44 protein-coding genes and 1 pseudogene are annotated in these 49522 nt (G+C 72.5%); 23 read left to right on the top strand and 22 right to left on the bottom strand.

The annotated features are described in order from the left end of the window. Positions 1-1082 precede the first annotated feature (1082 nt). Both ACIGFK_RS35345 and ACIGFK_RS35340 read right to left on the bottom strand, forming a co-directional pair. Entirely contained in the window at positions 1083-2462 is a 1380-nt protein-coding gene (locus ACIGFK_RS35345) for a PLP-dependent aminotransferase family protein (RefSeq protein ID WP_400055111.1), read from the bottom strand. Next, a complete protein-coding gene (locus ACIGFK_RS35340) occupies positions 2459-2929 on the bottom strand; it encodes a MarR family transcriptional regulator (RefSeq protein ID WP_376662169.1) in 471 nt (156 codons plus the stop codon). The genes ACIGFK_RS35345 and ACIGFK_RS35340 overlap by 4 nt, the downstream gene beginning before the upstream one ends. A gap of 62 nt (positions 2930-2991) precedes the next feature. On the opposite strand from ACIGFK_RS35340, the gene ACIGFK_RS35335 reads away from it, so the two are divergent. Next, the gene (locus tag ACIGFK_RS35335; RefSeq protein WP_400055109.1) at positions 2992-3843 is read left to right on the top strand and encodes an alpha/beta fold hydrolase; all 852 of its coding nucleotides are present in this window, start codon (positions 2992-2994) and stop codon (positions 3841-3843) included. On the opposite strand, the gene ACIGFK_RS35330 is transcribed toward ACIGFK_RS35335, so the two are convergent. Further along, positions 3829-4200: an ArsC/Spx/MgsR family protein gene (locus ACIGFK_RS35330; protein WP_400055107.1), complete on the bottom strand. Its 372-nt coding sequence runs from the start codon at positions 4198-4200 to the stop codon at positions 3829-3831. The genes ACIGFK_RS35335 and ACIGFK_RS35330 overlap by 15 nt on opposite strands. Positions 4201-4306: 106 nt before the next feature. On the opposite strand from ACIGFK_RS35330, the gene ACIGFK_RS35325 reads away from it, so the two are divergent. Further along, a complete protein-coding gene (locus ACIGFK_RS35325; protein WP_376662166.1) occupies positions 4307-4558 on the top strand; it encodes a hypothetical protein in 252 nt (83 codons plus the stop codon). Positions 4559-4578: 20 nt separating this feature from the next. Here ACIGFK_RS35325 and ACIGFK_RS35320 read toward each other — a convergent pair whose 3' ends face one another. Then, a complete protein-coding gene (locus tag ACIGFK_RS35320; RefSeq protein WP_376662165.1) occupies positions 4579-5667 on the bottom strand; it encodes a PP2C family protein-serine/threonine phosphatase in 1089 nt (362 codons plus the stop codon). A gap of 202 nt (positions 5668-5869) precedes the next feature. Here ACIGFK_RS35320 and ACIGFK_RS35315 point away from each other — a divergent pair, with 202 nt between their 5' ends. From ACIGFK_RS35315 to ACIGFK_RS35305, 3 genes are all read left to right on the top strand, one after another. Beyond that, positions 5870-6538 carry a VIT family protein gene (locus tag ACIGFK_RS35315; RefSeq protein WP_386473580.1) on the top strand — a complete coding sequence of 223 codons (669 nt, stop codon included), beginning with the start codon at positions 5870-5872 and terminating at the stop codon, positions 6536-6538. Positions 6539-6855: 317 nt separating this feature from the next. Continuing rightward, on the top strand, positions 6856-7743 hold the full coding sequence (locus tag ACIGFK_RS35310) for a TIGR01777 family oxidoreductase (protein ID WP_376661930.1): 888 nt from the start codon (positions 6856-6858) through the stop codon (positions 7741-7743). Positions 7744-7910: 167 nt separating this feature from the next. Next, complete coding sequence (locus ACIGFK_RS35305; protein WP_376661929.1) at positions 7911-9173, top strand: FAD-dependent oxidoreductase; 1263 nt, start codon at positions 7911-7913, stop codon at positions 9171-9173. A 52-nt stretch (positions 9174-9225) separates the two neighbouring features. On the opposite strand, the gene ACIGFK_RS35300 is transcribed toward ACIGFK_RS35305, so the two are convergent. After that, a complete protein-coding gene (locus tag ACIGFK_RS35300; protein ID WP_376661928.1) occupies positions 9226-10665 on the bottom strand; it encodes a regulator in 1440 nt (479 codons plus the stop codon). Between the two features lie 173 nt (positions 10666-10838). Between ACIGFK_RS35300 and ACIGFK_RS35295 the strand changes: the two genes are divergently transcribed. The 5 genes from ACIGFK_RS35295 (at position 10839) to ACIGFK_RS35275 (ending at position 14322) form a co-directional block, all read left to right on the top strand. Further along, positions 10839-11183, top strand: a complete 345-nt coding sequence (locus ACIGFK_RS35295) for a hypothetical protein (RefSeq protein WP_376661927.1) — start codon at positions 10839-10841, stop codon at positions 11181-11183. A 43-nt stretch (positions 11184-11226) separates the two neighbouring features. Beyond that, a complete protein-coding gene (lipB, locus tag ACIGFK_RS35290; RefSeq protein ID WP_376661926.1) occupies positions 11227-12042 on the top strand; it encodes a lipoyl(octanoyl) transferase LipB in 816 nt (271 codons plus the stop codon). A 108-nt stretch (positions 12043-12150) separates the two neighbouring features. Beyond that, a complete protein-coding gene (gene lipA, locus ACIGFK_RS35285) occupies positions 12151-13104 on the top strand; it encodes a lipoyl synthase (protein WP_376661925.1) in 954 nt (317 codons plus the stop codon). Between the two features lie 318 nt (positions 13105-13422). Then, positions 13423-13620 (top strand): hypothetical protein, encoded by a 198-nt coding sequence (locus ACIGFK_RS35280; RefSeq protein WP_376661931.1) that lies wholly within the window; start codon positions 13423-13425, stop codon positions 13618-13620. 9 nt (positions 13621-13629) lie between these two features. After that, the gene (locus ACIGFK_RS35275) at positions 13630-14322 is read left to right on the top strand and encodes a DUF4191 domain-containing protein (RefSeq protein WP_376661924.1); all 693 of its coding nucleotides are present in this window, start codon (positions 13630-13632) and stop codon (positions 14320-14322) included. 102 nt (positions 14323-14424) lie between these two features. On the opposite strand, the gene ACIGFK_RS35270 is transcribed toward ACIGFK_RS35275, so the two are convergent. Next, positions 14425-14892, bottom strand: a complete 468-nt coding sequence (locus ACIGFK_RS35270) for an RDD family protein (protein ID WP_400055104.1) — start codon at positions 14890-14892, stop codon at positions 14425-14427. Between the two features lie 183 nt (positions 14893-15075). Between ACIGFK_RS35270 and glnA the strand changes: the two genes are divergently transcribed. Both glnA and ACIGFK_RS35260 read left to right on the top strand, forming a co-directional pair. Next, positions 15076-16485: a type I glutamate--ammonia ligase gene (gene glnA / locus ACIGFK_RS35265; RefSeq protein WP_376662427.1), complete on the top strand. Its 1410-nt coding sequence runs from the start codon at positions 15076-15078 to the stop codon at positions 16483-16485. 139 nt (positions 16486-16624) lie between these two features. Next, the gene (locus tag ACIGFK_RS35260; protein ID WP_400055103.1) at positions 16625-17158 is read left to right on the top strand and encodes a hypothetical protein; all 534 of its coding nucleotides are present in this window, start codon (positions 16625-16627) and stop codon (positions 17156-17158) included. A 48-nt stretch (positions 17159-17206) separates the two neighbouring features. Here ACIGFK_RS35260 and ACIGFK_RS35255 read toward each other — a convergent pair whose 3' ends face one another. Next, entirely contained in the window at positions 17207-17866 is a 660-nt protein-coding gene (locus ACIGFK_RS35255) for a TetR family transcriptional regulator (RefSeq protein ID WP_386469787.1), read from the bottom strand. 85 nt (positions 17867-17951) lie between these two features. On the opposite strand from ACIGFK_RS35255, the gene ACIGFK_RS35250 reads away from it, so the two are divergent. After that, a complete protein-coding gene (locus ACIGFK_RS35250) occupies positions 17952-18722 on the top strand; it encodes an SDR family NAD(P)-dependent oxidoreductase (protein ID WP_386469790.1) in 771 nt (256 codons plus the stop codon). A gap of 48 nt (positions 18723-18770) precedes the next feature. Here ACIGFK_RS35250 and ACIGFK_RS35245 read toward each other — a convergent pair whose 3' ends face one another. The 6 genes from ACIGFK_RS35245 to ACIGFK_RS35220 form a co-directional block, all read right to left on the bottom strand. Then, positions 18771-19289, bottom strand: a complete 519-nt coding sequence (locus tag ACIGFK_RS35245) for a DUF4240 domain-containing protein (RefSeq protein WP_376662132.1) — start codon at positions 19287-19289, stop codon at positions 18771-18773. Between the two features lie 166 nt (positions 19290-19455). Further along, the gene (gene aceE / locus ACIGFK_RS35240; protein ID WP_376662131.1) at positions 19456-22137 is read right to left on the bottom strand and encodes a pyruvate dehydrogenase (acetyl-transferring), homodimeric type; all 2682 of its coding nucleotides are present in this window, start codon (positions 22135-22137) and stop codon (positions 19456-19458) included. A 219-nt stretch (positions 22138-22356) separates the two neighbouring features. Further along, complete coding sequence (locus ACIGFK_RS35235; protein ID WP_376662133.1) at positions 22357-22980, bottom strand: GntR family transcriptional regulator; 624 nt, start codon at positions 22978-22980, stop codon at positions 22357-22359. Between the two features lie 248 nt (positions 22981-23228). After that, positions 23229-25013, bottom strand: a complete 1785-nt coding sequence (gene sucB / locus ACIGFK_RS35230) for a 2-oxoglutarate dehydrogenase, E2 component, dihydrolipoamide succinyltransferase (RefSeq protein ID WP_400055100.1) — start codon at positions 25011-25013, stop codon at positions 23229-23231. Positions 25014-25066: 53 nt separating this feature from the next. Then, positions 25067-26455, bottom strand: coding sequence for a dihydrolipoyl dehydrogenase (gene lpdA, locus ACIGFK_RS35225; RefSeq protein WP_365168130.1), 1389 nt, complete (start codon positions 26453-26455; stop codon positions 25067-25069). 320 nt (positions 26456-26775) lie between these two features. Next, positions 26776-28305, bottom strand: coding sequence for a leucyl aminopeptidase (locus ACIGFK_RS35220; RefSeq protein ID WP_400055098.1), 1530 nt, complete (start codon positions 28303-28305; stop codon positions 26776-26778). A gap of 346 nt (positions 28306-28651) precedes the next feature. Between ACIGFK_RS35220 and ACIGFK_RS35215 the strand changes: the two genes are divergently transcribed. The 5 genes from ACIGFK_RS35215 to ACIGFK_RS35195 all read left to right on the top strand — a co-directional run bounded on the left by ACIGFK_RS35215 (position 28652) and on the right by ACIGFK_RS35195 (position 35383). Next, positions 28652-30679, top strand: coding sequence for a hypothetical protein (locus ACIGFK_RS35215; protein WP_386469799.1), 2028 nt, complete (start codon positions 28652-28654; stop codon positions 30677-30679). A 102-nt stretch (positions 30680-30781) separates the two neighbouring features. Next, positions 30782-32296 (top strand): GT4 family glycosyltransferase PelF, encoded by a 1515-nt coding sequence (pelF, locus tag ACIGFK_RS35210; RefSeq protein ID WP_376659964.1) that lies wholly within the window; start codon positions 30782-30784, stop codon positions 32294-32296. Beyond that, positions 32293-33885 (top strand): hypothetical protein, encoded by a 1593-nt coding sequence (locus ACIGFK_RS35205; RefSeq protein WP_400055096.1) that lies wholly within the window; start codon positions 32293-32295, stop codon positions 33883-33885. The genes pelF and ACIGFK_RS35205 overlap by 4 nt, the downstream gene beginning before the upstream one ends. Next, positions 33882-34571 (top strand): spherulation-specific family 4 protein, encoded by a 690-nt coding sequence (locus ACIGFK_RS35200; RefSeq protein ID WP_376659966.1) that lies wholly within the window; start codon positions 33882-33884, stop codon positions 34569-34571. The genes ACIGFK_RS35205 and ACIGFK_RS35200 overlap by 4 nt, the downstream gene beginning before the upstream one ends. Next, a complete protein-coding gene (locus ACIGFK_RS35195; protein ID WP_386469809.1) occupies positions 34568-35383 on the top strand; it encodes an endo alpha-1,4 polygalactosaminidase in 816 nt (271 codons plus the stop codon). Before ACIGFK_RS35200 ends, ACIGFK_RS35195 begins: the two co-directional genes overlap by 4 nt. Positions 35384-35703: 320 nt before the next feature. Here ACIGFK_RS35195 and ACIGFK_RS35190 read toward each other — a convergent pair whose 3' ends face one another. The 6 genes from ACIGFK_RS35190 to ACIGFK_RS35165 all read right to left on the bottom strand — a co-directional run bounded on the left by ACIGFK_RS35190 (position 35704) and on the right by ACIGFK_RS35165 (position 42912). Next, on the bottom strand, positions 35704-36867 hold the full coding sequence (locus ACIGFK_RS35190; protein ID WP_376659973.1) for a sensor histidine kinase: 1164 nt from the start codon (positions 36865-36867) through the stop codon (positions 35704-35706). 129 nt (positions 36868-36996) lie between these two features. After that, positions 36997-37587, bottom strand: a complete 591-nt coding sequence (locus ACIGFK_RS35185) for a hypothetical protein (RefSeq protein WP_400055093.1) — start codon at positions 37585-37587, stop codon at positions 36997-36999. A gap of 107 nt (positions 37588-37694) precedes the next feature. Then, entirely contained in the window at positions 37695-39578 is a 1884-nt protein-coding gene (locus ACIGFK_RS35180; RefSeq protein ID WP_376659969.1) for a phosphatidylglycerol lysyltransferase domain-containing protein, read from the bottom strand. A 99-nt stretch (positions 39579-39677) separates the two neighbouring features. Next, on the bottom strand, positions 39678-40742 hold the full coding sequence (gene cobT, locus ACIGFK_RS35175; RefSeq protein ID WP_376659970.1) for a nicotinate-nucleotide--dimethylbenzimidazole phosphoribosyltransferase: 1065 nt from the start codon (positions 40740-40742) through the stop codon (positions 39678-39680). A 32-nt stretch (positions 40743-40774) separates the two neighbouring features. Then, positions 40775-41704 (bottom strand): DMT family transporter, encoded by a 930-nt coding sequence (locus ACIGFK_RS35170; RefSeq protein ID WP_376659971.1) that lies wholly within the window; start codon positions 41702-41704, stop codon positions 40775-40777. Positions 41705-41706: 2 nt separating this feature from the next. Next, positions 41707-42912 (bottom strand): bifunctional adenosylcobinamide kinase/adenosylcobinamide-phosphate guanylyltransferase, encoded by a 1206-nt coding sequence (locus ACIGFK_RS35165; RefSeq protein WP_376659972.1) that lies wholly within the window; start codon positions 42910-42912, stop codon positions 41707-41709. Between the two features lie 188 nt (positions 42913-43100). Between ACIGFK_RS35165 and ACIGFK_RS35160 the strand changes: the two are divergent. Beyond that, a pseudogene (locus tag ACIGFK_RS35160) lies at positions 43101-44324 on the top strand (RNA-guided endonuclease InsQ/TnpB family protein); the annotation flags it as partial. Between the two features lie 85 nt (positions 44325-44409). Beyond that, entirely contained in the window at positions 44410-44622 is a 213-nt protein-coding gene (locus ACIGFK_RS35155) for a hypothetical protein (RefSeq protein ID WP_365168160.1), read from the top strand. 425 nt (positions 44623-45047) lie between these two features. Here the strand turns inward: ACIGFK_RS35155 and ACIGFK_RS35150 are convergent, their stop codons facing one another. After that, positions 45048-45758, bottom strand: coding sequence for a class I SAM-dependent methyltransferase (locus ACIGFK_RS35150; RefSeq protein WP_376661809.1), 711 nt, complete (start codon positions 45756-45758; stop codon positions 45048-45050). Positions 45759-45832: 74 nt separating this feature from the next. Beyond that, positions 45833-46432, bottom strand: coding sequence for a DUF3043 domain-containing protein (locus tag ACIGFK_RS35145; protein WP_376661810.1), 600 nt, complete (start codon positions 46430-46432; stop codon positions 45833-45835). A 255-nt stretch (positions 46433-46687) separates the two neighbouring features. Here ACIGFK_RS35145 and ACIGFK_RS35140 point away from each other — a divergent pair, with 255 nt between their 5' ends. Beyond that, entirely contained in the window at positions 46688-47485 is a 798-nt protein-coding gene (locus ACIGFK_RS35140) for a PspA/IM30 family protein (protein ID WP_376661811.1), read from the top strand. A 13-nt stretch (positions 47486-47498) separates the two neighbouring features. After that, positions 47499-47777, top strand: coding sequence for a hypothetical protein (locus ACIGFK_RS35135; RefSeq protein ID WP_376661812.1), 279 nt, complete (start codon positions 47499-47501; stop codon positions 47775-47777). A gap of 51 nt (positions 47778-47828) precedes the next feature. On the opposite strand, the gene ACIGFK_RS35130 is transcribed toward ACIGFK_RS35135, so the two are convergent. Next, positions 47829-48605, bottom strand: a complete 777-nt coding sequence (locus ACIGFK_RS35130; protein ID WP_376661813.1) for a hypothetical protein — start codon at positions 48603-48605, stop codon at positions 47829-47831. A gap of 70 nt (positions 48606-48675) precedes the next feature. Between ACIGFK_RS35130 and ACIGFK_RS35125 the strand changes: the two genes are divergently transcribed. After that, a complete protein-coding gene (locus ACIGFK_RS35125) occupies positions 48676-49497 on the top strand; it encodes an adenosylcobinamide-GDP ribazoletransferase (protein ID WP_376661814.1) in 822 nt (273 codons plus the stop codon). Positions 49498-49522: the final 25 nt, after the last annotated feature.

Genomic DNA, 49522 nt, shown 5'->3' with positions numbered 1-49522 from the left:
AGGCCGTCCCGCCCCGGAAAGACAAGGACTGCCGGGAAACCCCCAAAAGAACGGGCCGGGGGAGACGACGACAAACGGCCATCTCAGCGATGTCCGGCCCTGCTCCGGCCCCCACCCTCCCCTCGGGCCCTCCCAGGCCACCATCCGCACCGGGCAGTCGGCCACCCACCCCCACACCTCGACCACAAGACCCTCGGCCCCCGACAGGCGCGTCAAATCGCTACGCGCTCCTCATTTCTCGGCGTCTGCGGCCCGTCCGGGGCTGGTCTCGCCCCAGATCGCTACGCGCTCCTCGATGACGGCACCCGACGGCAGTCCGGGGCTGGTCATAGGCAGCCCAAGGGCCCGGTTTCCTCCTCCATGACCGCGTCCGACGGCCGTTGAGAGGAGAAAAGCGACCAGACAGCGGCTATGCCGAGGTGTACTCACGTCAGAGCCGGTCGGCGATCGAAACGCCTGACGTTATGCCCTAATTGGACTGTTATGGGTGTGGGTTTGGGGGGACGGTCTCGTCCTGACACGACTACACCTCGGCCAGGGCGAGGATCCGCCCCTTTGGGCCCCTGATCGGCGCCATTTCGCGGTCTCTCAGCCCCGGACGGGGGCCAGCCGCCATGATCGAGGAGCGCGTAGCGATCGATGGCGGCTTATGACCAGCCCCAGACGGGCCGCAGACGCCGAGACGGAGAAGCGCGTAGCGATCTGGGGCGAGACCAGCCCCAGGCGGGCCGGTGCCTGGGAGGGCCCGAGGGCGGGCGCGGCCCCTGCCGGAGCGGGGTCGGACATCGCTGACATGGCCGTTTGTCATCGTCTCCCCCGGCCCGTTCTTTTGGGGGTTTCCCGGCAGTCCTTGTCTTTCCGTGGCGGGACGGCCTGTCAAGAGTGGAGCGAAGCGACATCGCGCAGCGACGCGACGAAGGAGCGCTCTTGACAGGCCGTTTCGACACGGAAGGACTATGGGACTGACGGGAAAGCCCCAAGCCCTCTCTGATTCCGGCCGGCTCGGACCCCGCCCCCACCCCCACACCCGCCCCGCAGGCAACGGGGCGGGTGGAAGGCAGCCGCCCCTCGGGTCGTACCCCCTACGGAACGCTCCCGAGTACCTCCGTCAGGGTGGTCAGGGCGCGGGTGAAGGCGGTGTCCGGTGGGGCTGCGTAGCCGATCACCAGGCCCTCCCGGGGTGGGGCCGGGGCCGACGGGTGGTGGTAGGAGGAGAGGCCGTCGAGGGCGAGGCCCGCCGCGTGGGCTGCCGCCAGGGTGGGGGCCTCGCGGCCCGGGGGGAGTTCGACCACGGCGTGGAGGCCCGCCGCGATGCCCGTCGGCCGCAGGTGCGGGGCGTGTGCCGCCAGGGCGGCGAGCAGTTGGTCGCGGCGTTGCCGGTAGCGCTTGCGCATGCGGCGGACGTGGCGGTCGTACGCGCCGCATTCGATGAAGTCGGCCAGCGCCAGCTGGTCCAGTGCGCTCGCCCAGGACTCCCGTTGGCCCTTGGCCGCCAGGACCTCGTCGAGCAGGTGGTCCGGGAGGGCCAGCCAGCCCAGGCGGATCGCGGGGGAGAGGCTCTTGCTGAGCGAGCCCGCGTAGACGACGTGCTCGGGGGCCAGGCCCTGGACGGCGCCGACCGGCTTGCGGTCGTAGCGGAACTCGCCGTCGTAGTCGTCCTCGACGATGACGCCGCCGGTGCTGCGGGCCCATTCCACGGCGGCGGCGCGGCGGGCGGGCAGCAGGTGGCCGCCCGTCGGGAACTGGTGCGCCGGGGTGAGCAGCAACGTACGGGCCCGGGCGGGGAGTTCGGTGGTGCGGGCGCCGTCCTCGTCGATGGGGAGCGGGTGGGCGCGGACCCCGGCGGTATCGAGGATGCGGTGGTGGAAGGGGAGTCCGTACGCCTCCACGGCCCAGTCCCGGGGGCGGACGGACGCCAGGAGGCGCAGGCCGTTCGCGAACCCGGAGCAGATGACGATGTTGGCGGGGCCGGTGCGGACGCCGCGGGCCCGGGCGAGGTGGTCCGCCAGGGCGCGGCGCAGCTCGGGGCGGCCCTGCGGGTCGCCCGGGCCGAAGGCTTCGGTGGGTGCCGCGGTGAGGGCCCGCCGGGCGCTCGCGGCCCAGGCGCTGCGGGGGAACGAGGCGGGGTCGGGTTTGCCCTGGAGGAGGTCGTGGCGGGGGGTGGAGGGGGAGGGGTCGGGAGCGGCCCGTCGGGCGGGGGTGGTCGCGGCGGTTTCGGCGACGCGGGTGCCGGAGCCCTGGCGGGCGGTGAACCAGCCCTCGGCGACCAGTTCGGCGTAGGCGTCGGCCACTGCGTTGCGGGCGAGGCCCAGGTCGGCGGCCAGCGTCCGGTACGGCGGCAGCCGTGTGCCGCCGGCCAGCCGCCCGCTGCGCACGGCCTCCCGCAGGGCCTGGGCGAGGGCGGTCCGGCGGGCGCCGCCGGAGGGGAGTTCGAGGTGCAGGTCGGCGCCGCGGGATGTCATGCGCCCGGCTCCCGGGTGGTGAAGACGGTGTGGGTGGCAGTCAGGAAGCGGCGGACGGTGTCCCGTTCGGCGGTGTCGAGGGAGTCCAGGACCTCCAGCACCCCGTCGATGAGGGGGCCGAAGAACTCCCGGCCCAGGCGGATCGCCCCGGGCTCCACGCGCAGCAGGACCCGCCGCCGGTCGCGTTCGTCGCGGATCCGCGCGACGTGGCCGAGCCGCTCCAGCCGGTCGATCAGGGCGGTGGTGCCCGCCGAGTTGAGCCCCAGCCGGGCGCCGAGCAGCCCCGCTGTGGCCGGTTCCTGCGCGCGGGCCGCGTCCAGCAGGCAGATCAGGGCGCGCACGTCCGTCGGATGCATCCCGTTGCGGGCGGCGAACTCCGTCTGGCGCAGGCCGAACTCGACGGTCACCGCGCGCAGGAGGTGAACCAGTTGCAGGTTGTCGGGGTCGGATTGCCGGTCGGTGTTCATGGTGCCTCCGGTAGGATCTCTCGTTGAGCGAGATTATCGGCCAGCGAGGGATCGGGGCGGTCGTGTCTTTCCGGAATGCGTACGAAGAGGTGCTGGGCCGGTGGCCCGGGCCGGTCGAGGGTGTCGATCTGCCCACCCCGTACGGGGTCACCCGCGTCAACAGCTGCGGTCCCGCCGGCGCCCCGCCGCTGGTGCTGCTCCCGGGCGGCGGGGCCACGTCCACGGTGTGGGGCGCCTGCGCCGCCGGGCTCGTCCACGGGTACCGGGTGCACGCCGTGGACCTGGTGGGGGAACCCGGGCTCAGCGTTCCGGCGTCGGGGCGGGCGGTCCGGGACGTCGGGGACCTGGTCGGCTGGCTCGATGCCGTGCTCGGCGTGCTCGGCGGGCTCGGTCCGGGCGGTCCGGTTGGTCCGGGCGGTGCGGGTGGTCCGGTGACCCTGGCCGGGCACTCGTACGGGGCCTGGATCGCCGCCCACTACGCGGCGGTACGGGCCGGCGGGCTCGGCCGTCTCGTACTGCTCGACCCGACCCAGGTGTTCACCGGGCTCCGCGCCGGCTACGTGCTGCGCGCGCTGCCCGTGCTGGTGCGGCCCACCCCGCGGCGGATCCGTTCGTTCCTCGCCTGGGAGACCGGCGGGGCCGTGCTGGACGAGGACTGGCTGCGGCTCCAGGACGAGACCGCCGGCTTTCCCGCCGTACGGCCCGTCACCGGGCCGCGTCCGGACCTCGGCGGGCTGGGGGAACTGCCGGTCCGCGTGCTCTTCGCCGGACGCGCCCGCTGCCACGACGCCGCCCGCGCGGCCCGGGCCGCGCGCAGGGCGCTGCCGGGCGCGCGGGTCGACGTACTGCCGGGGGTCTCGCACCATGCGCTGCCGCTGACGGCGGCCGGGGAGATCGCCCTAGCCCTTGCGTGAGAGCGCGTCGCGGACCGCTTCCTCGGAGCGGGCCACCACGGCCGAGCCGTCCTCGGCGGTGATGATCGGCCGCTGGATCAGCTTCGGGTGCGCGGCCAGGTGCGCGATCCAGCGGGCCCGCGCCTCCTCGGTCTCCTCGCGCGGCAGTTCCCGTACGCCGGTCTCCTTGGCCAGGGGGTCCGAGGTGCGCGTGATGTCCCACGGCTCCAGCCCGAGGCGGCCGAGCACCTCGCGGATCTCGTCCTCGGAGGGCACGTCCTCCAGGTAGCGGCGCACGGTGTAGTCGGCGCCCTCCGCATCCAGCAGGGTCAGTGCGCTGCGGCACTTGGAACAGGCGGGATTGATCCAGATCTCCATGCCGCCCACCCTATCCAGGGCCTGCCCGGCCAGGGCTTTTGTCAGTGGTCGCCGGTAAAATTCAGGGAGAACGACAGGAAGCCAACTACCGTTTGGGAGGCTGTAGATGGCCACTGCCATGACCATTCAGAGCGTCAAGAAGAAGCCGCTGCCGGCGGGCCTGCCCCGCGAGTGGTACGAGAGCCACAACCGCCGTCTGAAGGCGATGCGGCTGGCGATATCCCTGCTCGACTCGGGGACGTACGACGCCCGTCGCGCCACCAACCGGAAGATCCGGACGATGGCCGTCCGGACGGGGATCCACCGGCCGTCCAACGTCACCTGCAAGATGGTGCGCGCGTTCATCCAGGCTGCGTGAGCCGGTGACTGCTGCTCCTGTCACGCGGGGTCGTCGAGCGACAGGAGCAGCAGGGCCACGTCGTCGGGGGGACCGCCGTCCGTGAAGGCCGACAGGTCCCGCCAGACGGCCTCGACCAGGCCGTCCGGGTCCCTCGCCAGTACGGGGACCCGCGCGGCCAGCGGGTAGAAGCGGCCCGCCCTGTCGCGGGCCTCCGTCACACCGTCGGTGTGCAGCAGCAGCCGGTCCCCGGGCCGCACCGGCAGCTCCGACACCGTCGGCGGGTCCGGCCCCGCGAGCCCCAGGCCCAGGGGCGGACCGGGCTCCACCTCCACCTCCGCGACTTCCGCCCCGCGCAGCCGCAGGACGGGCGGATGCCCGCACGACACGACCCGTACGAGGTCCAGCCCCGGCGGGAACTCCAGCAGCACGGCCGTCGCGAACAGCTCCGGGGCTTCCGCGGAGGAGTCCGCCGCCGCGTCCGCCAGCAGCCGCCGGTCCAGCCGCGCCGCGACCGCGGCCAGCTCCTTGTCGTCGAGCACCGCCTCACGGAAGGCCCCGAGCAGCGCCGCCACCGTGCCGACCGCCGCCAGCCCGTGGCCCTGCACGTCCCCGATCAGCGCCCGTACCCCGAAAGGACCGGCCCGTACGTCGTAGAGGTCGCCGCCGACCAGGGTGCCGCGCTGCGCCGCCCGGTAGAGGCCGTAGCAGCCCACCCCGCCGACCCGCTGCGGCACGGGCGGGAGGACGGCCATCTGGGCCGCCTCCGCCACCGTCCGGACACTGACCAGCTGCGCGTCCCGGCGCCGCCGCACCCAGGAGATCACCACGCTGAGCAGCCCCACGGCGGCCACCGTGGCCAGGTCCGTGCCCTGGGGGTGCGCGGTGACCAGGCTGGGCGCGCCGAGCAGCACGAGCACGATGCCCGCGAAGACGGCGGTCCCGGCCGGGCCGTACGCGAAGGCGGCCACCGGGGGCAGGCCGGCCAGGAAGAAGCCGAGCTCCACGTCGCCCGGGGTGAGCCGCTGGGCGAGCACCAGCACCACCAGGGCCACCACGGGCGCGAGCATGGCCCAGCGTGGCGGCTGCTCGCCGCGCAGCCAGCCGGGATCCTCGCGTACGCGTCTCACTCCTCCACCCTGGTACGGGGGCCGGGCCCGCGCACCCCGGACCGCACGCCGGGTGGCCCGCCGGGGCGGCTGCCGCGACAGTGGTGGCGTGACGGCAAACGAAGGCTCCGGGATTACCGGTGGCGCCGGGAGCTCCGGGAAGACCCCGACGCGGGCGCACATCGAGGCGCACGGCTCGGGCGGCGGCTCGACGAGCGGGGAGATGAGCACCCGGCTGAACTGGCTGCGCGCGGGGGTGCTCGGCGCCAACGACGGGATCATCTCCACCGCCGGCCTGGTGGTCGGCGTGGCCGGGGCCACCACCTCGCGCTCGGCGATCCTCGCGGCGGGCGTCGCCGGACTGCTGGCGGGCTCGCTGTCGATGGCGGCGGGGGAGTACGTCTCCGTCAGCTCGCAGCGGGACTCCGAACGGGCCGCGCTCGACATGGAGCGACGGGAGCTCGCGGAGGAGCCGGAGGCGGAGCTGGAGGAGCTCGCCGGCCTGCTGGCCGCGAGGGGGCTGAGCCGGGACGTGGCGCGGGAGGCGGCCGAGCAGCTCACGGAACGGGACGCGCTGCGGGCGCACGCCCGGGTGGAGCTCGGGATCAACCCCGACGAACTGGCCAACCCGTGGCACGCGGCGTTCGCCAGCCTGATCGCCTTCACGGTGGGGGCGCTGCTGCCGCTGCTGGCGATCCTGCTGCCGGGGCCGTCCGCGCGGGTCCCGGTGACGGTGGTGTCGGTGCTGGTGGCGCTCACGCTGTGCGGGGTGCTGAGCGCACGGCTGGGCGGGGCGCCGACGCTGCGTGCGGTCGTCCGCAATGTCGGCGGCGGGGCGCTGGCGATGGCCGTCACCTACGCGGTGGGCACCTGGCTGGGCACCACCACCTGACCGGGGCTCCGCCCCGGCCCCCGTCGGCGGGGCTGGACGCTGCCGGTGCGGCTCAAAGATCGGGGCTCCGCCCCGGACCCCGCGCCTCAAACGCCGGCGAGGCTGGATGTTGCCGGTGGCCCCGGCCGAAACCAGCCCCTCCGGCGTTTGGGGAGCGGGGTCCGGGGCGGAGCCCCAGGGCCCGGCGTACCGGGCCGCGCAGGCGAGCCCCGCGGGGTCCGGGGCGGCCGGCCGCAGAGGTGTGCCCGCGGGGGTCCGGCGCAGGCGGGTTGCGCGGGGTGCGCCCCGTGGGCCCGGGGGAACGGGAAGATGGCCGCATGCGTATCGCAGTCACCGGTTCGACCGGCCTCATCGGCAGTGCCCTCGTTCGGTCCCTCAGGGAGGACGGGCACGAGGTGGTCCGCTTCGTGCGCCGCGAGCCCGCCGCAGCCGACGAGGCGCGGTGGGATCCGGCACGCGGCCACGTGGACCCCGACGCGCTCGCCGGGTGCGGGGCCGTCGTCGGCCTGGCCGGGGCCGGGGTCGGCGACCACCGGTGGACGGCCGCGTACAAGAAGGAGATCCGCGACAGCCGGGTCCTCGGCACCGCCGCCCTCGCCCGGGCCGTGGCCGCGCTCGACGAGCCGCCGCAGGTGTTCGTCGTGGGGACCGCCGTCGGGTACTACGGCGACACCGGCGACCGCCCCGTCGACGAGGACTCCCCCGCCGGGACGGGGTTCCTGTCCTCGGTCTGCGTGGACTGGGAGGCCGCCGCCGCACCCGCCCGGAAGGCCGGCATCCGGACCGCGTTCGCCCGTACCGGCCTGGTCGTCGCCGGTGAGGGCGGGGCCTGGGGGCGGATGTTCCCCCTCTTCCGCGCGGGCGTCGGCGGCCGGCTCGGCGACGGCCGCCAGTACTGGTCGTACATCTCCCTCCGGGACGAGGTCGCGGCCCTGCGCCACATTATCGACACCCCCTCCCTCGAGGGCCCCGTCAACCTCACCGCGCCCGAGCCGCTGACCAACCGCGAGGTCACCGCGGCCATGGCCCGGGTCCTGCGCAGGCCCGCAGTGCTGCCGGTGCCGGCCGTGGCGCTGCGCATCGCGCTGGGGGAGTTCTCCTCGGACGTGCTCGGCAGTCAGCGGGTGCGCCCCAAGCGGCTGTTGGAGTCCGGGTTCGCGTTCCGGGACCCCGGCATCGAGGACGCCATCCGCGCCGCCCTCTGAACGCCCTGCTCCACGGCACGTGCGACCGTGTGCGACCGCTTGTGACCCGGATGCGACCGCCGTGCGACCGGAACCGACCGTAATAGCACGGCTAACTGGGGTTCCCCTGGAGCCGGTTGGGGGAAGGAGGATCCCCACACAGCCGCGCCGACCTCGGGGAGGGGCACGTGCTCAGCAGCTCGAACCACGCAGACGTAGTCATCGTAGGAGCCGGAGTCTCAGGACTCGCGGCCGCGCACCACCTGATCGCAGCGGGGGTCACCGTCACCGTCCTGGAGGCCGCCGACGACCCCGGCGGCCGGATGGCCACGGTCTCCGCCGACGGCTTCCGGCTCGACCGGGTCGGCCAGTTGCTCAACACCTCGTACACGGAACTCGAACGCACCCCCGGCCTGGAGGCCCTGACCCTGCGCCCCTTCGCGCCCGGGGTACTGGTCCACACCGACGGGAAGCAGCTGCGGGCCGGGGCCCTCACCCCCGCCCGCGCCCTGGCCAGCGGCTCGCTCGACCAGGCCCGGCTCAGCGCGGCCCTCGGCCGGCTCGCCGCCCTGCCCGAGGAGAAGCTGCTCGCCCGTCCCGAACGCACCGCGCTCGCCGCCCTGCGCTCCCGCGGCCTGCCGCCGCGCACCGTCAACGGAGTGCTCCGGCCCCTGCTCGCCACCCTGCTCCGGGACCCGGAACTCACCACCTCCAGCCGGGTCGCCGACCTCGCCCTGCGCACCTTCGCCCGCGGCCGCCTCGCCGTACCCGAAGGCGGCGCGGCCGCCCTGCCCGACCTGCTCGCCGACGCGCTGCCGCCCGGCACCGTCCGCACCGGGGTCCGGGTCCGCTCGGTCGCCACGAACCTGGTCACCACCGAGGAACACGGCGACTTCACCTGCCGCTCCGTCCTCCTCGCCACCGGCGCCCGCGCCGCCGCCGAGCTCCTGCCCGGCCTGCGCGTGCCCGGATTCCACGAGGTCACCGTCCTGCACCACGCCACCGCCGCACCCCTGCCCTGGGACGGCTCGCTGCTCCTGGACGGGGACCCCAAGTGGCCCGTCTCCCACACCGCCGTGATGAGCGCGGTCGACCCGACGCGCGCCCCGGCCGGCCGGAGCCTGGTCACCACCACCGTGCTCGGCCCGCCGCCACCCACCCGTACGGTCGCCTCGCGCCTCGCCAGGCTCTACGACTGCGCCACCCGCGACTGGGAGCTCCTGGCCGTCCACCACACCCCGGAGGCCGTCCCCGCCATGCCCCCGCCGCGCGACCCGCGGCGCCCGGTGCGGGTCCTCGCCGGGCTGTACGTGTGCGGCGACCACCGGGACACCAACACCGTCCAGGGCGCCCTGCGCTCGGCCCGCCGCGCCGGCACCGCCGTCCTGCGTGACTTCGGCATCCCGCTCCCGGCGAACCAGGCCCCGCCCGCACTCCCGGTGGCGGCCTGAGAACCACTCGGCCAGGGCCCGGCCCCCGCCCGGGGGCCGGGCCCGCACCGTGTCACGACAGCGCGGCCACCCGGTCCCGGTACGTCCGGACCGCGGACGCGTCCCGGTACGGCTCCAGCCGCCGCTCGAAGTCCCGTACGTACTCCACCGCCCGCACCGACCGCATCTCCATCGCCTGCTGCGCCGCCTCCGCGCCCAGCGCGCACGCCTGGTCCAGCTCGCCCAGCCCCAGCCGGGCCGTCGCGAGCACCACCCGGCAGAACAGCCGCGAGCGCGCGTACCCCGCCGCCCGCAGCTGCAGCGACCGCTCCGCGTGCTGCGCCGAGGCCCGGTACTGCTGCAGGTCCCGGTGGCAGTGCCCGAACTCGTCCGCGAGCTGTGCCTCGTCGTAGTCCCGGGCCCAGTGCGGCACGTCGTCCCCCGGCCGGGCCGCGCCCAGCGCCCGCTCCGCCCGCACCAGCGAGGCCGTCGACGCCCGCACCTCGCCGAGCACCGCGTGCCCCCGGGCCTCCACCGAGTGCAGCAGCGCCTGCACCACCGGCGGCGGGCCCGAGCCGACGCCCTGCTGGGCCACGCGGGCCAGCTGCACCGCCTCCCGGCCGTGGCCCAGATAGACCGCCTGCCGGCTCATGGTGACCAGCACGTACGCCCCGTACGGCCGGTCGCCCGCGGCCTGCGCGAGCCGCAGCGCCTGCACGAAGTAGCGCTGGGCGAGCCCGTGCGCGGCGATGTCGTACGAGGTCCAGCCCGCCAGCCGGGTCAGGTCGGCGGCGGCCGCGAACAGCCGGCGCCCGGTGGTCTCCCCGTAGGTCCCGCGGAGCATCGGCTCCGCCTCGTGCTCCAGGTAGCGCACCAGCGCCTGCCGGGCGTGCCCGCCGCCGTAGGCGTGGTCCAGGGTGCGGAACAGCTCGCTCACCGATCTCAGCGCGGCGATGTCCCCGCTCGTCACCCGCTGCCCGGGCCCCCGGTCGATCTGCCGCTGCCGGGGCACCGAGGCCCGGCCCTGCACCGGCACGCGGGCCGCCGCCGTCTCCGCGCCGCGCGCCACCCGCTCGTCGGCCCGCCCGATCAGCCAGTCCCGGCTCGGCACGACCAGCCCGGCCGGCGTGAAGGCGATCTTCCGGAGTTCGGCGTGCGAGCCGGAGTCCTTGCGCCACAGCCCGCTCGCGATGTCCACCGCCTCCTCGGGGGTGGCCGCGAACTCCAGCCCCGCGTACACGGGAGCGCAGGCGTCCAGTCCCAGGTCCTGCGCGGACAGCCGCCGCCCCAGGCGCCGGGTGAAGACCTCGGCGATCAGCGCCGGGGTGGTCCCGCGCGGCTGCTGCCCGCGCAGCCAGCGGGTCACGGACGTCTTGTCGTACCGCAGATCGAGACCGTGCTCCAGGCCGAGCTGGTCGACGCGGCGGGCGAGCCCGGCGTTGGAGAACCCGGCTTCTGCGATCAGCGCCGCGAGCTGCCGGTTGGGGACACGCTGGGCAGGTCGTTCCGTCATCGGCTCCACGGTCTCCTGACGTGACGGACCGGAGTCCCGGCCCTGTGAACGGCGTGAATGTAGCGGCGAACTCCGCTCACACCGCCCTCTCTGCCCTACATTCATCCGATCGTGTGCAGAATGGGTAGGGCTCTTTACGGACCGACCCCCTCCAGCCCCATAGGCTGCGGCCCATGACCCGCCGGCCCCACCGGGCGCAGCTCCCCGAGGAGCGACCCGAATCCACCGCTCCGCTGCCTCCGCCCGAGTTGACCGAGGCCGAGTGCAGGCGCTGCGGCACCTACATCGCGGGGCTCGACGGCCGCTACGCGTGCGGGGTGTGCGGCTGGGTCAACGACCACTCCGAGGGCCACCGGCGGCTGCCCCGCGCGGACGAGGACCCGGACCGCCCGCCGAAGGGCCGGCGCAGGCCGAAACAGCTGCCGTGGCCCCCGCTGGAAGCCCCGCCGCAGACCCTCCCGCAGACGCCGCCGCAGACCCCCGCCGAGCCGACCGCGGGGCCGCCGTACCCTTGCTGAGTGCGATAGGTGCACACAGCAGGTTCAACGAGGAGGCGCTGCGGTGGCTGAGCTTGGGTTTGTCCATCTGGGCTTCGGGCCGGAGTCCGTCGAGTACACCGAGGCCTGGGAAGAACAGCGCCGGGTCCACGCGGCGCGCTTCGCGGACGAGATCGGCGACACCTGCCTGCTGCTGGAGCACGAGCCGGTCTACACGGCCGGCCGGCGCACCGACCCCAGCGAGCGCCCGCTCGACGGCACCCCCGTCATCGACGTCGACCGCGGCGGCAAGATCACCTGGCACGGTCCGGGCCAGCTGGTGGGCTACCCGATCATGAAGCTGCCCCGTCCGGTGGACGTGGTCGCACACGTACGCCGCCTCGAAGAGGCCCTGATCCGCACCGCCGCCGAATTCGGCCTGGAGACCACCCGCATCGAGGGCCGCTCCGGGGTCTGGGTGCTGGGCGACCCGATCGAGGACCGCCCGAAGCTCGGCGGCCTCACCCTCGACCTCGCCGCACCCGCCGTCGACCCGCGCACCGGCGACGACGAGTTCGACGCCCGGCTCCACGGGCCCGAGTACGCCCCGTCCAACGCCGGCCAGCGCCGCGAGGACCGCAAGCTCGCCGCCATCGGCATCCGCGTCGCCAAGGGCGTCACGATGCACGGGTTCTCCCTCAACGTGAACCCGGACGCCACCTGGTTCGACCGGATCATCCCCTGCGGGATCCGCGACGCCGGTGTGACCTCGCTCTCGTACGAACTGGGCCGTGAGGTCACCATCGCCGACGTGCTTCCGGTCGTCGAGCGTCACCTGAAGGACGTACTGGAGCACGCGGAACTGAAGCCCCGCGAGATAGAGCCGGCCGTCGGCGGCTAGCCGGGGGGAATGCGCCCGGTCCCCCGCAGGTTGGCCGGACGTAAGAGCGTACGAATTACGGGCGTACCCTGGTGGGCGCCGAAGAATCGAAGTCACAGGGAGCCGGTCGTGTCCGCAGTCGCACCCGACGGACGCAAGATGCTGCGCCTGGAGGTCCGTAACAGCCAGACCCCCATCGAGCGCAAGCCCGAGTGGATCAAGACCCGGGCGAAGATGGGCCCCGAGTACACCAAGATGCAGGCCCTGGTGAAGGGCGAGGGACTGCACACGGTGTGCCAGGAGGCCGGCTGTCCGAACATCTACGAATGCTGGGAGGACCGCGAGGCCACCTTCCTCATCGGCGGCGACCAGTGCACCCGGCGCTGTGACTTCTGCCAGATCGACACGGGCAAGCCCGAGGCCCTGGACCGGGACGAGCCGCGTCGTGTCGGCGAGTCCGTGGTCACCATGGACCTGAACTACGCCACCATCACGGGCGTCGCGCGCGACGACCTGGCCGACGGCGGCGCCTGGCTGTACGCGGAGACCGTGCGCCAGATCCACCAGCAGACGGCGGGCCGCGAGGCCGGCCACACCAAGGTCGAGCTGCTGGCCCCCGACTTCAACGCGGTCCCGGAGCTGCTGGAGGAGGTCTTCGCCTCCCGCCCCGAGGTCTTCGCTCACAACGTCGAGACCGTGCCGCGCATCTTCAAGCGGATCCGTCCCGGCTTCCGCTACGAGCGCTCGCTCGACGTGATCCGCCAGGCCCGCGCCTACGGCCTCGTCACCAAGTCCAACCTGATCCTGGGCATGGGCGAGGAGCGCGAGGAGGTCTCGGAGGCGCTGAAGGAGCTGCACGAGGCCGGCTGCGAGCTCATCACCATCACCCAGTACCTGCGCCCCTCGCCGCGGCACCACCCCGTCGAGCGGTGGGTGAAGCCGGACGAGTTCGTCGAGCTGGCGAAGGAGGCCGAGGAGATCGGCTTCTCCGGTGTGATGTCCGGCCCGCTGGTGCGTTCTTCGTACCGCGCCGGCCGCCTCTACACCCAGGCGATGGAGAAGCGCAGCCGAGCCGGAGCGTAGGTTGCGGGTCCGCCCGAGGCTCCTGCCGATGTGCGGCTCCGCCGCGTGGGGGCGGGCACGCGGCCGGAGCGGTGGCGAGGCGGAGTTCGACCGCAGGAACAGAGAAGCGCGCCGCAAGCGTGTGAACTGGCGCACAAACCCTTACTAACGGGTAACACCGCATCGACGCGGCCCCTAGGCTCTTTTCTCGAGGGAGAGTCCGGCGGGCCGCGTCAATCTTTCGTCACGATTGACCAGCCGGTCATGCGCTGGTAACACCAGTCAGTGACGCTGGATCCACGCACCGCACACACCGGCACCGTGAAAGGGATCGACATCATGCAGGCCGCGCCCGTACGCGCCATCGCCATTCCGACCCTGTCCGACGCCTTCCGGGGCCTGGAGTCCCTGCTCATGAGCGGCGCCCGCCGCAATGCCTGGACGGCCGTCCTCGAAGACCGGCGCAGGGCCAAGGACCGCGTCGAAACCGAACACGTACTTGAGGCCGCGGCGACCCGCACCCCGCAGGCCACGTAAACTCGCTGTATGGCGAGGAAGTCAAACGCAGAGACTGCTGCGAACCCCGGGCGACTGAAGCAGATCGCCCTGACGTACAAGATGACGCGCAAGGCCGACCCGAAGGTCGGTCTGATTGTCGCGGGCGTGGGAATCGTCACCTTCGGTGTCTTCCTCGCGATCGGCTTCCTGATCGACGCTCCGGTCTACCTGGGCATCCTGGGCTTCCTGGTGGCGTTCCTCGCGATGGCGATCGTCTTCGGACGGCGGGCCGAGGCGGCTGCCTTCGGCCAGATGGAAGGCCAGCCGGGAGCGGCCGCGGCCGTACTGGACAACGTGGGCCGGGGCTGGACGACCACCCCCGCGATCGCGATGAACAAGAGCCAGGACATCGTCCACCGGGCCGTCGGCAAGGCCGGCGTCGTGCTGATCGGCGAGGGCAACCCGAACCGGGTGAAGCTCCTTCTCGCGAACGAGAAGAAGAAGATGGCCCGCATCATGCCCGACGTGCCGGTGCACGACTTCATCGTGGGCACGGGCGAGGGCGAGGTGCCCCTGAAGAAGGTCCGCACCACCCTGCTCAAGCTCCCGCGCGTCCTGGCCGGCCCCCAGATCACCGAGGTCAACGACAAGCTGCGCGCGATGGGCGACCTGATGTCGAACATGCCGCTGCCGAAGGGGCCGATCCCCGGGCGTGGCATGAAGGGCCAGCGACCGCGCTGACCAGCTGACCTGATTTTCGTATACGACACAGGGGCGCCCCCCGAGCCGGCCGGCTCGGGGGGCGCCCCTGTGTTTCGCACTGTCCGTGTTTCTGCGCCGTTCCTAGATCCGCACCTGGACCGCGCGGGACAGGCGGTCGTGGAGGCCGCGGCCGTCGCGGTCCCAGATCAGTGCGGGGATGACCAGGGCCAGCAGCAGCGTGCGCAGGACCACCCGGCCGATACCGAGGCGGCCGCCGTTCTCCGAGACCACGCGCAGGCCCAGGAGCCGCTTGCCGGGGGTGAAGCCCACGGTGCCGACCGTCAGGATGCTCAGGGCGACGAAGAGCGCCAGGGTCCAGTTGCCCGCCGCCGTCAGGTCGCCGCCCGTGATCAGCCCGTATGCGATGACCTGGCAGCCGATCCAGTCGAGGGTCACGGCGCCCAGCCTCCGCCCGAACCGCGCCACCGAGCCGGGCCCCTCCTGCGGCAGTCCGAGCCGCTGGCCCGGATGGCCGAAGTCGACGCCCATCTCCTCGGCGGCCGCGCGGGGGCCGGAGAGCCAGGATCCGATTGCTTGCCTGTTGTCCACCCGACCACGGTACCGGTGGCGCTCCACGGGACTCCGAGCGGACCCTGGTTAACTTGAGCGAAACAAATGGGTCATGCTTGAGAAATCCCGCCTGCTTATGGTCGGGTCAGCGTGCGGCACCGCACTGACGCACCACGAGCTATAAACCCGTCCCTGCCCCGGGGTGGGAGTAGGAGGAGTTGGATGTTCCAGAACGCCGACGAAGTGAAGCAGTACATCGAGGAGAACGACGTCAAGTTCGTCGACGTCCGCTTCTGCGACCTGCCTGGTGTGATGCAGCACTTCACCATCCCGGCTCGGGCATTCGACCCGGCGGAGGAGCTCGCGTTCGACGGTTCGTCGATCCGCGGCTTCCAGGCCATCCACGAGTCCGACATGGCTCTGCGTGCCGACATCACCACCGCGCGTCTCGACCCGTTCCGCAAGGACAAGACGCTCAACGTCAACTTCTTCATCCACGACCCGATCACGGGCGAGGCCTACAGCCGCGACCCGCGCAACATCGCGAAGAAGGCCGAGGCGTACCTCGCCTCCACCGGCATCGCCGACACCGCGTTCTTCGGCCCCGAGGCCGAGTTCTACGTGTTCGACAGCGTGCGCTTCGCGACCTCCGCGAACGAGGGCTTCTACCACATCGACTCCGAGGCCGGCGCCTGGAACACCGGTTCCGAGGAGAACAACCGTGGTTACAAGGTCCGCTACAAGGGTGGTTACTTCCCCGTAGCCCCGGTCGACCACTTCGCGGACCTGCGCGCCGAGATCTCCCTCGAGCTGGACGCCCAGGGCCTCCAGGTCGAGCGCCAGCACCACGAGGTCGGCACCGGTGGCCAGGCCGAGATCAACTACAAGTTCAACACGCTGCTCGCCGCGGCCGACGACCTGATGCTCTTCAAGTACATCGTGAAGAACGTCGCCTGGCGCAACGGCAAGACCGCGACCTTCATGCCGAAGCCGATCTTCGGTGACAACGGCTCGGGCATGCACGTGCACCAGTCGCTGTGGGCGAACGGCGAGCCGCTGTTCTACGACGAGGCCGGTTACGCGGGCCTGTCGGACACCGCGCGCTACTACATCGGCGGCATCCTGAAGCACGCCCCGTCGCTGCTGGCCTTCACCAACCCGACGGTGAACTCGTACCACCGCCTGGTGCCGGGCTTCGAGGCTCCGGTCAACATGGTGTACTCGCAGCGCAACCGCTCCGCCGCCATGCGCATCCCGATCACGGGCTCGAACCCGAAGGCGAAGCGCGTCGAGTTCCGTGCGCCGGACCCGTCGTCCAACCCGTACCTCGCCTTCTCGGCGCTGCTGCTCGCGGGCCTCGACGGTGTCAAGAACAAGATCGAGCCGATGGAGCCGATCGACAAGGACCTCTACGAGCTCTCGCCCGACGAGCACGCGAGCGTCCCGCAGGTCCCGACCAGCCTCGAGGACGTCCTCAAGGCGCTGGAGGAGGACCACGAGTACCTCCTCGCCGGCGGTGTCTTCACCCCGGACCTGATCGAGACCTGGATCGACTACAAGCGCACGCACGAGATCGCCCCGATCGCGCAGCGTCCGCACCCGCACGAGTTCGAGCTCTACTTCGACCTCTAAAGTGCCTGGTGAAAGGCCCCCCGCGGCTCTCTTCGGAGAGCGGCGGGGGGCCTTTCCGCTTTGACAGCCCGGCCGGGCAGGGCGAGGGTGGAAATGACCTTAAAGGCCCGATGAGCGACATGTTCGGAGGTGCATGGAAATGCGCCGTAGGATCGTTGCGGCAGCCATGGCCGGGGCTGCGGGAATCGTCATAGGGGTGCTCCCGGTGGCCAGCGCCTCGGCGTCGGCCCTCACGGGCGGCGGCGGGGGCGACGGGGGCTACGACTGCTGGCGCTACCCCTCCCACCGTTCGGACGCCAGGTGGGACTGGTGCTGCAACCGCGACTGGCGTGACCGGCCCAGCTGGTGCTGGGACAACGCCGGAGTCGGCGGCGACCGCGGCTACTGGCGTGACAGCAACTGGTACTACGACTCCGGATGGCGCGACGGCAACTGGCGCAACGGCAACTGGGACGACGCGAACTGGAACAACTCCGGCCGCGGCGGCGACGGTGACTGGGGCAACTGGAACGACGGCGGCAACTGGAACCACGGTGGCGACGGCGGCAACTGGAACGACGGCGGCAACTGGAACCACGGTGGCGACGGCGGCAACTGGAACGGCGGCGGGGGCGGCGACGGGGGTGGCGGCGGGGGTGGCGGCGGAGGCGGCTGGGGTGGCGGCGGCCGCTGAGCGGCCCTGACCTCGAACCCGCATACGAACCCGGCGCGATGCCCCTGCTCAGTCTCCGTGGAGCAGGGGCATCGCGCCGGTCAGGTCGTGCAGGCAGCGGACGGCGAGTTCGGCGGGGGAGCCGGGGCCCGAGACCGGGGCGTCCGTGGCCGACCACAGCTCCAGGGCGATGCGGATCGCGTCCGTGGCCGCCGCGGCGAGCAGGCGTACGCCCATCTCATCGGCCCCGTCGCCGGCCAGCCGGGCGATCACCGGGGCCAGCCGCTCCTCGGAGTCCTGGTTCACCCGGTACCAGACCGCCCGCAGAGCCGGGTCGCCGGAGGCCGCGCGCAGCAGGCCGCGGGTCACCTCCAGCCCCTCCTCTATCGCCTGGAGGTCGCTCAGCGCCCGGGTGACCGCGCGCTCGAGGGCCTCCGCGAGGGGCGTGCCCGGGTCCTCCTCCGCGAGGAGTGCGCGCCAGGCGTCGCCGCCGCCCGCGAGCAGGGGGGCCACGGCCTCCTGCTTGTTGCGGAAGTAGCGGTAGAAGGTGCGCAGCGCCACGCCCGCATGATGGGCGATGTCCTCGGCGGTGGTGGCGTCGGGGCCGCGCTCGGCGAAGAGTTCGCAGGCGGCGCGGGCGATGTCGAGCTGGGTGGCGGCCTTGCGGCGCTCGGTCAGCGACTGGGCTCCGGGGCCGGCCTGGGGAGCGTACGGACGAGGGGATCTCACGGGTGAAGACTACCTCCCGCGCGTCGCGGCGATTGCATGCTTTGACAGCCTGGCAAAGCGTGTCATCCCGCCGTACGCTCACTCCATGAACCGTTACGAAGGACGTCGCGTCCTCATCACCGGCGGTGGCTCCGGCATCGGCCGGGCCACCGTCCACCGCATCCTCTCCGAGGGCGGACGTGTCCACACCGTGGACGTCAACGAGGCCGGCCTCAAGGCCACCGCCGAGCAGGCGGCCGCGGACGGCCACGCCGACCGGCTGACCACCGCCGTCCTCGACATATCCGACGAGGCCTCGGTCAAGGCGGGTGTCGCCGCAGCCGTCGACGCCCTCGGCGGCATCGACGTACTGGTCAACGCGGCGGGCATCCTGCGCTCCGCGCACACCCACCAGACGACGCTCGACTTCTGGAACAAGGTCATCGCGGTCAACCTGACCGGCACGTTCCTGATGATCCGCGAGTCGCTCCCGGCGCTCCTCGCGGGCGAGCAGCCGGTCGTGGTGAACTTCAGCTCCACCTCGGCGTCCTTCGCGCACCCCTACATGTCCGCCTACGCGGCCAGCAAGGGCGGCATCCAGTCCATGACCCACGCGCTGGCCGCCGAGTACAGCAAGCAGGGCCTGCGGTTCGTGTCCGTCGCCCCCGGCTCCATCGAGAGCGGCATGACCACCGGCAACGGCCCCGGCCTGCCCGAGGACACCGACTGGTCGCTCTTCGCGAAGCTCGCCCCGGCCCTCGGCCAGGGCTTCGCCGGCCCGCAGACGGTGGCCGGCGTCGTCGCCATGCTGGGCTCCGAGGACGGCGCGTTCATCACCGGTACGGAGATCCGCATCGACGGCGGCACGCACTACTGACGGTCCGTCCGGCCGCCACGGCCACCAAAGCCGCGGCCGTCACGGCCGCTACGACCTGAAACGGTCCCAGAGCCGGGGGAAGCGCTCCGCGAGCACGGCTTCGTTCTCGAAGTCCAGCGGGGCGCCCTCCGGCTCTGCCGCCTGCATCGGGACGCCCAGATCCGGCGCGACGGCCCCGGTCAGCTGCTCGTACGCCTCGTCGGCCGCGTACCCGAGCTCCTCGCCGTCCCCGTCGATCTCCTCGTCGAAGTCGCCCAGGAGCTCCGCCAGCTGGTCCGGATCGTGCACGCCGCCCTCGAAGACCTCCCGCCCCTGGCCGATCAGCCAGCAGCGGAAGTAGTCGAACGCGTCGTCGCTCGCCCCGTCGAGCAGCACCCAGGCCGCACCCCACAGGTCCCAGGTGTAGGCCCGGTTGTACCGGGCCTCGAAGTGCCGGGCGAAGTCCAGGACGGAGTCCGGATCGAGCTGCGCGAGCCGCTCCACGAGCAGCTCGGCGTGTTCCTCGGGGTCGCCCTCGGCGGCCTCGCGGGTACGGTCGACGATCTCCCAGAACTCCGTCTCGTCCATCACGGTCCCAGCATCACGGGTCGGCCCCCGCACCGCCACCGCGCATACGGCCAAAGGCCGGTTGTCCCACCTTCTCGGCCGAACGCCCGGACCCGGGCCCCGTGAACGCCGCGAGGCGGCCCGCCCCGGAATGGGGCGGACCGCCTCACGGTCGGGTGCGTGCGGCTCAGAGGCCGTAGCGCTCCCGGGCCTCCTTGACGGCGGACGCCGGGACCTCGCCGCGGCGGGCGAGCTGGGCCAGCGCGGCCACCACGATCGACTGGGCGTCGACACCGAAGTGGCGGCGGGCGCCCTCACGGGTGTCGGAGAGGCCGAAGCCGTCCGTGCCCAGCGAGGTGTAGTCCTGCTCGACCCACTGGCTGATCTGGTCCGGGACCTGACGCATCCAGTCGGACACCGCGAGGACCGGGCCCTGGGCGCCTTCCAGCGCGCGGGTGACGTACGGGGTGCGCACCTCGCCGCGCAGCAGCGCCTCGTCGCACTCCAGCGCCTCGCGGCGCAGCTCGCCCCACGAGGTGGCGGACCAGACGTCGGCGGAGACGTTCCACTCGGCGGCGAGCAGCTGCTGCGCCTCCAGCACCCAGTGGATCGCCGTACCCGAGGCCATCAGCTGGATCTTCGGGGCGTCGGCGGCCGGGGCCGCCTCGAGGTCCGCCGCCGTGTTGAAGCGGTAGAGGCCCTTGACGATGCCTTCCTCGACGCCCTCGGGCATCGCGGGCTGCACCTTCGGCTCGTTGTAGACGGTGAGGTAGTAGAAGACGTCCTCGGGCTGCTCGCCGTACATCCGGCGCAGACCGTCCTTGACGATCACCGCGATCTCGTACGCGAAGGCCGGGTCGTAGTTCAGCGACGCCGGGTTCGTGGACGCGATCAGGTGCGAGTGGCCGTCCGCGTGCTGCAGGCCCTCACCGGTCAGGGTGGTGCGGCCGGCGGTGGCGCCGACGATGAAGCCCTTGCCGAGCTGGTCGGCGAGCTGCCACATCTGGTCGGCGGTGCGCTGCCAGCCGAACATCGAGTAGAAGATGTAGAACGGGATCATCGGCTCGCCGTGCGTCGCGTACGACGTGCAGGCGGCGATGAAGTCGGCCATGGCGCCGGCCTCGGTGATCCCCTCGTTGAGGATCTGGCCGTCCTTGGCCTCCTTGTAGTACATGAGCTGGTCGCGGTCGACCGGCTCGTACGTCTGGCCCAGCGGCGAGTAGATGCCGGCCGACGGGAAGAGGGACTCCATACCGAAGGTACGGGCCTCGTCCGGGACGATCGGGACCCAGCGCTTGCCGGTCTCCTTGTCGCGCATCAGGTCCTTGACCAGGCGGACGAAGGCCATGGTGGTGGCCATCTCCTGCTTGCCGGAGCCCTTGAGGAGCGGGGCGAAGGAGCGGTCGGCCGGAGCCGGCAGGGCCACGTGGTGGACCTTGCGGGCCGGGGCCGGGCCGCCGAGGGCCGCGCGGCGCTCGTTCAGGTACTGCACCTCGGGGCTGTTCGCGCCCGGGTGGCCGTACGGGACCTTGCCGTCGACGAAGGCGCTGTCCGGGATCGGGAGGCCGAGGAGGTCACGCATGTCCTTGAACTCGTCGGTCGTCAGCTTCTTCATCTGGTGGTTCGCGTTCTTCGACTCGAACCCGGCACCCAGCGTGTAGCCCTTGACGGTCTGCGCGAGGATGACCGTCGGCGCGCCCTTGTGCTCCAGGGCGGCCTTGTACGCGGCGTACACCTTGCGGGGCTCGTGGCCGCCGCGGGAGGTGTGGAAGCACTCGGCGATCTTCGCGTCGGAGAGCAGGCCGCCGAGGGCGGTGAGCTCGGCGTTGGCGCCGAAGAAGTGCTGGCGGATGTAGGCCACGTCGCGGGTCGCGTACGTCTGGAACTGCGCGTCCGGTACCTCGCGCAGGCGGCGTACCAGGGCGCCCGTGGTGTCGAGCTGGAACAGCTCGTCCCAGGCGGAGCCCCACAGGGTCTTGATGACGTTCCAGCCGGCGCCGCGGAACTGGGCCTCCAGCTCCTGCACCACGCGGAAGTTGGCGCGGACCGGACCGTCGAGGCGCTGCAGGTTGCAGTTGATGACGAAGGTCAGGTTGTCGAGCTGCTCGCGGGAGGCGAGGGCCAGGGCGGCGGTCGACTCGGGCTCGTCCATCTCGCCGTCGCCGAGGAAGGCCCAGACGTGCGAGTTCGCGGTGTCCTTGATGTTCCGGTTCTGCAGGTAGCGGTTGAAGCGCGCCTGGTAGATCGCGGAGAGCGGGCCGAGGCCCATGGAGACCGTGGGGAACTCCCACAGCCACGGCAGGCGCCGCGGGTGCGGGTAGGACGGCAGGCCGTTGCCGCCGGACTCCTGGCGGAAGTTGTCGAGCTGCTGCTCGGAGACGCGCCCGTCGAGGAAGGCGCGGGCGTAGATGCCGGGGGAGGCGTGGCCCTGGATGTAGAGCTGGTCGCCCGATCCGTCGGCCTCCTTCCCGCGGAAGAAGTGCTGGAAGCCGGTCTCGTACAGCCAGGCCGCCGAGGCGAAGGTGGCGATGTGGCCGCCGACGCCGTACTTGGAGCCGCGGGTCACCATGGCGGCCGCGTTCCAGCGGTTCCACGCGGTGATCTTGGCTTCCATCTCCTCGTCACCGGGGAACTCCGGCTCCGCGGCGGTGGGGATGGTGTTGACGTAGTCCGTCTCCAGCAGCTTGGGGAGCGCGAGGCCGGCGGCCTCGGCGTGCTGGAGGGTGCGACGCAGCAGGTATTCGGCCCGGCGCGTACCGGCGGCCTTGGCGACGGCGTCGAGGGAGGCCGCCCATTCGGCGGTCTCTTCGCTGTCGCGGTCCGGGAGCTGGTCGAGCTCGCTCGGAAGCTTTCCTACGGGGTCGGACATCGCTGTGCGCCGCCTTCCGGGTAATGGAGAGGTGGTGAAAAAATCCCTGACGGGCAGGACAGGGTCGGCGGACCTGGTTGAGGTCCGCGACGACTGTAAATCCCTGATCGATGATCGATCAAATAAAAGTGACGAAGAAACGTCCGTAGGACAAAAGTCGGCACCGGGTGCCAGGAGATCGGGCACCCGGTGCCGGGCAAATCGGGGCAATCGGGCCGGTCAGGCGCGCGGAGCGCACCCCAGGACATGCCGCTTCACGAGCACGCCGATGTCCGGATCCCGATTGCGGAACGCCTCCACGAGGGCCTCGTGCTCCTCCGCGTAGGACTTCTGGACGGTTCCCAGCCAGCGGATGGACAGGGCCGTGAACACCTCGATGCCCAGGCTCTCCCAGGTGTGCAGCAGCACGCTGTTCCCGGCGGCCCGCACCAGCTCCCGGTGGAAGCCCACCGTGTGCCGCACCTGCGCGGTGCCGTCCTCGCTGCGGTCGGCCTCCCACAGGGCCGCCACGTGGGGCTCCAGGGCCGAGCAGTCGGCCGCCAGCCGGGGCGCCGCCAGCTCGGCGGCGATCTGCTCCAGGCCCGCCCGGACCGGGTAGATCTCCTCCAGGTCCGCCGCCGACAGGTTCCGTACGCGCACGCCCTTGTTCGGCGCCGACTCGATCAGCCGCAGCGTCTCCAGCTCGCGCAGGGCCTCGCGCACCGGGGTCTGGCTGACCTCCAGCTCCACGGCGATGCGGCGCTCCACGATCCGCTCGCCGGGCTTCCAGCGCCCGCTGACGATCCCCTCCACGATGTGCTCGCGGATCTGCTCGCGCAGCGAGTGCACGACGGGTGGGGTGATCATCGGGGCTTCAACTCCTGAGGGGTGTGCAGGAACATGCGGGGCCTGATGCGTAGACAATACGGCGGCGCGCGCGAACACGAAGCGTTCCAGGTGGCAGGCGGCGGGTGAGGCTGGTTACAGGCGGCCCGGGCCCGGCCATGATCCGCCGGACACCCCCTGAGCGCCCAGGGTACGACGACGGCGCCCCCGCCCGGGAGTTCCCGGGCGGGGGCGCCGTACGCGACAGCTGCTGGAGCGGTGAGCCCTTACAGGCCGAGCTCGACCTCGAACTCGCCGGCCTCCAGGATGGCCTTGACGGCCGAGAGGTACCGGGCCGCGTCCGCGCCGTCCACCAGGCGGTGGTCGTAGGACAGGGTCAGGTACGTCATGTCGCGGACGCCGATGACGGTGCCCTCTTCGGTCTCGATGACCACCGGGCGCTTGACCGTGGCACCGATGCCCAGGATCGCGACCTGGTTCGGCGGGACGATCACCGTGTCGAACAGCGCACCGCGCGAGCCGGTGTTGCTGATGGTGAAGGTCGCGCCGGACAGCTCGTCCGGGGTGATCTTGTTGCCGCGGACCTTGGCGGCCAGGTCGGCGGTCGCCTTGGAGATGCCCGCCAGGTTGAGGTCACCGGCACCCTTGATGACCGGGGTCATCAGGCCCTTCTCGGAGTCCACGGCGATGCCGATGTTCTCCGAGGCGAAGTAGGTGATGGTGCCCTCGTCGTCGTTGATCCGGGCGTTGACGACCGCGTGGGCCTTCAGCGCCTGGGCGGCGGCCTTGACGAAGAACGGCATCGGGGACAGCTTGACGCCCTCGCGGGCGAGGAAGCCGGCCTTGGCCTTCTCGCGCAGCTTCATGATCTTGGTGATGTCCACCTCGACCACGGAGCTGAGCTGCGCCTGCGAGTGCAGGGCCTTCATCATGTTGTCGCCGATGACCTTGCGCATGCGGGTCATCTTGACGGTCTGACCGCGCAGCTCGGAGACCGCGGCGGCCGGAGCCTTCGCGGCAGTCACAGCGGCAGCCGGAGCCGGGGCGGCAGCGGCGGCCTTGGCGGCCTCGGCGGCGGCCAGGACGTCCTGCTTGCGGATACGGCCACCGACACCGGTGCCCGAGACCGTGGACAGGTTGACGCCGGACTCCGAGGCGAGCTTGCGCACCAGCGGGGTCACGTACGCGCCCTCGTCACCGGCGGAAACCGGGGCGGCGGGAGCGGCAGGGGCGACGGGAGCCGGAGCGGCGACCGGGGCCGGAGCGGCCACGGGGGCCGGAGCGACCGGAGCGGCCGGGGCCGGAGCGGCCGGGGCCGGAGCGGCGGCGGCCGGGGCGGCCTGGACCGGGGCCGGAGCGGCCACGGGGGCCGGGGCGGCGACCGGAGCCGGGGCGGCGGCGGCCGGGGCGGCAGCCGGAGCAGCGCCCGCGACGCCGATGACGGCCAGACGGGCGCCGACCTCGGCGGTCTCGTCCTCGCCGACCAGGATCTCCAGCAGGGTGCCGGCGACCGGCGCGGGGATCTCGGTGTCGACCTTGTCCGTGGAGACCTCGAGCAGCGGCTCGTCGGCCTCGACGGACTCGCCGACCTGCTTCAGCCAGCGGGTGACGGTGCCCTCGGTGACGGACTCGCCCAGCGCGGGCAGCACGACGTCGGTGCCCGACGCGGCATGGCCCCCGGCAGTTGCAGCGGCCGGGGCGGCCTCGGCGGCCGGGGCGGGGGCCGCGGGGGCCTCCACGACCGGAGCCGGAGCAGCCGGAGTGGCAGCGGCCGGCTCGGCGGCCGGAGCCGCAGCGGCGGCCGGGGCGCCGGAGCCGTCGTCGATGACGGCCAGCTCGGCGCCGACCTCGACGGTCTCGTCCTCGGCGACCTTGATGGACGCCAGGATGCCGGACACGGGGGACGGGATCTCGGTGTCGACCTTGTCGGTCGAGACCTCGAGCAGCGGCTCGTCGGCCTCGACGCGCTCGCCCTCGGCCTTCAGCCAGCGGGTGACAGTTCCCTCAGTGACGCTCTCGCCGAGCGCCGGAAGGGTTACGGAAACCGACATGGTTTCTGTTGCTCCTTACGAAAGTGCGGAAGTGGTCGTCGCGCCCGTGACGATTAGTCGTGTGCGTGCAGCGGCTTGCCGGCCAGCGCGAGGTGGGCCTCGCCCATGGCCTCGTTCTGGGTCGGGTGCGCGTGGATGAGCTGCGCGACCTCGGCCGGCAGGGCTTCCCAGTTGTAGATCAGCTGGGCCTCGCCGACCTGCTCGCCCATCCGGTCACCGACCATGTGGACGCCGACCACGGCACCGTCCTTGACCTGGACGAGCTTGATCTCGCCCGAGGTCTTCAGGATCTTGCTCTTGCCGTTGCCCGCAAGGTTGTACTTCAGCGCCACGACCTTGTCCGCGCCGTAGATCTCCTTGGCCTTGGCCTCGGTGATGCCGACGGAAGCGACCTCGGGGTGGCAGTAGGTGACGCGCGGGACACCGTCGTAGTCGATCGGGACGGCCTTCAGGCCGGCCAGACGCTCCGCGACCAGGATGCCCTCGGCGAAGCCGACGTGCGCGAGCTGGAGGGTCGGGACGAGGTCACCGACGGCCGAGATGGTCGGCACGTTGGTCTGCATGTACTCGTCGACCAGGACGTAGCCGCGGTCCATCGCGACGCCCTGCTCCTCGTAGCCCAGGCCCTGGGAGACCGGACCGCGGCCGACGGCGACCAGCAGCACCTCGGCCTCGAAGGTCTTGCCGTCGGCCAGCGTGACGCGCACGCCGTTCTCGGTGTACTCGGCCTTGTCGAAGAAGGTGCCGAGGTTGAACTTGATGCCGCGCTTGCGGAACGCGCGCTCCAGCAGCTTCGAGCTGTTCTCGTCCTCGACCGGCACGAGGTGCTTGAGGCCCTCGATGACGGTGACGTCGGAACCGAACGACTTCCACGCCGAGGCGAACTCGACGCCGATGACGCCGCCGCCCAGCACGATCGCCGACTCGGGGACGCGGTCCAGGACCAGCGCGTGGTCGGAGGAGATGATGCGGTTGCCGTCGATCTCCAGGCCCGGCAGCGACTTCGGCACGGAGCCGGTCGCCAGCAGGACGTGGCGGCCCTGGATGCGCTGGCCGTTCACGTCGACGGAAGTCGGGGAGGAGAGGCGGCCCTCACCCTCGATGTAGGTCACCTTGCGGGAGGCCACAAGACCCTGCAGGCCCTTGTACAGGCCCGCGATGATCTCGTCCTTGTACTTGTGGACACCCGCGATGTCGATGCCCTCGAAGGTGGTCTTCACGCCGAACTGGGCGCCTTCGCGCGCCTGGTCCGCGATCTCGCCCGCGTGCAGCAGAGCCTTCGTGGGGATGCAGCCGTTGTGCAGGCAGGTGCCGCCGAGCTTGTTCTTCTCGATCAGGGCAACGTCCAGACCCAGCTGGGATGCGCGCAGCGCCGCGGCGTAACCGCCACTGCCACCGCCGAGGATCACTAGGTCGAAAACGGTGCTGGCGTCGTTCGCCACGTCACGTCCTCCATGCATGTGCGCCGGGCACCGGTCCTCTGTGACCGGGCGGCGGCTGGTATACGGCCGCTTGTTTCTTCGGCCCTGTGGTGGGGGCCCTGTCCTGCCGAGAACCCATCTTCGCATTTGTCGGGGGAACGCGGGACGCCGGGCCCGGCATGTGGCAGGTCGTTCTGTCCGAAGTGAGGGTTACCGCTGCGTAGAAACCTACGGATTTCGTTGTGAGTGAACACACCCCGGGCCCTGACCGGTGTTCGATCAAGGCCCGGGGTGCTGTGCGTCACACGGACGCCTTCACATCAGGTGCGACGGGGGCCGCTTCAGCCCAGGTCGCCCGTGGCGGTGCGCTCCGCCAGCCGCACCAGGGTGCGGACGGCCGAGCCGGTGCCGCCCTTGGGGGTGTAGCCGTGCGGTGCGCCCTCGTGGAAGGCGGGACCGGCGATGTCGAGGTGGGCCCAGGTGATGCCCTCGCCGACGAACTCCTGGAGGAAGAGGCCGGCGATCAGGCCGCCGCCCATGCGGACACCCATGTTCGCGATGTCGGCGGTGGGGGAGTCCATGGTCTTGCGCAGCTCGGCGGGGAGCGGCATCGGCCACGAGGACTCGCCGACCTCCTCCGCGATCTCGTGGATCGAGGTGCGGAAGGCGTCGTCGTTCGCCATGATCCCGAAGGTGCGGTCGCCGAGGGCGAGCACCATGGCGCCGGTCAGGGTGGCGACGTCGACGATCGCGTCCGGGTTCTCCTCGGAGGCCTTGGTCAGCGCGTCGCCCAGGACCAGGCGGCCCTCGGCGTCCGTGTTGAGGACCTCGACCGTCTTGCCGCTGTACATGCGCAGCACGTCGCCCGGCTTGGTGGCCGAGCCCGACGGCATGTTCTCGGCGAGCGCGAGCCAGCCGGTGACGTTGACCCGCAGGCCCAGCTTCGCGGCCGCGACGACGGAGGCGAAGACGGCGGCGGCGCCGGCCATGTCGCACTTCATCGTCTCGTTGTGGCCGGCCGGCTTCAGGGAGATGCCGCCCGAGTCGTAGGTGATGCCCTTGCCGACGAAGGCCAGGCTCTTCTCCGCCTTGGGGTGCGTGTAGGAGAGCTTCACCAGGCGCGGCGGGTTCTCGGAGCCCTTGCCGACGCCCATGATGCCGCCGTAGCCGCCCTTGATCAGCGCCTTCTCGTCGAGCACCTGGACCTTGATGCCGTTCTCCTTCGCGGTCGCGGTCGCGACGGCGGCGAAGGCCTCCGGGGTGAGGTCGTTCGGCGGGGTGTTGACCAGGTCACGGGCCACGTTGACCTCGGTCGCGACGACCGTGGCGCGCTCGACGGCGGCCTTGTGCTCCTTGTCGCGCGGCTTGGCGCCCAGCAGGGCGACCTCGGCCAGCGGCAGCTTCGGGCCGCCGTTCTTGGCGGCCTTCTTCTCGCCGCCCTGGTAGGCGGTGAACGCGTACGCGCCCAGCAGCGCGCCCTCGGCCACCGCGGTGACCGCCGAGGCGTCGTCGAGAGGGAGCGCGAAGGCGGCCTTCTTGCTGCCGTGCAGCGCGCGGGCGGCGGCGCCGGCGGCGCGGCGCAGCACCTCCTCGTCGAACGACTCGTCCTTCTCGGGGACGGAGCCCAGCCCGACCGCCAGCACGACCGGGGCCTTGAGGCCCGCAGGCGCCGGCAGCTTGGTGGTCTCGCCTTCGGCACCGGTGGCGCCGAGCGCGCCCAGCACATCGGCGAGCTTTCCGTCGTACGCCTTGTCCACGGCCTCGGCTCCGGCGGCCACGACCGGGCCCTTCGGGCCCTTCGCCACGCCGACCACGAGGGCGTCGGCGCGCAGCGTCGTAGCGCCGGCAGTGCTGAGAGTCAGAGCAGTCACGGTGGTGAAGTCTCGCTTCCGTTTGTATGTGTGGGCCGAAGGGGTGGACGGCCATCCGCAGCGATCGTAAGCGGGCCCGACGGCCGCCAGAAATGAGCCTACGCGCAGGGACTCATCCGTACGCCACTCGAAGGTTTGGCAAGTTGTTCGATCATCGGGTCGTCAGGTTCACCCATCTGTGGACTCTGCTCCAGGTTTGCCCCGTAGGCCTGACGAGGTCCGAGAGACTCGGTCCACTCTCGCAAGGGGACGTGGGGTCCCTTTGCATGATTTCCACAGTGCCTCCCCGGCCCGGCCATCCGCCTCGGGCCGCTGTCGAGGGATGCCTGCGGGGGGAAAGGCCGAAATGGTCAATAAGAACCGGATGAACAGGGCCGCCGCCGTCATGGCCGCCGCGGCGCTGGTGTCCGTGGCAGTACCCGCCGCGACCGCCCAGGCGGTCACGGCCCCGCGCATCGACCTGAAGGTGCTCGTCGTCGACGACGGCGGCAGCTCGGTCGAGGCCATCACCGCGGAGCTCCGCGACACCGGGGTCCCGTACACCCGCGTCCAGCTGGGCGCCCCGGGCCGGCCTGTCATCGACGCGGCGTTCCTCAGCGACACCGTCGACGGCCGGCCGCGCGCGAAGTACCAGGGCGTGGTCCTGCCGAACGAGAACCCCTTCGGCGAGGGCTCGGCCGAGATGGCGGCGCTCGGCGCGTACGAGACGGCGTACGGGATCCGCCAGGTCGACGCCTACACCTGGGCCCACCCCGGCGTAGGCCTCGAGTACACCGACAACGGCGGCTACAGCGGCCAGCTCGACGGCACCCAGGCCGCGGTCACCGCCGCCGGCAAGGCGGGTCCCTTCGGCTACCTGGGCGGCCAGGTCACCTTCGAGGACAACTCGGCGCTCGTCCCCGAGAGCTACGGCTTCATGGGCAAGCCCCGCCCCGGCTACACCAGTTACCTCGACGCCCCGGTCGGCTCCGGCCGGGCCTCGCTCGTCGGCGAGTACGCCCACGACGGCCGCAGCGAACTGGTCGTCACGTTCGGCTACAACCAGTACCAGCAGCAGTTCCGGCTGCTGGCCCGCGGCATCGTCGACTGGCTCACCCAGGGCGTCCACCTCGGCCAGAGCCGCAACTACTTCGCGGTCCACGTCGACGACGTCTTCGCCCCGGACGCCCGCTGGAGCAAGGACCTCAACTGCACGCCCGGCGACTACGCCTGCGCGGGCGGCGAGGGCAAGGAGAGCACCATCCGGATGACCGCCGCGGACGCCGTCTACGCGGCGCAGTGGCAGACGTCCAAGAACTTCAAGCTCGACATGCTCTTCAACGCGGGAGCGGGCGAGGAGTGGAAGGCCGAGAACGGCGGCACCGACGCCCTCACGGCCCAGCTCGTCGCCGACCGGGCCAAGTACCGCTGGATGAACCACACGTACACGCACCCGTTCCTCGGCTGCGTCCAGGACACCACCACCTCGCCCTGGACCTGCGTCAAGGACGCCACCGGCGCCATCAAGTACATGAGCCGCGCCGAGATCTCCGCCCAGATCCGCGACAACAACAACTGGGCCGCGGCCAAGGGCATCACCACCGACCGGACCGAGATCGTCACCGGCGAGCACTCCGGCCTGAAGACCGCCCCGCAGCAGCCCCAGGACAACCCCAACCTGGCGGGCGCCTTCGCCGACAACGGCATCAAGTGGGCGGGCAGCGACAACTCCCGCGAACCCGCGCAGCGGGCGGTCGGCGCGGCCCTGACCGTGCCCCGCCACCCGATGAACGTGTACTACAACACGGGCACCAACGCGGAGATGGCCGACGAGTACAACTGGATCTACGGCAGCCGCGCCTCCGGCGGCAGCGGCATCTGCGAGGACAACCCGGCGACCTCCACGTGCCTGCCGGCGCCCCTCGACGTCAACACCGGCTACCTGGACTACATCGTCCCCCAGGAGGCCCGGACCGCCCTGCGCCACGTACTGGCCAACGACCCGCGCCCCCACTACGTCCACCAGTCCAACCTCGCCGAGGACCGCACCCTGTACCCGGTGCTGAACCAGGTCCTCGACACCTACCGCGCGCTCTACGCGCCCAGCGCGCCGATCGTCAACCAGAGCATGAAGGACACCGGCGTCGAGCTCAGCCGCCGCGCGGCCTGGGACAACGCGCTCGCCGAGGGCAAGGTCACGGCCTACCGCATCGGCACCGCCGTCACCGTCAAGGCGCCCGCCGGGGTCCTCGCCCCGGTCACCGCCCCCAACGGCACCAAGAAGCAACTGCTCCTCGGCACCGCGGACTTCGGCACCGCCTACGCGGGCAGCCGCTCCACCTGGGCCGGACCGGAGCTGCTCCAGAGCAGCATCACCCTCCGACTGCCCAGCTGACCACGGCCCGCACGACCGCAAGCCGTAACGAGTACCAAGAGCGCCGGCGCTCCGCGAACCCACGGGCGCCGGCCCCTTTTCCGTCCTGGGGGGACACACCGCATGAGCCATGGGCGTCATGTCACCATGCTCACCGAAGGCACCTACCCGCACGTCCACGGGGGCGTCAGCACCTGGTGCGACCAACTGGTACGAGGAATGCCCGAGGTCGACTTCAACGTCATAGCCCTGACCGGCTCCGGCCGGGAGCCGGTCACGTGGGAACTGCCGCGCAACGTCTACCGGCACACCGCGGTCCCGCTCTGGGGCCCTCCACCCGGGCGCGGCCGCCGTACGGCTCTGCGGGGCAAGGCGCACCGCCGCTTCACCGAGGTCTACGAAACCTTCCTGCTGTCGCTGCTCGACCCTTCCCACGGCGGATTCTCCGAGGCGCTGCGCGAACTGGCCCTCCTCGCCCGGGCCGGCAAACTCGCCCCCGCCCTGCGCTCCGAATCCGTCCTGCGCCTCCTGATGGACGTGTGGACCCGCCCGGCCCTGACCACGGCCGACGCCCGGCCCACCATCCACGACGCGCTCACCGCCACCGACCTGCTGGAGCACGCACTGCGGCCGCTCGCCGTGCGGATCCCGCCCGACAGCGTCGCGCACGCCGTCAGCAGCGGCCTCGCCACCCTCCCGGCACTCGCCGCCAAACACCTCGACAAGGTGCCCTTCCTCCTCACCGAGCACGGCATCTACCTGCGCGAGCGCTACCTCGGCTACCGCAGCGCCGAACAGCGCTGGCCCGTGAAGTCCCTCATGCTCGGCTTCTACCGCGAACTCAACACCGAGGGCTACCGGCAGGCCGACCTGATCACCCCCTGCAACCAGTACAACCGCCGCTGGGAGGAGCGCGGAGGCGCCGACGCGGACCGCATCCGCACCGTCTACAACGGCGTCGACCCGCACCTCTTCCCCGAGGCAGGAGCCGAACCGGACGTGCCCACCCTCAGCTGGTGCGGCCGCATCGACCCGATCAAGGACCTCGAAACCCTCGTCCGCGCCTACGCCTTCATGCGCGAGGAACTCCCCGCCCTGCGGCTGCGGCTCTTCGGCCCCGTCCCGGCCGGCTGCGAGGAGTACCGGCTCCGCCTGGAGAAGCTCGCCGCCGAACTCGGCGTCGCCGACGGGATCACCTTCGAGGGCCGCATCGACAAGGTCGCCGACGCCTACGCCGCCGGCTCCGTCGTCATGCTCTCCTCCATCAGCGAGGGCTTCCCCTTCAGCATCATCGAGGCCATGTCCTGCGGCCGCACCACCGTCTCCACCGACGTCGGCGGAGTCCGCGAGGCGGTCGGGGACACCGGCCTCGTCGTCCCGCCCCGCGAGCCCGAGACCATGGCCCGCGCCACCCTCGCCCTGCTCCGCGACGACGAACGCCGCTCGGAGCTCGGCCGGATGTCCCGCAAGCGGGTGGTGGACAAGTTCACCCTCCACCAGTCCGTGGACGGCTTCCGGCACATCTACCGGGAACTCGCCGGCCAGCCCGTCCTGCCCGTCGAACCGGGCGACACCTGGACCCAGCGCCTCGCGGACCCCTGGTACCGCGAACTCGCCGCCGACGGGAGCCTGTGGTGAGCGGATCCCTCTGGCTGAAGCCACCCGGCCCCGGCGGGGCCGGCCGCCCCGCCGGGCCCTCCGGCCGCCGCCTGATCGTCTCCGGCGCGGCCGCCGCGGACACGCTGCCCGCCGTCCCGCGACCCCGGGGCGAAGGCCCCGCCGCAGCCGACCCGATGGACGAACTCGCCGCCCGCCTCGACGGGATCGTCGCCGCCGCCGTGCACCCCGACGAGATCGCCGCCGTCCTCGAATCCGACGGCATGACCGACGAGCACATCCGGCTCACCTACGGCCGGCACGACTCCTTCGCCCTCGCCGAGGAGCTCTACGCCCGGGTGCCCCGCTCCTTCCCGGAGCCCGAGAGCACCCCCGACCCCTGGAAGGCCTCCCTCACCGCCTGCCTGCTCCGCGGGGTGATCTTCGCCCTGCCCGGGCTCGCCTACGTCCTCGGCGCGCCCCTCCTCGAAGGCCCGCAGGACCGCCTCGGGCTGCCCGCCGGGACGCTGACCCTGCTCGCCGGGGCGCTCATCGGCTGGGTGTGGGACCAGACCCTGTCCCACCGCGCCTACTCCTGGCTCGGCCTCGGTGACCGGGCCGCCGCCGGGCGGACCCTGCTCGTCGGCGCCCCCGCCGGGTCCCTGCTCGGCAGCGCCGCCGCACTCGCCGTGCCCGGCGGGCCGCCGTTCTCGTACGCGTTCGCCGCAGGACAGGCCCTCTACGTCGGGGCCGCCACCGTCCTGCTCGTCCTCGGCCGGGAGCGGGTCCTGCTCGCCGCGCTCGGCCCGATGGCGGCCGGGGCGGTGCTCGCCCTCCTCGTCGACCTGCCCGTGCCCGTCCGCGTGACCCTGCTCGTGGTGTCGCTGCTGGCCGCGTGCACCCTGGCCGTACGGGAACTCCCGCTCGCGGAAGGCGTACGGGCCGGCGCCCGCCGGGTCCGGGGCCGGTCGCGGCGCAGGCCCGGCGCGGGACCGGTGCGCTGGCAGATGCTCCGGGGCGCCGAGGAGGAGTCAGGCCCCCGCGGGCCCCGGCTCGGGGACTCCGTCCCCTACGGGGTCTTCGGCCTCGGCACCGGGCTGCTCGTGCTGTACGCCGCCCTGGGCGAGGTGCTCGCCGGCGGGCCCGCCGAGGCGGTGGCCGCGCCCTCCGCGGTGGCGCTCACCCTCAGCATGGGCCCCGCCGAATGGCTGCTGTACCGCTTCCGCAGCGGCAGCCTGGCCGGGCTGCGGGCCGCCCGCTCCGCCGACGCGTTCCGGCAGCGGATGCTGACCACCCTGGCCGGCTGCCTCGCCGCCTACCTGACGGTGCTGCTCGCCCTCGGGCTGGCCGGAACCCTGCTCTGGCCCGGTGCGCCCGCGCTCACCGGACTCCGCGCGGCCACCCTGCTGCTGCTCGGCGCCGTGATGTGGACGGGGCTGCTCCTGCAGTCCTTCGGTGCGGTCCGGCCCGCCGCCGTGGTCTGCGCCTCGGCCGCCGTCGCCCAGAGCCTCGCCCTGCTGGCCGGGGTGGGCCAGCCCCGGCTCGTACAGCTGGTGGTGGCCGGGACGGCGGCGGTCGTGCTGGCAGCGCTGGTCTGCCTGCTGCTGGGCCGGGCGACGGCGCACCGATGACCAGGGAGAAGGAGATGACCGAGGAGAAGGACCCCATGCTGCTGGTGCCCCTGTACGAGCACCCCGCCGACCGGCCCGAGGACTGGGAGCGGCTCGTCCGCTGCGCGGGCCTGCTGCACTCGGTGGTGCTCAACCCCGACAGCGGACCGGGCGAGGCCCCCGACGAGCGGTTCGCGCTCGTCGCCGGGCGGCTGCGCGAGGCGGGCGTGCCCGTACTCGGGTACGTCGACACCGACTACGGACGGCGCCCGCACGCCGCCGTGGTGCAGGAACTACTGCGCCACCGCGACTGGTACGCCACCGACGGGGCCTTCCTCGACCAGGTCTGTGCCGGCCCGGAACAGCTGGCGCACTACGGCCGGCTCTCCGTCGCGGCCCGGGCGGCGGGGGCCCGTACGCTCGTCCTGAACCACGGCGTCCACCCGCACCCCGGCTACGCCGAACTCGCCGACCTGCTGGTCACCTTCGAGGGCCCCTGGGACGCCTACCGGGACGCCACCGACGCCCCGGCGTGGACCGCCGACCACCCCGCCGGGCGGTTCTGCCACCTCGTCTACGCCGTCCCGCCGGGGGCACCCGCCGCCGAACTCGCGGCCCAGCGCGGGGCCGGGGTGCACTGCGCGGTCCCGGGCACGGGCCCGCACCCCTGGGGGACCCTCCCGTACGCACTGGAGACGACGGCATGAAAGCCCTGCGCACCGCCCTGCTGGCCTCCCTCCTGCTCCTGACGGCGGCCTGCACGGCGTCCCCGGACGAGGAGGACGCGGCCCCGGCCCCGGCCCCGTCGACGGCCCCGGGGGAGCGGTGGCAGCCCCGCCCGGGGACCGGCTGGCAGTGGCAGCTCTCCGGGAAGCTCGACACCTCGGTGAAGGCGCCGGTGTACGACGTGGACGGCTTCGACACGACGAAGGAGCAGGTCGCCACGCTGAAGCGGGCGGGCCGCAGGACGATCTGCTACCTCTCGACCGGGGCCTGGGAGGACTTCCGCCCGGACGCGGAGCAGTTCCCCAAGTCGATGCTGGGCCGGGGGAACGGCTGGGAGGGCGAGCGCTGGCTGGACATCCGCCGGGCCGCGGAGCTGGAACCGCTGATCGCGAAGCGGTTCGACATGTGCCGGGAGAAGGGCTTCGACGCGGTCGAGCCGGACAACATGGACGGCTACCGCAACACGACGGGCTTCCCGCTCACGGCGGACGACCAGCTCCGGTACAACCGGCTGATCGCGAAGCTGGCGCACGACCGGGGGATGGCGGTGGGCCTGAAGAACGACCTGGACCAGATCCCGCAGCTGGTGGGGGAGTTCGACTTCGCGGTGAACGAGCAGTGCGCGGAGTACTCGGAGTGCGAGCGGCTGACCCCCTTCGTGGAAGCGGGGAAGGCGGTGTTCCACGCGGAGTACGAACTCCCGCCGGCCCGCTTCTGCGAGCGCTCGCGCGAACTGAAGCTGAGCTCCATGCAGAAGCACCTGGACCTGGACGCGTGGCGCCGCACCTGTTGACCCCGGCGGGGCTGGATATTCCAGCCTCGTCGGCGTTCGAGGCGCGGGGTCCGGGGCGGAGCCCCGGGTCTTTGAGCCCAGCCGGCGATTGAGGCGCGGGTCCGGGCAGCGCCCGGGGAACGGCGGAAGGGCGGGTAAGGGACGGCTGCGCGCAGCGGCCCCACCCCCGCGGGCCGAGTGGGCAGGGGCCGCCGGGGCCGGGCGCGCGCCGGGGTACCTCCTCGGGCGCCGAACGGTTCAAGGGGTCGGAGAGTACGGCGGCGGTGCGTTCGGCGCCCTGCGGGGGCACCCCACCGCACACCCGACTCCGCGGGGCGGGCTCAGGCCGGGAGGACGGCGTGGACGCGGTAGCCGCCGCCGAAGCGGGGGCCCGCGAAGCAGGACCCGCCCAGGGCGGTGGCCCGCTCCCGCATGCCGAGCAGGCCATGGCCACCGCCGGGCGAGGCCGGCTCGGTGGGCGCGTCGCCGCCGTCGTCGAGGACGGTCACCTCCACCGACGGGCCCACCCGGACGACGCTGACCTCCGCCTTCACCCCCGGCCCCGCGTGCTTGCGGACGTTCGTCAGGGCCTCCTGGATGACCCGGTACGCCGCCAGGTCCACGGCCGCTGCCAGCGGCTCCCGCCCCAGCTCGACCATCACCCGTACCGGAAGCCCCGCGTGCCGGAAGGTGTCCGCGAGTTCGTCGAGGACGGCCAGCCCCGGTGCCGGCTCCGTCGGCGCCTCCGGGTCGCCGGACTGCCGCAGCAGCCCCACCGTGGCCCGCAGCTCGTTCAGCGCGGATCGACTGGCGTCCCGTACGTGCGCGAGCGCCTCCTTCGCCTGGTCCGGCCGCTTGTCCATGACGTGCGCGGCCACCCCGGCCTGCACGTTGACCAGCGCGATGTGGTGCGCGACCACGTCGTGCAGGTCCCGCGCGATCCGCAGCCGCTCCTCCGCGACCCGCCGCCGGGCCTCCTCCTCACGGGTCCGCTCGGCCCGCTCGGCCCGTTCCCGTATGGCGTCGACGAAGGCCCGCCGGCTGCGGACCGCGTCGCCGGCGGCCGCGGCCATGCCGGTCCAGGCGAAGATGCCGATGTTCTCCTGCGCGTACCAGGGCAGCGGTCCGGCGAGCATGGCCACGCCCGTCAGCCCCGCCATGGTGAGCAGCCCGACCTTCCAGGTCGTGGGGCGGTCGGTGAGCGCGGCCACCGTGTACAGGGCGATCACCGCGCACATCGCGACGGGCGCCCGCGGCTCCCCGGTGGTCAGCTCCAGCAGCGAGAGCCCGCAGGTGACGGCGAGCACCTCGCGCGGCTGCCGCCGCCGGAACACCAGGGCGACCGCGCCGAGCAGCATCAGCAGCAGGGAGAACGGCTCGGGGGTGCGCGTCCCGAAGGTGGGCTGGCCGTGCGGGCCGTGGGGATCGGCGAAGGACCCGACGACCATGGCGACGAACGCCCCGAAGGCCAGCACGGCATCGGTGGCGAGCGGATGGGCCCGCATCCACTTCCGGGAGGACGCGAAGGGCCCGAGGTGTGTCGTCACGGGTAGACACGGTACGTCGTCGTACGTCGGCCGGACCCCGCGGAGCCGGGCCCGCCTCCCCGGTCCCGGCCCCACCGGCCCCGGACCCTAGGGAGGCGGTCGCACGCCCAGCGGCATGCGGGAGCGGGCCGGGCCCCACTTCGCGCGGACCACGCACACGGCCATGACCGCGGCGATGGCCGCCAGGTGTTCCTTGCCCGCCAGGTTGTCCTTGACCAGGATCTCGCCGATCATCACGAGGATCACCAGGGCCCCGGTCACGTACGCCCGGTAGCGCCAGCAGACGTAGATGGCGAGCCCCACCACCGCCGCCGAGGGCCCGGTGTCGTTGACGATCCGGTCGGACACGGGCAGTCCGAAGGGGTGGTCCGGGCCGAGCGAGAGCCCGATCCGCGCGTACGTGGTCCCGGCGAGCGTGGCCACGTAACCGATCACCAGCGTCCGCCACCAGCCGATGCAGATCTCCGAGATCCCGAAGACGATCAGGATCTGCGCGAGCGCCCCCCACACCGGCAGGTCCAGGGCGGGGACGAACAGCGACAGGGGGGTCCGCAGCAGCGCCAGCCACAGCGGGTCGACGGCTTTGACGGAGCCGAGGTTCTGGACGGGCTGGAAGCCCCAGGAGGTGTTCTGCACGATCTGGAACGCGGAGGTCAGACAGACCGCTCCGATCGTCATCGGGATCGCTCGCCACTTGTCGCGGACGAGCGCGTCCCGGACGGTCCCGAGCAGGGGCCCCCACTCACGGCCGGCGAACTGCCGGAGTGGGGATGTGGTCCGCGCTGTCAACGGCGGGTCTCCAGGTGTCTGCGGTGCAGCCACTTCGGGAGGCCGGGGGCCTCCAGGAAGCCCTCGGCCCGTCCCGCCGCGATGCCGATCCGCAGCAGGTCCGAACTCTTCTCGAAGAGCATGAACCGCGGTTCCCAGATCGGCCGGTATTTGGCGTTGGCCCGGTAGAGGGACTCGATCTGCCACCAGCGGGAGAAGAAGCTCAGCAGCGAGCGCCACATCCGCAGCACCGGACCGGCGCCGAGCTTGGAGCCGCGCTCGAAGACGGACCGGAACATCGCGAAGTTCAGTGAGACCTGGCTGACGCCGATCTCCTTGGAGCGTTCGAGGAGTTCGATGACCATGAACTCCATCAGCCCGTTCTCGGAGTCCCGGTCGCGGCGCATCAGGTCCAGCGACAGGCCCTTGGGCCCCCACGGCACGAAGGACAGCACGGCACGCAGTTCGCCGTCGCCGTCGGTGCACTCCAGCATCACGCACTGCCCGTCGGCGGGGTCGCCCAGCCGGCCCAGTGCCATGGAGAAGCCGCGCTCGGTCGCCCCGTCGCGCCAGTCGTCGGCGCGCCGCAGCAGCTCGTCCATCTCCTCGGCGGGGATGTCGGCGTGGCGGCGGATGCGGACGGTGTACCCGGCCCGCTTGACGCGGTTGTACGCCTGGCGGACGGTGCGCATGGCGCGGCCCTCCAGGGTGAACTCGCCGGTCTCCACGATGGCCTCGTCGCCGAGCTCCAGCGCGTCCAGGCCGTGCCGGGCGTAGATCTGCCCGGCCTCCTCGCTCGCGCCCATCACGGCCGGCACCCAGCCGTGCTCGCGGGCCTCGGCCAGCCACGGTTCGATGGCGCCGGGCCAGGCCTCGGGGTCGCCGATGGGGTCGCCGGAGGCCAGCGAGACCCCGCCGACGACGCGGTAGGTGACGGCGGCCTTGCCGGTGGGGGACCAGATCACGGACTTCTCGCGGCGCAGCGCGAAGTAGCCGAGGGAGTCCCGGTCGCCCTGCCGGGCGAGCAGCGCCCGCAGCCGCTCCTCGTCCTCCTCGGTGATCGGGTCGACGGCGCGGCGCGAGCGGAAGGCGGCGAACAGCACGGCGACCAGCAGCAGCATCGACATCACGTTGATGGCGACGTCGACCCAGGCCGGCGTGCTGATCTCGTGCGCGATCTTGGCCTGCGGCTCCAGGGTGATCAGCCGCATCACGCCGTACTGCCAGCGGTCCCGGAAGGTGGCGTCGGCGCTGTGCTCGGCGGTGTTGGTCGCGCCGACGAGCAGGGCGGCGACGAGCGAGGTGACCAGCAGGCCGATGGCGGCGACGGCGCTGGCGAGCGCGGGGTTGGAGCGGTCGCCCGTGGCGTAGAACTCGCGGCGCCCCAGCAGCAGGGCGGCGACGAAGGCCGCCGTCACCCCGAGCGAGATCCAGTTCTGGGTGTGCTCGCGGATCTCCTCGTAGCGGAACAGGCCGTGCGCGAGCAGCAGCGCCAGCAGGCCGCTGACGGCGAGGTTGAGGATCCAGGAGGCGCGTTTGCGGCGGCCGAGGGTGACGGCCAGCATCAGGGTGAAGAGCCCGGAGGCGAAGCCCGCGGTGAGCATGTACGGGGTGTAGAAGTCCTCGGCGTTGTGGTTCCGCAGGTCCTGCCCGAGGGAAACCCACACCGCGCTCAGGAAGTTGACGAAGGCAACCGTACGCAGGTACCAGATCGCGAAGGCGGCCCCGCGTCGTGAGCGGGTGTCCCCCCTCGCGGTCCCCCTGTCGCCTCCCCTGTCCCCCTTGCCGGTTTCCCGGCCGGCCCCCGCCGACTTTCCGGCGGGGTCGCCGCCGGACTCTTTCCTGCCGGATGACGGAACGTTCGCCGGTGCGGCGCCACGGTCGGTCTCTGCGCTGGTCAAACGGACCTCTCCCATAAAAAGTGATCATATGGGGCGTTACCGTCCATAACTGGGCGGTTCCGGGGGCACGGCCTGGTCAGGACCGCGAGCCCCGGCGCCTCACTGCGCCGACTCGGCCGTCTTCCGCTCAGGGAGCTCCGCCGCGAGAGCGGCTGCCGCCTGGACGAGGGGGAGAGCCAGCAGTGCCCCGGTGCCTTCGCCCACTGTGACGCCGTGGTCGAGCAGAGGGTTGAGCGCCATCCGGTCCAGGGCCTTCGCCTGGCCCGGTTCGCCGCTCGCCTGACCGGCCAGCCACCAGTCCGGCGCCCGGAACGCGGCCCGCTGCGCCACCAGACCGCAGGCGGCCGAGACGACCCCGTCAAGGATGACCGGGGTACGGCGCACCGCGCACTGGAGCAGGAAACCGGTGATGGCGGCCACGTCGGCGCCGCCGACCGCGGCCAGCAGCGCGACCTGGTCGCCGAGGACCGGGCGGGCCCGGCGCAGCGCGTCGCGGATCGCCGCGCACTTGCGCATCCAGGCCAGGTCGTCGATGGGCATCCCGCCGCGGCCGGTGACCACGGAGGCGTCCGTGCCGCACAGCGCGGCGACGAGGACGGCGGCGACGGTGGTCCCGCCGACGCTGAGGTCCCCGAGCACGACCAGATCCGTACCGGAGTCGGCCTCCTCGTCGGCGATCCGCACCCCGAGCAGCAGCGCGGCCTCGGCCTCCTCGGCCGTCAGCGCGTCCTCCACGTCGATCCGGCCGCTGCCGCGCCGCACCCGGTGGCGGACCACGTCCTCGGGCAGCAGCTCCGGGTCGCAGTCGAGCCCCGCGTCGACGACGCGCACGCCCGCCCCGAGCCGGCGGGCCAGGACGGATACGGGGCCGGCCCCGTCGAGCACGTCCCGCACCAGTTCGTGGGCGGTGCCCGCGGCGCGGGCGGAGACGCCCGCCGAGGCGATCCCGTGGTCGGCGGCGAACAGCACCACGCGCGGGCGCTCGACCGGCTTGACCGGCACCTGCCCCTGCGCGGCGGCGAGCCACTCGGCGAGCTCGTCGAGCCGGCCCAGTGCGCCGGGCGGCACGGCGAGGCGCTCACGCCGTTCCTCGGCATCACGCCGGACGCCCCCGTCGGGACGCTCGATCAGATCGGAGAAGTCGTCGAGATTCAGCGTGCTCATCTGCCAGAGAGTACAGCCGGTGAGGCTCACCCTCAGGGGGTGTCCCGCCCACCCCGCCGCCCGTCCGTCCGACCGCCCCGCCGCCTGCCCGGACGCAGCGCGCCGAGATGCACGCCGAGCAGCACCAGCGGGGCTCCCAGCAGCAGACCCGCCGTCAACTCCTCGTCGTCCAGCCACGCGGAGAGCACGATCGTCACCACCGGGATGACGACGAACACGTAGGCCGCGCGCGAGGCACCCCAGTGGTGCACCACCACCAGGTAGAGGACGAACGTCAGCACCGACCCCGCCACCACCATGTACGCGAGCGCCCACCAGGTCGCCGCCCGCTCCGGCAGCCGCCAGACGTCCCCGACGGCGAACGAGCCGGCGAGCAGGAGCACCGCCCCGGAGCCCATCCCGACCGCGTTCATCGTCACCGGATGGACGGGCGGCAGCCGCTGCACGAGCACGGTCGCCTGGGCGAAGCACAGGACGGCGCCCAGCATCGCCAGCAGGGACAGCACCGGCACCCCGCCCTCGAGCGGCGCCCTCGACGCGAGCCCCACCCCGGCGGCCGCGACGAGTGTGCCCGCCAGCGCGGTCCACCGGAAAGGCTCCTGACGCTGCGCCACCGCCAGCAGCAGCGCGGCCAGCGGAACCAGGGCCAGCAGGGTCTGCCCCAGCCCGGCATGGACCCGTACGAGCGCGTAGTACGCCAGCGCGAAGGTCACCCCGAAGTTGAGCACCCCGTACAGCACCGACCCGGCCAGCGCCCGCCCGCGGGGCATGGGCAGCCGCATGACGGCCATCACCGCCAGCAGCACCGCGGCCGCCGCGCCGAAGCGCACCGCGGCGCCCCACAGCGGATCCAGCTCGCGGTTGCTGAACCGGACCCCGACGGCGTTGCCGCCGCCCAGCACGCAGCACGCGGCGAAGGCGGCGAGCCCGGCCCGCTCCCCGGTGTTCCTCGACTCGGCCACGGCTATTCCTTGAGTACGGTCACCTGCCCGGCGACGACGAGGAGCACGTGTTCGCACTCGCCCGCCACGGCGGCGTTCAGCCGGCCCAGCTCGTCGCGGAAGCGACGCCCCGAAGCGGTCGCCGGGACGACGCCCCCGCCCACCTCGTTGCTGACCAGCACCACGCGGCGGCGGCTCGCGCGCACCGCCGCAACCAGCTCCGCGATCCGCTCGCGGAGGTCCTTCTGCCCGGTCGCGGCCCAGACCGCGTCGTCCCACGCCCCGGCCCGGTCCATCGCGTCCGTGAGCCACAGCGCCAGGCAGTCGATCAGCAGCGGCGGACCCGGCTCCGCCAGCAGCGGCGCCAGCTCGCACGTCTCCAGCGTCCGCCAGCTCCCCGGCCGGCGCTCCCGGTGCAGGCCGACCCGCTGGGCCCACTCCGCGTCCCCGTCCCGGGTGCCGCCGGTGGCCACGTAGACCACCTCGGGGAAGGACTCCAGCCGCCGCTCCGCCTCCAGCGACTTGCCCGAGCGGGCCCCGCCCAGCACCAGGGTCCGGCGCGGCAGGTCCGTCGGCGCGTGGTACTCGCCGACGATGACGGTGGTCCCGTCGCGCACGGCCCGCGCCCCGGCGGCCGCGCACCTGCGCTCCAGCTCCCGGCCCGGCGGGGTGTCGTGGTCCACGTGGACGGCGATCACCTCCGTGGCCGGGCCGATCGCACCGGTCGCCCGCAGCCGGGCCAGGGCCTCGGGGCGGCCCAGCACGTCCGCGAGCACCATGTCGTACGGCCGCCGGTCCGTGTCCCCGTTCGTCCCGGCCGGGGCCCCGCCCGGAGGCAGGTACAGCAGCCGGCCGCCGTCCGGGCCCGTCACCTCGTAACCGGTGCCCGGCGCGTCCATCGGCACCGCCCGCACCCGGTGCCCCGAGATCACCGACAGCTCCCGACCGTCCGGGACCCGCCCGGCGGCGGGCAGGCCGGGCGGCAGCTCCACGGCGGGCCCGTCGTGCGGGTGGGTCAGCAGGACCTGCCGTACGCCGGCCAGCGAGTGCCCGGCCCGGGCGCCGGCCAGCACCGCCCCGGGGGTCAGGTCGAGCAGCAGCGCCCCGTCGACGAGCACGGCCGTCGCGGCCCGGGAGCGGGTACCGATGGACAACGCGCACGTCGCGCAGGGACAGCCGGGGCGGGGCAGCCCCTGGGGTGTGCCGGTGCCGAGCAGAGTGAGTTCCACAGGATGATCCTCCCGCGTCGCGGTGAGGGGTGCGCGCCCGGCTGCCGAGACGTCTGGGGGAAGCCCCGGCCCTCAGCTCGGGCACGGGCGCATCCTGTGGCTGCTCAGTGGAACGTGCATTGCCGGCGCCTGCCGCGACAAAACTCGTTTATGTGCGTCCATGAGGCCGGTCTCAGTACGATCAAGACGTGCAGCTTCGATATCAGTACCGGGTTTACCCGGACGCCCTCCAGCGTCGTGCGCTGGCCCAGGCGTTCGGGTGCGTCCGTGTGGTGTGGAATGACTGTCTGCGTGACCGTAAGGAAGCGCACGCGGCTGGGCTTCCGTATGTGAAATCGGCCGATCTTTCCCGGCTGCGCATCACGCAGGCCAAGCAGACCGAGGAGCGTGCCTGGCTGGCCGATGTGTCAGCCGTGGCGCTACAACAGGCCCTGAGGGACCTGGACACCGCCTACAAGAACTTCTTCGACTCCATCAAGGGCAGACGCCAGGGGCCGAAGGTCGCTCCTCCCCGCTACAAGTCGAAGAAGGACACCCGCCAGTCCATCCGGCTCAACACCAACGCCTTCTCCCTCCAGACCAATGGCGCGGTGTACGTGGCCAAGGTCGGCGATCTCAAGGTGAAGTGGTCCCGGCCGCTCCCGGCTGCACCGACATCCCTGACCGTGATCAAGGACTCCTCCGGCCGCTACTTTGCCTCCTTCGTGGTCGATACCGACCCGGAGTTCCTGCCCGAGACGGACACGGAGGTCGGCATCGACCTCGGCCTGTCCGTCTTCGCGGTCCTCTCCGACGGGCGGAAGATCGCCGCTCCGCGCTTCCTGCGGCGGGCGGAGAAGAAGCTCAAGCGGTTGCAGCGGGACCTGTCCCGCAAGACCAAGGACAGCAACAACCGGGCCAAGGCCCGGATCAAGGTGGCCCGGCAGCATGCCAGGGTGGCCGATCGGCGCAGGGACTGGCACCACAAGGAATCCACACGCATCATCCGCGACAGCCAAGCGGTGTATGTGGAAGACCTCGCGGTGTCCGGTCCGGGACGAACCCTGCTCGCCAAGTCCGTACACGATGCCGGATGGTCGGCGTTCGTGAACATGCTGGAGTACAAGGCGGCCAAGTACGGCCGGTACTTCGGCAGGATCGGACGCTTCGAGCCGACCACTCAGGTCTGCTCCGCGTGCGGGGTGAAGGACGGTCCCAAGCCCCTGCACGTCCGGGAGCGGACGTGTCAGGAGTGTGGGATCGTCCACGACCGTGACCACAACGCCGCTGTGAACACCCTGGCCGCCGGACGGGCGGACAGGCTAAACGCCTCGTGGAGCGCCGGTAAGACCAGGACGAAAGTCCCGGCACAGCGCGGTGAAGCAGGAAGCCACCGAGACGGTCGGACGACCGTGGCAGGAGTCCCCGCCCTCCAGGCGGGGAGCACGTCAATCTGCGGGCAGACTCAACGAGGCGGCGAGCAGCGTGCGAGCAGCGGACGAGCAAACGGAGGCGGACATGGCGTGGACGTGGCGGTTCGAGAAGGCCGACGGCACGGAGACGGCCCCGGCGGTGGTACCGGAGGAGTTCACCACGCAGGGGGACGCGGAGTCCTGGATCGGTGAGGTCTGGAAGGACCTGCTGGAGGGCGGCGCGGAGCGGGTGCGGCTGTCGGACGACGGCGGGGTGGAGATCTACGCGATGTCCCTGCGGGAGGCCCTGGACGCGTAGCCCCCTGCGGGGACGCTCGCCGGGCCCCGTGCGGCACCCCGCCGGGGCTCGGCCCGGCTCCCCTGCCGGGGCTCCGCGCCCCGCACCCCCTACGGGCTCTGCCCGGACCCTCCCCCAGCGGTAGCTGGGGGAGGGTCCGGGCAGCGCCCGGTTTCGGGAAGGGGCGGGGTGGGGGAACGGCCCCGCGCAGCGGCCCGCACGCACAGGGGCCGCCGGGGCCGGGCGCGCGCCGGGGCACCTCCTCGGCCGTCGAACGTTTCCACGGGGTCGGCCGGCGCGGGGTGGTTGCGTTCGACGCCCTGCGGGGGCACCCCGCCACACACCCGACCCCGGCGGCGCGACGGCGTGGGCCTCGGGGCCACCCGACCCGGCGGGGGCGTGCCGGTGGCGGGGCGGTGGGTGAGGAACTGCGGCCCGCCGGGAGGCTACTGGCCGCGGACCCCGCACAAGTGCAGCAGCGCCGCCACCGCCCGGTACGGGTCGGTGCGGCCCGCGCGGTCCTCGGCGGTCAGGAGGCGCTCCAGCTCCTCGTCGGCCGGCAGGGACTCGCCCGCCTCCGTCCCGTCGGTGAACACGCGCACCCCGTACCAGGAGTGCAGCGGCGCTCCGATCCCGGAGAGGGTGGCCGTCAGGTCGCCCAGGCGGTCGGCGCGTACGTCCAGGCCGAGCCGGTTCGTGTAGTCGGTGGTGTCGAAGGCGGCCAGCGCGCCCTTCCAGTCGGCGTCCAGCCCCGGCCGCATGGCGAGCGCGTCGCCGTTGCGGACCAGCAGGGAGAGGAGGCCGCCGGGGGCGAGCATGCGGGCCAGCCCGGCGAGCATGGCGTCCGGCTCGGGCACGTACATCAGCACCCCGTGGCACAGCACCACGTCGAAGCTGCCCGGCATGAAGTGCGCGCCGGTCTCGCGGCCGTCGCCCTCCATGAGGAGGACCCGGTCCTGGATCCCGGCCGGTTCGGCGGCCAGCGCCGCACGGGCCACGGCGAGCATGCCGGGGTCCTTCTCCAGACCCGTCACCTTGTGTCCGGCACGGGCCAGCCGCAGCGCCTGCGTGCCCTGGCCCATGCCCACGTCGAGGACGCGCAGCCGCTGCCCTACCGGGAAGCGCTGCGAGATCTGCTCGTCGACCTGCCGGCCCACGAGTTCCTGGCGGACGGCATTACGCAGTCCACCCAGGCCCTCCAGCCAGAGCCGGGCGCCCTCGGAAAATCCGCTCAGGGCCGTTCCCCGCGCTTGACCTGCGGCTTCGGCAGGCGCAGCCGGCGCATCTGGAGGGTGCGCATGAGGCCGTACGCGACGGCGCCGCGGCGGGGCTCGTCCGGGAAGCGCTGGTTCAGGGCCTTGCGCAGGCGGAACACCAGGCCGATGGAGTCGACGATGATCAGGGCGATCACGCCGAGCCACAGCAGCAGCGCGATGTTCTGGATCTGCGGCTGCCGGATCATGCTCAGGACCAGGATGACCACCGCCAGGGGCAGGAACATCTCGGCGACCGAGAAGCGGGAGTCCACGAAGTCGCGGACGTACCGGCGGACGGGGCCCTTGTCACGCGCGGGCAGGTAACGCTCGTCGCCGCTGGCCAGCGCCTCGCGCTGCTTGGCCATCTCCACACGGCGGCGCTCACGGGCTCGCTTGGCATCCTCCTTGCGGTTGCCGGTCGAGGCCACCACGGCCTTGCGCTGCGACTGGGCCACAGCACGCTTCGGCGTAGGGCGGCCCTTCGGGGCCTGCGGGTCACGGGGCTGCGAGAGGTCGGCGCTCACCTTGTCGGTGGCGGCGGCCTTCTCTTCCTTGGAGGAGCGGCTACCAAACACAAACCCAACCCTACGTTGTCGAGCGCATGCGCCCCACCCCGGCGGGGAACGATCCGGCAACGGCGGGCGTCTTCCCGGGTACGAGGCTCCTCGGGGGCGCACCTACTCCTTACGCCTGACACGGCGGGAGCGGAGTCGTCCTGGAGGAGGAGCGCATCCGTACTCGAACAGTGCGGTAATGGAGACAGGCCCCGTACTGTGGGTCTTGTCGGTGACCTGGAGCACAGTCCGTCTAGAAGGGGGCGCGCGAAGCCCATGAGCGGTGTCATGAAGCGTATGGGGATGATCTTCCGCGCGAAGGCGAACAAGGCCCTTGACCGGGCCGAGGACCCGCGCGAGACCCTCGACTACTCGTACCAGAAGCAGCTGGAGCTGCTGCAGAAGGTGCGCCGGGGAGTCGCCGACGTGGCGACCTCCCGCAAGCGCCTGGAGCTGCAGCTCAACCAGCTGCAGGGGCAGTCCGCCAAGCTGGAGGACCAGGGCCGCAAGGCGCTGGCGCTGGGCCGCGAGGACCTGGCCCGGGAGGCGCTGTCCCGTCGCGCCTCGCTCCAGCAGCAGGTCAGCGACCTGGAGGTGCAGCACCAGACCCTGCAGGGCGAGGAGGAGAAGCTGACGCTGGCCGCCCAGCGACTGCAGGCCAAGGTGGACGCCTTCCGCACGAAGAAGGAGACCATCAAGGCCACCTACACCGCGGCCCAGGCGCAGACCCGGATCGCGGAGTCCTTCTCCGGCATCTCCGAGGAGATGAGCGACGTCGGCCTGGCCATCCAGCGTGCCGAGGACAAGACGGCCCAGCTCCAGGCCCGGGCCGGGGCGATCGACGAGCTGCTCGCCTCGGGCGCGCTCGACGACCAGAGCGGGCTCGGGTCGAAGGACGACATCCAGGCCGAGCTGGACCGCCTCTCGGGCGGTACGGACGTCGAGCTGGAGCTCCAGCGGATGAAGGCGGAGCTGGCGGGCGGACCTTCCGCGCAGCAGCAGGCCATCGAGGGCGGCGCCCCGGGCGCCGGCCAGCAGCAGTCGCAGACCCAGCACCGGTTCGACAAGCAGTAGGACGGGGTCCGTCATGATCGTCCGCATCATGGGGGAAGGTCAGCTGGAGGTGGCCGACAGCCACTTCACCGAGCTCAACACACTGGACGACGCACTCCTCGAGGAGATGGAGGGCGGTGACGAGGAGGGCTTCCGGCGGACGCTGGAGGCGTTGCTCGAAGCCGTACGGCGGCTCGGCGAGCCGCTGCCGGACGAGGCGCTGGAGCCCTCCGAGCTGATCCTGCCCGGCGCGGACGCCACGCTGGACGAGGTCAGGGAGATGCTCCGCGACGACGGCCTGATCCCGGGCTGAGGTTCACGACGACACGATGACGGGCCCGTCCCAGGGGCATGGGCGGGCCCGTCACCGGTTCTCGGGCTTCTCCAGGGAGACGGCGGGCTGCTTCGGGTCGGGGGTCCCGCCGATGAAGTTCTCGAACCTGCGCCGGGGCGCCGCCCACCGGCGGTCGTGGTGGAAGGCGCGCAGCCCGGCCTTGGCGCGGGCGCGCGGACGGTTCGCGTAGAACCTCTTCGCGTACGGGGATCCGGGCCGGGCCAGCCGGACCGCGCCGATGAGCGCCACGAAGGGGATGACCACCCCGAAGATCGCGGTGCGGGCCTTGCCCTTCCACAGGGCGATCAGGGCGAGGAAGAAGTTGGTGGCCGTGTTCATGGCGACCAGCCCGCGGCTCTGCCGTTCCTCGGAGGTCAGGTCGTTGACCCCGAAGGGCAGGAACCCGCCGAGGACCAGGCACACCAGCGCGGCCGTCAGGACCACGATCTCGACGCTCTTGCGGCCCTCCTCGCTCCAGTACACGTCGTCGAGGTGCAGGATCAGAGCGAACTCGTCCAGGACCAGGCCCGCGCCGAGACCGAAGATCACGGCCGAGAGGCAGGCGGCGAGGCCGTGCCGGGCACTGCCGACCGCGCCGAAGCCGCCGATGATCACGAGGATCACGCCGGGCACCACGTGGTGGACGTGCAGGCCGCCCGGGGTGATGTTCTTGAAGGGGCCCCGGCCGGCCCGGATCAGCCGGGTGATCACACGGGTGACCAGGAACGACGTCACGAAGGCGAGGAGCGCGAGGAGCATGGGCAGTTTCCCCGGCTCGACGATGTTCCGATACCACCAGTGACCCATCCCACTGCCTCCCTGTTTGGTCGGTAATGGGCAATTTACCGTCCGGGGTGAGCAGGTAGCGTTCGCGCCGATGACAGATTCGTACGAAGAACCGGCGCCCACGCCGCCCGCGGACCGCGCCACGCTCCTCGACGGCGTGCGCTTCGCGTTCGGCACGCTCACGGTGCTGCCCGCCCGCATCACCCGCTGGGACCGCCCTGCCGCCCGCACCGGGATGGCCTGCGCCCCGCTCGCCGGGCTGGTCGTGGGCCTGCTCGCCGCGGTCCTCGGGACGCTCCTCCTGCTCCTCGGCGGCGGCCCGCTGCTCGCCGCGGCCGTCACCGTCGCCGTCCCGGCGGCCCTGACCCGGGGGCTGCACCTGGACGGGCTCGCGGACACCGCCGACGGCCTGGGCAGCGCCAAACCCGCCGAGGACGCGCTGCGCATCATGAAGCAGTCCGACATCGGCCCGTTCGGCGTCGTGGCCCTGGTGCTGACGCTGCTGGTGCAGGTCGCCGCCCTCTCCGACGCCTATGCCGACGGCTGGGCGCGCGGCGCCCTCGCCGCCGTCACCGCCGCCGTGGCCGCCCGCCTCGCCATGACCCTGGCCTCCCGCGAGGGCGTCCCGGCGGCCCGCCCCGAGGGCCTCGGCGCGGCCGTCGCCGGCGTGGTCCCGGGCCGCACGGCCGCCGCCCTGGTGGCCCTGACCACGGTGGCCGCCGCGGCAGCCGCCCTCCCGCTGGGCCTGCCGGCCGCCGCCCGCACCGCAGCGGCCGTCCTCGCCGCGCTCCTCGCCGCGGAACTCCTGCTGCGCCGCTGCGTACGCCGCTTCGACGGGGTCACCGGAGACGTCTTCGGCGCCCTGGCCGAAACCGCGGCCACCACCACCCTGATCGTCCTCGCCCTCGGCTGATCCCGCGGGCGCGGCCCACGTACGC

Source organism: Streptomyces sp. NPDC085524, from assembly GCF_044541755.1.
Lineage (GTDB): Bacteria > Actinomycetota > Actinomycetes > Streptomycetales > Streptomycetaceae > Streptomyces.
Note: the sequence above shows the minus strand (reverse complement) of the source record. Positions and strands in the feature narration are given on the sequence as shown.

Excerpts from the sequence above, each read along its gene's own strand:
- ACIGFK_RS35345 (WP_400055111.1), bottom strand. The coding sequence starts at position 2,462 with ATGACATCCCGCGGCGCCGACCTGCACCTCGAACTCCCCTCCGGCGGC.
- ACIGFK_RS35340 (WP_376662169.1), bottom strand. The coding sequence starts at position 2,929 with ATGAACACCGACCGGCAATCCGACCCCGACAACCTGCAACTGGTTCAC.
- ACIGFK_RS35330 (WP_400055107.1), bottom strand. The coding sequence starts at position 4,200 with ATGGAGATCTGGATCAATCCCGCCTGTTCCAAGTGCCGCAGCGCACTG.
- ACIGFK_RS35325 (WP_376662166.1), top strand. The coding sequence starts at position 4,307 with ATGGCCACTGCCATGACCATTCAGAGCGTCAAGAAGAAGCCGCTGCCG.
- ACIGFK_RS35315 (WP_386473580.1), top strand. The coding sequence starts at position 5,870 with ATGAGCACCCGGCTGAACTGGCTGCGCGCGGGGGTGCTCGGCGCCAAC.
- ACIGFK_RS35310 (WP_376661930.1), top strand. The coding sequence starts at position 6,856 with ATGCGTATCGCAGTCACCGGTTCGACCGGCCTCATCGGCAGTGCCCTC.
- ACIGFK_RS35300 (WP_376661928.1), bottom strand. The coding sequence starts at position 10,665 with ATGACGGAACGACCTGCCCAGCGTGTCCCCAACCGGCAGCTCGCGGCG.
- ACIGFK_RS35295 (WP_376661927.1), top strand. The coding sequence starts at position 10,839 with ATGACCCGCCGGCCCCACCGGGCGCAGCTCCCCGAGGAGCGACCCGAA.
- ACIGFK_RS35280 (WP_376661931.1), top strand. The coding sequence starts at position 13,423 with ATGCAGGCCGCGCCCGTACGCGCCATCGCCATTCCGACCCTGTCCGAC.
- ACIGFK_RS35275 (WP_376661924.1), top strand. The coding sequence starts at position 13,630 with ATGGCGAGGAAGTCAAACGCAGAGACTGCTGCGAACCCCGGGCGACTG.
- glnA (WP_376662427.1), top strand. The coding sequence starts at position 15,076 with ATGTTCCAGAACGCCGACGAAGTGAAGCAGTACATCGAGGAGAACGAC.
- ACIGFK_RS35260 (WP_400055103.1), top strand. The coding sequence starts at position 16,625 with ATGCGCCGTAGGATCGTTGCGGCAGCCATGGCCGGGGCTGCGGGAATC.
- ACIGFK_RS35250 (WP_386469790.1), top strand. The coding sequence starts at position 17,952 with ATGAACCGTTACGAAGGACGTCGCGTCCTCATCACCGGCGGTGGCTCC.
- ACIGFK_RS35245 (WP_376662132.1), bottom strand. The coding sequence starts at position 19,289 with ATGGACGAGACGGAGTTCTGGGAGATCGTCGACCGTACCCGCGAGGCC.
- aceE (WP_376662131.1), bottom strand. The coding sequence starts at position 22,137 with ATGTCCGACCCCGTAGGAAAGCTTCCGAGCGAGCTCGACCAGCTCCCG.
- sucB (WP_400055100.1), bottom strand. The coding sequence starts at position 25,013 with ATGTCGGTTTCCGTAACCCTTCCGGCGCTCGGCGAGAGCGTCACTGAG.
- ACIGFK_RS35215 (WP_386469799.1), top strand. The coding sequence starts at position 28,652 with ATGGTCAATAAGAACCGGATGAACAGGGCCGCCGCCGTCATGGCCGCC.
- pelF (WP_376659964.1), top strand. The coding sequence starts at position 30,782 with ATGAGCCATGGGCGTCATGTCACCATGCTCACCGAAGGCACCTACCCG.
- ACIGFK_RS35200 (WP_376659966.1), top strand. The coding sequence starts at position 33,882 with ATGACCAGGGAGAAGGAGATGACCGAGGAGAAGGACCCCATGCTGCTG.
- ACIGFK_RS35195 (WP_386469809.1), top strand. The coding sequence starts at position 34,568 with ATGAAAGCCCTGCGCACCGCCCTGCTGGCCTCCCTCCTGCTCCTGACG.
- ACIGFK_RS35190 (WP_376659973.1), bottom strand. The coding sequence starts at position 36,867 with ATGCGGGCCCATCCGCTCGCCACCGATGCCGTGCTGGCCTTCGGGGCG.
- ACIGFK_RS35185 (WP_400055093.1), bottom strand. The coding sequence starts at position 37,587 with ATGACGATCGGAGCGGTCTGTCTGACCTCCGCGTTCCAGATCGTGCAG.
- cobT (WP_376659970.1), bottom strand. The coding sequence starts at position 40,742 with ATGAGCACGCTGAATCTCGACGACTTCTCCGATCTGATCGAGCGTCCC.
- ACIGFK_RS35155 (WP_365168160.1), top strand. The coding sequence starts at position 44,410 with ATGGCGTGGACGTGGCGGTTCGAGAAGGCCGACGGCACGGAGACGGCC.
- ACIGFK_RS35140 (WP_376661811.1), top strand. The coding sequence starts at position 46,688 with ATGAGCGGTGTCATGAAGCGTATGGGGATGATCTTCCGCGCGAAGGCG.
- ACIGFK_RS35135 (WP_376661812.1), top strand. The coding sequence starts at position 47,499 with ATGATCGTCCGCATCATGGGGGAAGGTCAGCTGGAGGTGGCCGACAGC.
- ACIGFK_RS35130 (WP_376661813.1), bottom strand. The coding sequence starts at position 48,605 with ATGGGTCACTGGTGGTATCGGAACATCGTCGAGCCGGGGAAACTGCCC.
- ACIGFK_RS35125 (WP_376661814.1), top strand. The coding sequence starts at position 48,676 with ATGACAGATTCGTACGAAGAACCGGCGCCCACGCCGCCCGCGGACCGC.